Origin of the sequence: Bradyrhizobium sp. HKCCYLRH3061 (assembly GCF_051168015.1) — a bacterium.
GTDB lineage: Bacteria > Pseudomonadota > Alphaproteobacteria > Rhizobiales > Xanthobacteraceae > Bradyrhizobium.
On sequence record NZ_JBNPUE010000002.1, the window covers coordinates 564,508 to 621,738 of the forward strand.

49 protein-coding genes (2 of these 49 cut by a window edge) are annotated in these 57,231 nt (G+C 65.5%); 18 read left to right on the forward strand and 31 right to left on the reverse strand.

From position 1 onward, the window contains the following. The 6 genes from ACQR2C_RS06525 to purC all read right to left on the reverse strand — a co-directional run. On the reverse strand, nucleotides 1-711 hold the 5' portion of the coding sequence (locus ACQR2C_RS06525; protein ID WP_434880772.1) for a tetratricopeptide repeat protein. 27 nt of this gene lie to the left of the window's left edge; only the first 711 of its 738 coding nucleotides appear in the window; it begins with the start codon at nucleotides 709-711; its stop codon lies beyond the left edge, outside the window. Between the two features lie 236 nt (nucleotides 712-947). Further along, nucleotides 948-2,195, reverse strand: coding sequence for a DUF1236 domain-containing protein (locus ACQR2C_RS06530; RefSeq protein ID WP_316216113.1), 1,248 nt, complete (start codon nucleotides 2,193-2,195; stop codon nucleotides 948-950). A gap of 196 nt (nucleotides 2,196-2,391) precedes the next feature. After that, a complete protein-coding gene (gene purQ, locus ACQR2C_RS06535; protein ID WP_315801206.1) occupies nucleotides 2,392-3,093 on the reverse strand; it encodes a phosphoribosylformylglycinamidine synthase subunit PurQ in 702 nt (233 codons plus the stop codon). A gap of 9 nt (nucleotides 3,094-3,102) precedes the next feature. Beyond that, nucleotides 3,103-3,519 carry a hypothetical protein gene (locus ACQR2C_RS06540; protein WP_315801207.1) on the reverse strand — a complete coding sequence of 139 codons (417 nt, stop codon included), beginning with the start codon at nucleotides 3,517-3,519 and terminating at the stop codon, nucleotides 3,103-3,105. A gap of 17 nt (nucleotides 3,520-3,536) precedes the next feature. After that, a complete protein-coding gene (purS, locus tag ACQR2C_RS06545; protein WP_315801208.1) occupies nucleotides 3,537-3,779 on the reverse strand; it encodes a phosphoribosylformylglycinamidine synthase subunit PurS in 243 nt (80 codons plus the stop codon). Between the two features lie 13 nt (nucleotides 3,780-3,792). After that, nucleotides 3,793-4,560 (reverse strand): phosphoribosylaminoimidazolesuccinocarboxamide synthase, encoded by a 768-nt coding sequence (purC, locus tag ACQR2C_RS06550; RefSeq protein ID WP_016843454.1) that lies wholly within the window; start codon nucleotides 4,558-4,560, stop codon nucleotides 3,793-3,795. Between the two features lie 310 nt (nucleotides 4,561-4,870). On the opposite strand from purC, the gene ACQR2C_RS06555 reads away from it, so the two are divergent. Continuing rightward, nucleotides 4,871-5,194: a DUF1476 domain-containing protein gene (locus ACQR2C_RS06555; protein WP_316183078.1), complete on the forward strand. Its 324-nt coding sequence runs from the start codon at nucleotides 4,871-4,873 to the stop codon at nucleotides 5,192-5,194. A 67-nt stretch (nucleotides 5,195-5,261) separates the two neighbouring features. Here the strand turns inward: ACQR2C_RS06555 and cynS are convergent, their stop codons facing one another. From cynS to ACQR2C_RS06590, 7 genes are all read right to left on the reverse strand, one after another. Beyond that, on the reverse strand, nucleotides 5,262-5,750 hold the full coding sequence (gene cynS / locus ACQR2C_RS06560; RefSeq protein WP_315779742.1) for a cyanase: 489 nt from the start codon (nucleotides 5,748-5,750) through the stop codon (nucleotides 5,262-5,264). 51 nt (nucleotides 5,751-5,801) lie between these two features. Continuing rightward, nucleotides 5,802-6,707: an ABC transporter ATP-binding protein gene (locus ACQR2C_RS06565; RefSeq protein ID WP_316183077.1), complete on the reverse strand. Its 906-nt coding sequence runs from the start codon at nucleotides 6,705-6,707 to the stop codon at nucleotides 5,802-5,804. 246 nt (nucleotides 6,708-6,953) lie between these two features. Then, complete coding sequence (gene ntrB / locus ACQR2C_RS06570) at nucleotides 6,954-7,793, reverse strand: nitrate ABC transporter permease (protein ID WP_316183076.1); 840 nt, start codon at nucleotides 7,791-7,793, stop codon at nucleotides 6,954-6,956. Nucleotides 7,794-7,971: 178 nt separating this feature from the next. Then, nucleotides 7,972-9,357 carry a CmpA/NrtA family ABC transporter substrate-binding protein gene (locus ACQR2C_RS06575; RefSeq protein WP_316183075.1) on the reverse strand — a complete coding sequence of 462 codons (1,386 nt, stop codon included), beginning with the start codon at nucleotides 9,355-9,357 and terminating at the stop codon, nucleotides 7,972-7,974. A gap of 96 nt (nucleotides 9,358-9,453) precedes the next feature. Then, nucleotides 9,454-10,329: a sulfurtransferase gene (locus ACQR2C_RS06580; RefSeq protein WP_434880736.1), complete on the reverse strand. Its 876-nt coding sequence runs from the start codon at nucleotides 10,327-10,329 to the stop codon at nucleotides 9,454-9,456. Between the two features lie 47 nt (nucleotides 10,330-10,376). Then, nucleotides 10,377-11,498: an acyl-CoA dehydrogenase family protein gene (locus ACQR2C_RS06585; protein ID WP_434880737.1), complete on the reverse strand. Its 1,122-nt coding sequence runs from the start codon at nucleotides 11,496-11,498 to the stop codon at nucleotides 10,377-10,379. A 33-nt stretch (nucleotides 11,499-11,531) separates the two neighbouring features. Next, complete coding sequence (locus ACQR2C_RS06590; protein ID WP_006614508.1) at nucleotides 11,532-12,074, reverse strand: OsmC family protein; 543 nt, start codon at nucleotides 12,072-12,074, stop codon at nucleotides 11,532-11,534. Between the two features lie 257 nt (nucleotides 12,075-12,331). On the opposite strand from ACQR2C_RS06590, the gene ACQR2C_RS06595 reads away from it, so the two are divergent. Then, nucleotides 12,332-13,012, forward strand: coding sequence for a TetR/AcrR family transcriptional regulator (locus tag ACQR2C_RS06595; RefSeq protein ID WP_434880738.1), 681 nt, complete (start codon nucleotides 12,332-12,334; stop codon nucleotides 13,010-13,012). A gap of 30 nt (nucleotides 13,013-13,042) precedes the next feature. On the opposite strand, the gene ACQR2C_RS06600 is transcribed toward ACQR2C_RS06595, so the two are convergent. The 4 genes from ACQR2C_RS06600 to ACQR2C_RS06615 form a co-directional block, all read right to left on the reverse strand. Beyond that, nucleotides 13,043-13,267, reverse strand: coding sequence for a hypothetical protein (locus ACQR2C_RS06600; protein WP_434873114.1), 225 nt, complete (start codon nucleotides 13,265-13,267; stop codon nucleotides 13,043-13,045). A 30-nt stretch (nucleotides 13,268-13,297) separates the two neighbouring features. After that, nucleotides 13,298-14,416, reverse strand: a complete 1,119-nt coding sequence (locus tag ACQR2C_RS06605; protein WP_434880739.1) for a DUF2336 domain-containing protein — start codon at nucleotides 14,414-14,416, stop codon at nucleotides 13,298-13,300. A gap of 155 nt (nucleotides 14,417-14,571) precedes the next feature. Continuing rightward, complete coding sequence (locus ACQR2C_RS06610) at nucleotides 14,572-15,417, reverse strand: hypothetical protein (protein WP_434880740.1); 846 nt, start codon at nucleotides 15,415-15,417, stop codon at nucleotides 14,572-14,574. Nucleotides 15,418-15,673: 256 nt separating this feature from the next. Continuing rightward, complete coding sequence (locus tag ACQR2C_RS06615) at nucleotides 15,674-16,873, reverse strand: TrmJ/YjtD family RNA methyltransferase (RefSeq protein WP_434880741.1); 1,200 nt, start codon at nucleotides 16,871-16,873, stop codon at nucleotides 15,674-15,676. Between the two features lie 300 nt (nucleotides 16,874-17,173). Here ACQR2C_RS06615 and ACQR2C_RS06620 point away from each other — a divergent pair, with 300 nt between their 5' ends. Beyond that, nucleotides 17,174-18,388, forward strand: a complete 1,215-nt coding sequence (locus ACQR2C_RS06620; RefSeq protein ID WP_434880742.1) for an NADP-dependent isocitrate dehydrogenase — start codon at nucleotides 17,174-17,176, stop codon at nucleotides 18,386-18,388. 96 nt (nucleotides 18,389-18,484) lie between these two features. After that, the gene (locus ACQR2C_RS06625; RefSeq protein ID WP_315801223.1) at nucleotides 18,485-18,985 is read left to right on the forward strand and encodes a DUF3455 domain-containing protein; all 501 of its coding nucleotides are present in this window, start codon (nucleotides 18,485-18,487) and stop codon (nucleotides 18,983-18,985) included. Nucleotides 18,986-18,991: 6 nt separating this feature from the next. Here the strand turns inward: ACQR2C_RS06625 and ACQR2C_RS06630 are convergent, their stop codons facing one another. Together ACQR2C_RS06630 and ACQR2C_RS06635 are read right to left on the reverse strand one after the other, a co-directional pair. Then, entirely contained in the window at nucleotides 18,992-20,650 is a 1,659-nt protein-coding gene (locus ACQR2C_RS06630) for a copper resistance D family protein (protein WP_434880743.1), read from the reverse strand. A 2-nt stretch (nucleotides 20,651-20,652) separates the two neighbouring features. Beyond that, nucleotides 20,653-21,018, reverse strand: a complete 366-nt coding sequence (locus ACQR2C_RS06635) for a copper resistance CopC family protein (protein ID WP_434880744.1) — start codon at nucleotides 21,016-21,018, stop codon at nucleotides 20,653-20,655. Nucleotides 21,019-21,331: 313 nt separating this feature from the next. Here ACQR2C_RS06635 and ilvD point away from each other — a divergent pair, with 313 nt between their 5' ends. Both ilvD and ACQR2C_RS06645 read left to right on the forward strand, forming a co-directional pair. Then, the gene (gene ilvD, locus ACQR2C_RS06640) at nucleotides 21,332-23,173 is read left to right on the forward strand and encodes a dihydroxy-acid dehydratase (RefSeq protein WP_434880745.1); all 1,842 of its coding nucleotides are present in this window, start codon (nucleotides 21,332-21,334) and stop codon (nucleotides 23,171-23,173) included. 286 nt (nucleotides 23,174-23,459) lie between these two features. Further along, nucleotides 23,460-23,963, forward strand: a complete 504-nt coding sequence (locus ACQR2C_RS06645; RefSeq protein WP_315801228.1) for a hypothetical protein — start codon at nucleotides 23,460-23,462, stop codon at nucleotides 23,961-23,963. Nucleotides 23,964-24,068: 105 nt separating this feature from the next. Here the strand turns inward: ACQR2C_RS06645 and ACQR2C_RS06650 are convergent, their stop codons facing one another. The 5 genes from ACQR2C_RS06650 to ACQR2C_RS06670 form a co-directional block, all read right to left on the reverse strand. Beyond that, complete coding sequence (locus ACQR2C_RS06650; protein WP_434880773.1) at nucleotides 24,069-25,097, reverse strand: fatty acid desaturase; 1,029 nt, start codon at nucleotides 25,095-25,097, stop codon at nucleotides 24,069-24,071. Nucleotides 25,098-25,713: 616 nt separating this feature from the next. Further along, a complete protein-coding gene (locus tag ACQR2C_RS06655; protein WP_316238789.1) occupies nucleotides 25,714-26,796 on the reverse strand; it encodes an AI-2E family transporter in 1,083 nt (360 codons plus the stop codon). A gap of 481 nt (nucleotides 26,797-27,277) precedes the next feature. Beyond that, nucleotides 27,278-28,051 (reverse strand): COG4705 family protein, encoded by a 774-nt coding sequence (locus ACQR2C_RS06660; protein ID WP_434848820.1) that lies wholly within the window; start codon nucleotides 28,049-28,051, stop codon nucleotides 27,278-27,280. A gap of 94 nt (nucleotides 28,052-28,145) precedes the next feature. Then, complete coding sequence (locus ACQR2C_RS06665) at nucleotides 28,146-28,544, reverse strand: hypothetical protein (protein WP_434848819.1); 399 nt, start codon at nucleotides 28,542-28,544, stop codon at nucleotides 28,146-28,148. A gap of 49 nt (nucleotides 28,545-28,593) precedes the next feature. Next, entirely contained in the window at nucleotides 28,594-29,349 is a 756-nt protein-coding gene (locus ACQR2C_RS06670; protein ID WP_434848818.1) for a COG4705 family protein, read from the reverse strand. Nucleotides 29,350-29,546: 197 nt separating this feature from the next. Here ACQR2C_RS06670 and ACQR2C_RS06675 point away from each other — a divergent pair, with 197 nt between their 5' ends. The 10 genes from ACQR2C_RS06675 (at nucleotide 29,547) to ACQR2C_RS06720 (ending at nucleotide 40,369) form a co-directional block, all read left to right on the forward strand. Next, complete coding sequence (locus ACQR2C_RS06675; protein WP_434848817.1) at nucleotides 29,547-29,876, forward strand: PepSY domain-containing protein; 330 nt, start codon at nucleotides 29,547-29,549, stop codon at nucleotides 29,874-29,876. Nucleotides 29,877-29,934: 58 nt separating this feature from the next. Next, nucleotides 29,935-30,597: a response regulator transcription factor gene (locus tag ACQR2C_RS06680; RefSeq protein WP_434848816.1), complete on the forward strand. Its 663-nt coding sequence runs from the start codon at nucleotides 29,935-29,937 to the stop codon at nucleotides 30,595-30,597. Continuing rightward, on the forward strand, nucleotides 30,594-31,907 hold the full coding sequence (locus ACQR2C_RS06685; protein WP_434848815.1) for an ATP-binding protein: 1,314 nt from the start codon (nucleotides 30,594-30,596) through the stop codon (nucleotides 31,905-31,907). Before ACQR2C_RS06680 ends, ACQR2C_RS06685 begins: the two co-directional genes overlap by 4 nt. Nucleotides 31,908-32,825: 918 nt before the next feature. After that, nucleotides 32,826-34,001, forward strand: a complete 1,176-nt coding sequence (locus ACQR2C_RS06690) for a transporter substrate-binding domain-containing protein (protein WP_316183057.1) — start codon at nucleotides 32,826-32,828, stop codon at nucleotides 33,999-34,001. Nucleotides 34,002-34,015: 14 nt separating this feature from the next. Next, nucleotides 34,016-34,639, forward strand: coding sequence for an ANTAR domain-containing response regulator (locus ACQR2C_RS06695; RefSeq protein WP_172131072.1), 624 nt, complete (start codon nucleotides 34,016-34,018; stop codon nucleotides 34,637-34,639). A gap of 240 nt (nucleotides 34,640-34,879) precedes the next feature. Further along, nucleotides 34,880-35,755 carry a nitrilase family protein gene (locus ACQR2C_RS06700; RefSeq protein WP_434880746.1) on the forward strand — a complete coding sequence of 292 codons (876 nt, stop codon included), beginning with the start codon at nucleotides 34,880-34,882 and terminating at the stop codon, nucleotides 35,753-35,755. 46 nt (nucleotides 35,756-35,801) lie between these two features. After that, a complete protein-coding gene (locus tag ACQR2C_RS06705; RefSeq protein ID WP_316215918.1) occupies nucleotides 35,802-36,965 on the forward strand; it encodes a substrate-binding protein in 1,164 nt (387 codons plus the stop codon). Nucleotides 36,966-37,027: 62 nt separating this feature from the next. Further along, complete coding sequence (locus ACQR2C_RS06710; protein ID WP_315801235.1) at nucleotides 37,028-37,864, forward strand: branched-chain amino acid ABC transporter permease; 837 nt, start codon at nucleotides 37,028-37,030, stop codon at nucleotides 37,862-37,864. A 43-nt stretch (nucleotides 37,865-37,907) separates the two neighbouring features. Next, nucleotides 37,908-39,671, forward strand: a complete 1,764-nt coding sequence (locus tag ACQR2C_RS06715) for a branched-chain amino acid ABC transporter ATP-binding protein/permease (protein WP_434880747.1) — start codon at nucleotides 37,908-37,910, stop codon at nucleotides 39,669-39,671. Beyond that, nucleotides 39,668-40,369, forward strand: a complete 702-nt coding sequence (locus ACQR2C_RS06720; protein ID WP_434880748.1) for a branched-chain amino acid ABC transporter ATP-binding protein — start codon at nucleotides 39,668-39,670, stop codon at nucleotides 40,367-40,369. The genes ACQR2C_RS06715 and ACQR2C_RS06720 overlap by 4 nt, the downstream gene beginning before the upstream one ends. On the opposite strand, the gene ACQR2C_RS06725 is transcribed toward ACQR2C_RS06720, so the two are convergent. The 6 genes from ACQR2C_RS06725 to ACQR2C_RS06750 form a co-directional block, all read right to left on the reverse strand. After that, nucleotides 40,366-43,488, reverse strand: a complete 3,123-nt coding sequence (locus ACQR2C_RS06725; RefSeq protein ID WP_434880749.1) for an efflux RND transporter permease subunit — start codon at nucleotides 43,486-43,488, stop codon at nucleotides 40,366-40,368. The two genes, ACQR2C_RS06720 and ACQR2C_RS06725, sit on opposite strands and share 4 nt — an antisense overlap. Before the next feature lie 42 nt (nucleotides 43,489-43,530). Continuing rightward, nucleotides 43,531-44,769, reverse strand: a complete 1,239-nt coding sequence (locus tag ACQR2C_RS06730) for an efflux RND transporter periplasmic adaptor subunit (protein WP_434880750.1) — start codon at nucleotides 44,767-44,769, stop codon at nucleotides 43,531-43,533. Between the two features lie 971 nt (nucleotides 44,770-45,740). Next, a complete protein-coding gene (locus ACQR2C_RS06735) occupies nucleotides 45,741-46,469 on the reverse strand; it encodes a hypothetical protein (protein ID WP_434880751.1) in 729 nt (242 codons plus the stop codon). 101 nt (nucleotides 46,470-46,570) lie between these two features. Further along, entirely contained in the window at nucleotides 46,571-50,176 is a 3,606-nt protein-coding gene (locus tag ACQR2C_RS06740) for an error-prone DNA polymerase (protein WP_434880752.1), read from the reverse strand. 403 nt (nucleotides 50,177-50,579) lie between these two features. After that, nucleotides 50,580-52,166: a Y-family DNA polymerase gene (locus ACQR2C_RS06745; protein WP_434880753.1), complete on the reverse strand. Its 1,587-nt coding sequence runs from the start codon at nucleotides 52,164-52,166 to the stop codon at nucleotides 50,580-50,582. Then, nucleotides 52,066-52,854 carry an ImuA family protein gene (locus ACQR2C_RS06750; RefSeq protein ID WP_434880754.1) on the reverse strand — a complete coding sequence of 263 codons (789 nt, stop codon included), beginning with the start codon at nucleotides 52,852-52,854 and terminating at the stop codon, nucleotides 52,066-52,068. Before ACQR2C_RS06750 ends, ACQR2C_RS06745 begins: the two co-directional genes overlap by 101 nt. A 183-nt stretch (nucleotides 52,855-53,037) precedes the next feature. Here ACQR2C_RS06750 and ACQR2C_RS06755 point away from each other — a divergent pair, with 183 nt between their 5' ends. Both ACQR2C_RS06755 and ACQR2C_RS06760 read left to right on the forward strand, forming a co-directional pair. After that, complete coding sequence (locus ACQR2C_RS06755; protein WP_434880755.1) at nucleotides 53,038-54,276, forward strand: putative DNA modification/repair radical SAM protein; 1,239 nt, start codon at nucleotides 53,038-53,040, stop codon at nucleotides 54,274-54,276. Between the two features lie 102 nt (nucleotides 54,277-54,378). Then, nucleotides 54,379-55,863 carry a UdgX family uracil-DNA binding protein gene (locus ACQR2C_RS06760; protein ID WP_434880756.1) on the forward strand — a complete coding sequence of 495 codons (1,485 nt, stop codon included), beginning with the start codon at nucleotides 54,379-54,381 and terminating at the stop codon, nucleotides 55,861-55,863. A 46-nt stretch (nucleotides 55,864-55,909) separates the two neighbouring features. On the opposite strand, the gene ACQR2C_RS06765 is transcribed toward ACQR2C_RS06760, so the two are convergent. After that, nucleotides 55,910-57,231, reverse strand: partial view of a TfuA-like protein gene (locus tag ACQR2C_RS06765; RefSeq protein ID WP_434880757.1) — the 3' portion only. The gene runs 31 nt beyond the window's last position; only the last 1,322 of its 1,353 coding nucleotides appear in the window; its start codon lies beyond the right edge, outside the window; it ends in the stop codon at nucleotides 55,910-55,912.

A 57,231-nucleotide genomic window follows, 5' to 3' on the forward strand; every position in this document is an offset into this window, starting at 1 on the left:
CGATATCCACTCGGCCTGCGCCTTGCGCACATGGCGCGGGGCGCGCTTCATCTGGATCAGCAGCTCGGTGAATACGATCTTGGCCTCGTCGATGCGGCCGGCCAGCTTGAGCAGCAAGCCGTAGCGGACCTTCGCCTCGCTGCCCGGCGCGTAGTCCAGCAAGGCCTGGTACTCCTCCAGGGCCTCGTCGGTGCGGCCGGCTTCCTGCAAGGCGCGAGCATAGAGCAGATGCGCCTCGGCCGAATTGTAGTCCGGCCAGGCCTTCTGCAGCTCGTCGAGCGTCGCCAGTGCATCCGCGGGGCGGCGGCGCGCGAACTGCGCCTTGGCCTTGCCGAGCGCGAACAGCGGCTCGTGGCCCATCGGCAGGCTCAGGATGTGATCATAATGCTGCTCGGCCTCGTCATAGCGACCGACGGCGATGCATTCCTCGGCGAGCGCGGCGCGGTTGGCAATCGTATCCGTCACGGCGACGCGATCCGACAACTCACGATAGTATTTCTCAGGGTCCAGCTTGTTGGCGACGCGCTTGCGCGCCTTCTGGACGTCGTGGCTGCCCAGCCATTCCGGCACCAGCTCGACGACGATGTAGGCGAGCGCGCCGATCAAGGGGACCAACAAGATGATGAACGCCCAAGGCTGCATCCGCCCGGTCCGCGACGCATGATAGATCAGCGAGATCTGAAGAACTATAATGACGAGTGCAACCGGCACGGCGGTCCCCACGGCCAATCCCTACACGCCAACGTTGATAGCGTGGCCGCGCGCGGCCGACAATCCCGTCCGCGCCAGCTCAATTGACGATGCCGGTTTGACGCATGAGGACAACGGCCGGTTCGAGCAGCGGAGCAAGGCTCGTTCGATGGCCGTACGGAAGGCGATCCTGTCGCGAAGAAGGGCGGAAGCGCGTCGCGCCCCCGCCCTCGAGCCGCCGTCGTATCGCCACGCCGCTATTGCTGCTGGTCGATGACCTGCACCACCTTCTGATCGCGCGGGTCGACCAGCACGACCTGCTCGCCGATCGCCAGATACTGGTAGTTGGCGAGCTCCGGATTGCTGCGCGCGAGCTCATCGGGCACCCGGCGCAGGCTCAGGCAGCTCGTTCCGGACGAGGTCGATGACGATGTCGTCGATCCGACGGTGCCGGTCTCGGTCGCGGCGCGGCGCAGGATCTGGCGCTGATCGTCGGACAGCACGATGCGGGTCGAGCTCACGCCGTAGCCGCCGCGCTCATAGCCGCGATCGGCGCGCATGCCGTCCTGGGGGATGACATCGACGATCTCGCGGCTGCGCGGATCGACGATGGCGATCTCGTCATGCACGACGGTGTACTCGTAGCCGCGATATTCCGGAACGATGGTGACGATGTCCGACGGCAGCGGACGCGGCCGCACGCGCTCGGGCAGGCGCTCGCCGACGTTGATGCGGATGTCGATGTCGGTGCGGGCACGGTCGAAGTCGTGATCACGCTTGAGCTGGTCGACCACGCGGGTCTTCTGTTGCTCGTTGACCGAAACCTGCGTGCTGGAGCGGGTGTTGTTGGTCTGGGTCTGGTTGCTGGCCTGCCCGGTCGCGTCCGGCTTGCCCGCAGCGGCACCGGCCGGACCGGTCTGCTGGTTCTGCTGCGCGGTCGTGCTCTTGCTGTCCGTTGCGCCCGGCTGATTGGCCTGCTTGCTGCGGCCGGTCTGCTTGTCGGCCGCCTGGTCCGACGTGCCGGCCTTGCGCTCGTCCTGGCTTTGCCGGCTCTTGTCGCTGCCGCTGCGCTCGGCCTCGCGGTCGGACTTGCGATCCGTGGCGCCCGACTTGGTTTCGGCGGCGCGATCCTCGCCCTTGCGCGGCTCGTCGGCGCGTCCCTGCTGTTGCTTCGACTCAGCCTTGCTCTTGCTGTCAGACTGCTTGTCGGCCTGCTTGCTGTCGGCCTGCGACTTGCTCTCGGCGCTGTCCTTGGCGTCGCGCTCGCGCTGTGCCGAGTCCGGCCCGCGCTCGCCCTTGCTCTGCTCCGCGCTCTGTTTCGCATCGTGCGCCGAGCGCTCCTGAGCCTGCTCGCGCGCGGCCGATGACGGCTCGCTGCGACCCTGCGCGCTCTGCTTCGCCTCCGACGCGCCGTGTTCCACGGCCGCGCCAGCGCTCTTGGCCTCGCTGCCGGGCCGGATCGCTTCGCGTGCGGTCGGGGCAGCGGCGCCACCCTCGCGCTTCATCTCGGACTGCGCCGATGCGGCACCTGATGCCGTGCCGATCGCCAGAATGATCGCGGCCGTTCCCAGCCAATGTTTCGTCGTCATATGAGAACCTCCTTGGTTCCTGTCCCGTGGAATCGGGCGGACAACGCAAACAGCCGCCCGGCGTTGCCGGACGGCGCGAGAAAAAACTACGGAACGATTTCGATGAACGGCGTCAGGCCGCGCGGTCGAGATGGGCGACGAGGCCGGCAAACAGGCCACGGCCGTCGGTGCAGCCCATGATGTCTTCGACGTGATTCTCGGGATGCGGCATCATGCCGAGCACATTCCCGTTCTCGTTGACGATGCCGGCGATCGAATGCGCAGCGCCGTTGATGTTGCTGAGGTCGCCAACCTCGCCATCGGCCGAGCAGTAACGATAGAGCACGCGCCCATCGCCATTGAGCCGCTTCAAGGTCTCCTCGTCGGCCGCATAATTGCCCTCGCCGTGAGCGACGGGCACGCGGATGACCTGTCCCGCATTGTAGCCGCGGGTGAACGGAGAATCCGAGCGCTCGACCCGCAGATGCACGTCCTTGCAGATGAATTTCAGCTTATCGTTGCGCATCAGCACGCCCGGCAGCAGGCCGGACTCGCACAGGATCTGGAAGCCGTTGCAGACGCCGAGCACGAGGCCGCCCTTGGCGGCGTGATCGCGCACCGCGTCCATGACCGGCGCCCGCGCCGCGATCGCGCCACAGCGTAAGTAATCGCCATAGGAGAAGCCGCCGGGGACGACGACGAGATCGGTGCCCTTCGGCAGCGACGTCTCGGCGTGCCAGACCATCGCCGGCTCATGGCCGGAGATCATGCGCAGCGCGCGCGCCATGTCGCGCTCGCGATTGATGCCGGGGAAGACGAGGATGGCGGATTTCATGCTTGCGACCTATTTGCTGGCTTCCTGCAGAGCCTTCTCGAATCGCGCGAGATTGGCTCGGCTGGCGTATTCGTCGTTCGACGAACTGATCAAAACGTATTGTGATGTAGCGCTGTCGACGATACCGGAGAGTCTGTGGCTCGTCGTTCGCACCTCGGGCGGCTCGCCCGAGAGCTCAGCGGCCATCTCATCCCACTTGCGCAGGATGCCCGGAAGCAGCGCCGAATGGGGCGGCTTGCTTTGGCAAACAAGCCGAGACCCAGGCACACAGTCGACACGTGCGCATACGAAGACATGCAGGCCGTTCGGTCCAGCGGTGTAGCGCCATCCGTCCATAGTGACCGGAGCCGCTGCGCTCGCCATCGATACCGATAGAAGGAGACCAACTGCCGCGACGCCCAGTCTGACTTCGTTTCGGCGGATCATGTCTCCCCCTCAGCGCCCTACCCCAGCAGCTCCACCCGGTAGTTCTCGATCACCGTGTTGGCGAGCAGCTTGTCAGCGGCGGCCTTCAGGGCCGCCTCCGCCTGGGCCTTGTCTGCGCCGGCGAGCTCGATGTCGAACACCTTGCCCTGGCGCACGGACGCGACGCCGTTGACGCCGAGCGACTTGAGGGCGCCCTCGATCGCCTTGCCCTGCGGATCGAGGATGCCGGATTTCAGCGTCACCGTGACACGCGCTTTCACGTCTTTATCCCTTTTAGCTCTTGACCAGGACCGGGCCGGAGCCCGCCGGACGCTCGTTCTCGATGAGGATGCCGAGCCGCTTGGCGACCTCGGTATAGGCCTCCAGAAGGCCGCCAAGATCGCGGCGGAAGCGGTCCTTGTCGAGCTTCTCGTTCGACTTGATGTCCCACAGCCGGCAGGAATCGGGGGAAATCTCGTCGGCGACGATGATCCGCATCATCTCGTTCTCGAACAGCCGGCCGCACTCCATCTTGAAGTCGACCAGGCGGATGCCGATGCCGAGGAAGAGCCCGGTCAGGAAGTCGTTGACGCGGATGGCCAGCGCCATGATGTCGTCGATTTCCTGGGGCGTGGCCCAGCCGAACGCGGTGATGTGCTCCTCCGACACCATGGGGTCGTTGAGCTGGTCGTTCTTGTAATAGAATTCGATGATCGAACGCGGCAGCTGGGTGCCTTCCTCGATGCCGAGGCGCTGCGACAGCGAGCCCGCCGCCACGTTGCGCACGACGACCTCGAGCGGGACGATCTCGACCTCGCGAATCAACTGCTCGCGCATGTTGAGCCGGCGGATGAAGTGAGTCGGGACCCCGATGTCGTTGAGGTGCTGAAACAGGTACTCCGAGATCCGGTTGTTGAGGACGCCCTTGCCTTCGATCACCTGATGCTTCTTGGCATTGAAGGCGGTGGCGTCGTCCTTGAAGTGCTGGATCAGGGTGCCCGGCTCGGGGCCTTCGTACAGGACCTTGGCCTTGCCTTCATAAATGCGACGCCGACGGCTCATTGGGATGTACCGTGTTTTGTTGAAATCCATGAAATGGTGGGCTCCGGATGACTTTGGACAGGACCACGACGGAGCTGCCGCGAGGGCCCGGACGGACGGAAACAGAACAAGAACCGGGCCTGTGGGAAACCTATCTCATTGGTGTCCCGAGCACAATCGATCCAGGCCTCGGGGGCGGAGTTTTACCGCCCTTCCCTGCGGCCTCGTACCCGTTGTATTGGCAAGATGTTCCAATTATTTAGGCGTGCGGCCACCGCCCCGCAACCGCCTGCGCGGTTAACCCTCTTCGGCAACACTGGAAGTTCCGACCATGACCACGTTCGACAAGCGCGAGGACGCCTTCGAGAAGCAATTCGCCCATGACGAGGAATTGAAGTTCAAGGCAGAAGCCCGCCGCAACAAGCTGCTCGGCCTGTGGGCCGCCGAAAAGCTCGGCAAGTCCGGCGCTGACGCCGACGCCTACGCCAAGGAGGTCGTCGCGGCCGATTTCGAGGAAGCGGGCGATGCCGACGTGCTGCGCAAGGTGCTGGGAGACCTCAACGCCAAGGGCGCCGCCGTCACCGAGGCGGACGTGCGCGCGAAGATGAGCGAGCTGCTGTCGACCGCCGTGGCGCAGGTCAAGGCGGGACAATAACGGGCGAGTTGCGAATGGCGAGTAGCGAATAGGGCAAGAAGATCCCTATTCGCCACTCCCTATTCGCCTATTCTTCCTTGAAACCGTACTCCGGCACGTTGCCGCTGGCGCCGTAATATTTGTACGGCAGGAACTTGCCCGACATCGTGATCTTGACGCGGTCGCCCTTGGCATTGGGCAGGCGCTCCATCACCATGTCGAAATCGATCGCCGACATGATGCCGTCGCCGAACTCCTCCTGGATCAGCTCCTTCCAGGCCGGGCCGTTGATCATCACCAGCTCGTAGAAGCGATAGATCAGGGGATCGGTCGGCGGCATCTGCACGCCCTCGCCGCGCATCGGCGTCTCGTTCAGCATCGCGATCTCGGACTTCGACAGGCCGAACAGCTCGCCCGCATTGGCGGCCTGCGGCTTGGTCAGCTTCATCTGGCCGAGAATGGCGCCGACGATCAGCACCTCGGAATAGCCACCGATCGTCTCGCAGATGTACTTCCAGCTCCAGCCCTTCTCGCGCTTGATGTCGAGCAGCTTTTCGGTGAGGTCGGATCGCTTCATGCTTGGTCTCCCTTGATGGGTCTTCGTTGATGGGTTTGTTCCGGCTGGCCGTCAGCGGGCGACCGCCAGCGGCGTATCGCTCTCGACCGGTTTGGACGCGACGATCGCCGGCTCGGTGCGCCCGATCTTCACCACCGGCACCTTGCGCGGATCGTGATCCGGCACCTCCGCGGTGAAGGTCCTGCTGCGGCTGACCAGGAAATCGATGATGTGGTTGCGTAGCGCGTAGTACAGCGGATGACGATGCAGGTCGCCGCGCAGCCGGTCCTTCGGCAGCGGGTTCTCGACGATCTCCGCCAGCACCGCGCCGGGACCGTTGGTCATCAGCACGATCTTGTCGGCGAGATAGATCGCTTCGTCCACGTCGTGGGTGATCATGAACACGGTCTGCCCGGTCTCGACGCAGATGCGGCGGACCTCGTCCTGCAGGGTGCCGCGCGTCAGCGCATCGAGCGCGGAGAACGGCTCGTCCATCAGCATGATCTTCGGCGTGATCGACAGCGCCCGGGCGATGCCGACGCGCTGCTTCATGCCGCCGGACAGCTCCGAGGGACGCTTGTGCTCGGAGCCGGCAAGCCCGACCAGCTCGATATATTTCAGCGCATGCGCCTTGACCTTGGCGCGATCCCATTTGCGCCATTTCGACGAGACGGCATAGGTGACATTGCCGAGCACCGTCCGCCATGGCAGCAACGCATGACTCTGGAAGATGACCGCGCGGTCGAGGCTCGGGCCTTCGATGGCCTGGCCGTCGACGATGACGGCGCCTTCGCTCGGTGCGTCGAGGCCGGCAAGAACATTCAGCACCGTGGTCTTGCCGCAGCCGGAATGCCCGATCACGCAGACGAACTCGCCGCGCGCCATCGCGAGCCACAGGTTCTCGAAGATCGTCGTGCTCCGCGCCCCGTCGTAGCGCTTGGCGATGCCCTCGATGGAGATGAACTTGTCTGAGGTCATCGAGCAGACTCCGCGAGGACGGTGCGCTCCCTCTCCCCGTTCTTCACGGGGAGAGGGTTGGGGTGAGGGGCAGCCGCACGAAAGGTGCCTATGGAAAGAGATGATTCGGGGCACACGCGCCGGGAGTGTCCGTGGATGGACCTGTACCCCCTCACCCGGATTGCATCTACGATGCAATCCGACCTCTCCCCGCAAGCGGGGAGAGGTAAGACGGCCGCTCTGCTTGGGATCACGACCGTCATCCCCCTACTCCGGAAACGTCACAAGCCGCGCGACACGGGCCAGGATCTGATCGAGCATCATGCCGACCAAACCGATCATCAGGATCGCAATGATCACGTTGGTGATCGAGAGGTTGTTCCACTCGTTCCAGACGAAGTAGCCGATGCCGGTGCCGCCGACGAGCATCTCGGCGGCGACGATGACGAGCCAGGCGATGCCGATCGAGATCCGCATGCCGGTGAGGATCGTCGGCGCCGCGGCCGGCAGGATGACGGTGAAGGCGCGGCGGAAATTCCCGACCTCGAGCGTGCGGGCGACGTTGATCCATTCCTTGCGCACGCCGGCGACGCCGAAGGCGGTGTTGATGAGCATCGGCCACACCGAGCAGATGAAGATCACGAAGATCGCCGACAGGCTGGAATCCTTGATGGTGTAGAGCGCCAGCGGCATCCAGGCGAGCGGCGAGATCGGCTTCAGGATCTGGATGAACGGATCGAGCGCCTTGCTCATCAAGGGCGACATGCCGATCAGGAAGCCGAGCGGGATCGCGACCGCGACCGCGATCAGGTAGCCGAGCATCACCCGCCCGAGCGAGAAGGCGAGCTGGATGCCGAGCCCCTTGTCGTTCGGCCCATTGTCGTAGAACGGCCGCCGGAGATGCTCCCACAGCTTGGCGCCGACATCGAGCGGCCCGGGCATCGCCGACTTGCCTTGCGTCGCGGTCATGCCCATCAGCTTGGCGTATTCCGGGCTCATGTTGGCAGCCGTGCCGGTGCTGCGCGTGGCGATGTGCCAGGCGCCGAGGAAGACGGCGAGCAGCACGATTGAGACGACGGCGGCGCGCAGACGAAGTGAGGCGGTCATGCCGTCGCTCCACCACCGGCGTCATCCCTGCGAACGCAGGGACCCATAACCACCGAAATCAATGGATGGATAAGATTGTCGCTACTGCTCCTACCACAAGCCAGGTTACGGCGTATGGGTCCCCGCGTTCGCGAGGACGACACCGGTGGTGTGGCCGGCAGCGTGCCCATCGCTCCCATCACGACGCCTTCTTGATCTTGAAGCTGGCAACGTAGTCGTCCGGCTTGGTCGGATCGAACGGCTTGCCCATCACCGAGAACGATTTGTAGGAGTCCTTCGGCGGCGTCAGGCCCATGTCGATCATGACCTTGCGGGTGTCGGTGGCGAGATAGATCTGCTCGGCGACCGCCTTGTAGTCGACGTCGCCCTTGATCTGCCCCCAGCGCTTCATCTGCGTCAGCATCCACACCGCGAAGGACTGCCACGGGAACGGATCGAAATCGACGCGTTTCGGATCGGTCTTCACGCCGCCGAGGCCATCGGCGTAGGTGCCGGTCAAGACCTGCTCCATGACGGTCACCGGCGCATTGATATAATTCGCCGGAGCGATCGCCTCCGCGATCTGCTTGCGGTTCTCGGCCTTCGACGCGTACGCGGTGGCATCGACGATGGCGCGGGTGAGCGCCGCGAAGCTGTTCGGCGCCGTCGTGATGAACTCGCGGCTCGCCGCGAAGCTGCAGCAGGGGTGACCGTCCCAGATCTCCTTCGACAGCACGTGCAGGAAGCCGACGCCGTCGAAGATCGCCCGCTGGCAGATGTTGTCAGGCGCGAGAAAACCGTCGATGTTGTCGGCGCGCAGGTTCGCGACCATCTCCGGCGGCGGCACCGAGCGCAGCTGCACGTCGGTGTCGGGATCGATGCCGTGCTCGGCGAGATAGTAACGCAGCAGATAATTGTGCATCGAATAGTCGAACGGAATGGCGAACTTCATGCCCTTCCAGTCCTTCGGGTCACGCTTGTCCTTGTGCTTCATCGCCAGCACGATGCCCTGCCCGTTGATGTTCTCGATCGCGGGCACGGTGAACGGGATCGGCTGTGCACCGAGGCCGAGCGAGATCGCGATCGGCATCGGCGCCAGCATGTGCGAGGCGTCGTATTCCTTGTTGATGGTCTTGTCGCGGATCACGGCCCAGCCGGCGGTCTTGACGACCTCGACGTTCAGCCCAGCCTTAGCATAGAAGCCGAGCGGCGCTGCCATGATGATCGGCGTGGCGCAGGTGATCGGGATGAAGCCGACCTTGAGATCCTTCTTCTCCGGCGCGCCCGCTTCGGCGAAAGCTTCAGTCGCCGTCTTCAGCGGAAAGAATTGCGAGACGGCAGCGAGCGCGGTGGCGGCGCCGACCGACTTCAGGAACGCGCGGCGGGTGGCAGCTTGCGGAAACACCGCGCGCAGCACGGCGGACGCGACCACGTTCTCGTAGCGCTTCTCGGTGGACTCCGCCACGGGCTCGCAGCGCAGCGCCAGCATGGCGTGCTCATGTTCGGCCGGGCTGCGATGCTGGCCGCAGATACAACCGGCATTCACGCGTGAATCGGCATCGAACGGATCATCGAAAATCGACATGTGCTGCGCCCCTTTGTCACACCTGCGCTATCAGCGCCTTCGAACTGCTCATCCGGCCGCGTTTTTCAGCGGCCGGACGTGCTCAACATGCAGCTTCTATGCCGCCTTGCTGGTCATCGCCGGCATCGGAAGACCTTCCTCGATCGGCAGCGACGGATCGCGCGACCACTCGTTCCACGAGCCGAAGTACATCCGCACATCCTTCACGCCGGCGTTCTTCAGCGCCAGGAAGGTGTTCGAGGCCCGCGCGCCCTTGAAGCAGTAGAGATACACCGGCGTGTCGACGGTGATGCCGACGGTGGCGCATTCGGCGAGGATCTCGTCCTTCGACTTGAAGCGCGGCCCCTCTCCGGTCGGCTTCATCATGCGGTACCATTCGAGCCAGACGGCACCGGGGATGCGGCCCTTGCGCGGACAGAAATCCTTGCCGTAGGGCGAGGAGGAATCACCGATCCATTCGTCGACATCGCGGACGTCGAGGATCGCGATCGCGGGATTGCCGACGGCGGCCAGCATCGCCTTGGCGTCGATCAGGATGCTCCCCGCCTCCGGAACGATGCTGAACGATGCCTTCGCCGGCGACGGCACGTCGGTCGTCACGGGCATGCCGGCGGCGACCCAGGCGTCGTAGCCGCCATGCAGCACCTTGATCTTGGGATAGCCGAGCATTGTGAGCAGGAAATAGCCGCGGCACGACTGGCCGAAGCCGGAGTTCATCGACTGCTCGTAGACCACGGCGGTCTCCGCACCCGACAGGCCGGCGGCGCCGAACGCGTCGGCAAACTTCGTCTTCAGCTCCGTGATGCCTTCCGGCGTGGAGGTCGCGAGATAGGTGAAGATCTCGTGGACGTTGACCGCGCCGGGAAGATGTCCCGCGGCATAGGCATCGGGATTGCGGGTGTCGATCACGACACACGGCTCGGTCTTGATGAACTCGGCGAGTTCACCGGCAGTAATCAGAACGTCCGTCATGGCAGGCCTCTCCTGGTGGGATTTGTTGGTTGCCGTTCTCGCCGGCGTCAGCCGTCGGCGAGCATCTTGCGGAGCTGCTTGGTCGCGGGGGTCACGATCGCGACGAAATAGGCCTCGCGCAGGCGACGTTCGGCGCGATTGCCCTTGAGGTAGCCGCGGGCTCCGCAATGGAGCATCGCGGCATGAGCCGCAGCGACGCTGGCCTCGCCGGCCCGCAGGCGCAGCGCGACGACCTTGCGCCAATAGGTCTCGTCGGCGTTGAACGGATCGCTGGCGAGCTCCGAAGTTTCCTTTGCGAGCTCGTCGGCGAGCGCGCTGAAATCGACCGGCTGCTGCGGCAGATAGCGGTTGACGTGACCGAGCGGCGCCTCGACCTCCTGCATGATCTTGATGCAGTCCTTGATCAGGCCGAGCGCCATGCCGGCCTGCAGCAGGATGAATCCGGCGCGGATCTTCTTGACGAAAGGACCGGCGGGATCGGCCAGGATCAGCTCGTCCGGCACGAACAGGTCGCGAAACTGGATGCCATAGGTGCCGGTGCCGTCCATCGCCAGGAACGGCTGGCATGGCTGCAGGGTCACCGCCGGATCGGAACAGTCGGCGATGAACATCACGATCTCGCCCGGCGCGTCCTCACGCTCGAAGATGGTGCCGAACATGTGGTCCGGTCCGAGGTTCGAGACCCAGGGCAGCACGCCGCGCACGACGTAGCCGCCCTCGACCTTGCGGCCCTTCAGCTTGAGCTTCTCGATGCCGAAGAAGCTCTTCATCGGGTTCGACAAGCCGGTGCCACCGAGCAACCGGCCGCTCGCGGCGTCGTCGAGCAGACGGTCGACGAGCGCCTTGTTGGGCGAGTTGGCGATGTACCAGACCAGCGTGTTCTGGCACCACGCCATGAAGGCAGAGGCGCCGCAGACCTCGCCGATCGCGCCGATGGCGTCGATCGCGCAGTTGAGATCCGCCGCGCCATTGTCCGGCACGTGGCTGCTCCACGCGCCGACCTCGCCGAAGCGGCGGAGCACGTCGGCCGGGTACACCGTCCCGGCGTCGATGCCAGAGGCCAGCGGCGCGAGCTCCTTGCGCGCGATCGCCGTGACCTGCTCCACGGTCGACGGTACGGGCATCACGCCCGCGCTGTCGACCGCCAGATGCTGTCCGAGTGAACCCATGACGTCCTCCGCTACTCGCAGGCCCTCGGCCGATCAGATTCCGACTTCGAGATTGACAGGGCGGGTAAACGTGTTGGCGACCGGCGACCACTTCTTGACGTGGTCGATCAGCGCCTGAACCTCTTCCTTGGAAATGCCCTCGCACTCCATGTCGACCTTGACGCGGACGTCGGTGAAGCCGACCGGCTTCTCGCTGACGTCGCCGGTGCCCCAGACGGCCGTGATGTTGAGGTCGCCCTCGAGCTCCAGCTCGAGCTTGTTGACGATCCAGCCGCGATGCACCGCATTGGCGTGCAGGCCGACGGCCAGGCACGAGCCGAGCGCAGCGAGCGAGGCTTCCGACGGATTGGGCGCGGTGTCGTCACCGAGCAGCCCCGGCGGCTCGTCGACGATGTACGGCGCGAGGTTGCGGATGTAGTTGGCGTGGCGGAACTTGCCCTCGGCGACGGTCTTGCACTTCAGGGTCTTGATGACCTTGGGGTTGGCCTTGCCGTTGACGATGAGCTGCTCGAGCCCACCTCTGTCGATGGGCGCGAGGCAGCCCGTCAGCGCCGTCTTCTGAACCACAGCGGTCATCTCATTTCTCTCCCTGGGATGAGGATACCGAACGGTCTGTATCCTGCACGAAGCGTGCCAGAGAGGCCAAAAATCAAAAGCCGGAATGATCCTCGCGACTTACGCGATCATCGCGGCAAGCGGCGACCCGCTGCGTCCCCTCCGTTGCCCAAGCGCGGTGCAGAATGCCGCCTTCGGAGATCAAATTGCGCGCAACGCCGCCTCGCGCACATCAGCAGTCTTGCTGACTCACGCGCACAGCGATTAAGCTCGCAGGCATGGCAAAGTCAGTTGCGGGCAAACAATCCGGCAAGAAGCAGGCGATCGCGAGGACGATCTCGGCCGGCGATGACGAATCCGCGCGCGGCCGTCTGCTCGGCGCCGCTACGCGGCTGTTCTGCAAGAACGGAATCAATGCCACCGGCATCGATGCGATCATCAGCGAGGCCGGCACCGCGAAGACCACGCTCTACAAGCTGTTCGGATCGAAGACCGCGCTGGTCACCGCCGTGCTCGAAAGCGAAGGCAAGCAGTGGCGCGAATGGTTCATCGCGGAAATGGAGAACGGCGGCGGTGACGCCGAGACCAAGCTGGCACGCATCTTTCCGGCGTTGAAGAGCTGGTTCGGCGAGGAGCGCTTCTACGGCTGCCCCTTCATCAATGCGGTCGGCGAGCACGACAAGGATCAGAAGCAGTTTCGCACCATCGCGATGCGCCACAAGAAGGTGGTGCTGGCGCATATCGAGAGGCTCGCCCGCGAGATGGGCGCCGCCGAGCCGGAGAGCTTCTCGCATCAGCTCGCATTGCTGATCGACGGCGCGATCGTGGCGGCCATGGTGTCACGCAATCCCGAGGTCGCGGACACGGCCGGCCTGGCCGCGAAGGCGCTGATCGAGCCGGCGAAGCTGAAGGCGGCACAGCGCAACAGCAAGGCGAACCCGCAGCTCGCGACGGCGTGAGCCGCCCTGCTCCGCGACCGAGCGTCTGGATTAGCGGAAATACTCCGTCACCAGCTTCAGGTCGGCCTGGTCTGCGCACGCGCCGTTGAGGCTGGCATCGATGACGCGGCGGCAGGCGGCGACCGCAGCCTCATCACCGAGCTCGTTGGCCGCTTCGAGCACGTGCCAGGCCGCATCGGCCGCCGCGCGGTCCGCAGGCGTCTCGCGATGGCCGATCCGCTGCTCTCTGCGAAGAGGGAGTTCCGTGCCGTTCATCCGCGATCACCTCCGTCCGTCGCTGCAGGTTCAATACGCCGCCGCGCGCGGCGTGGACGCCTTGCCGCCTTTGCCCGGATTCTTGCGGGACTGATAGAATTCGAGCACGCTGCGCGACGTCTGCGACTGGAGCTTGGCATAGTCACGCTCCAGCTCCTGCAATTCACCGGCCGTGATGCGATGTTCGCGGGCACCGAGGAAGGCGAGCGCCATCATCGTATCCCAGGTGAAGCCGAGCGCCTTGGCGAGCATCAGCAGCATCTCTCGGTTACGGTCGAACAAGGCGCGCTCGACGACGTCGACCGGCAGTCCCGACAGCAGCGCGAGGCCGATCGTCACCTCCTCGACCTTGTGCGCCGTCGCATAGCTGGCGATGGTGCTCTCGTGCAGATTGCCGAGGCGGTGCTGGATCGTCACGGTGCGCTTGGCGACGAAGTAGTTGCGCGAGCCGGGCCCGAACTTCGACTGCAGGTCGCCGGCGATGTTGGCGACCGAGCTGTTGATTTCACCGAGCAGTTCAGGGCGCTCGCCGGCCAGCCGCTTGCCGACATCGTCCGAGGCCTTGGCGATGAGCTGCTGGAACAGATGGCGCGGGATGTCGAGCCGACGGCCGAGATGCTCGGCGAGGATCGAGTCGTTCTCGGCGCGCTTGACCATGTGCAGGAATCCGGCGCCGGAGAACTGGGCGCCCTGGTTGCGCGCCACCGCCGTGGCGACGGCGCGGTCGCCGCGCGTCGCCAGCACATCGGTCACCGCCGGGCTCAGCGTTCGGCGTTCGGCGATCGCGAGCAGATGGTCCTGGCTCTTGGTGCTGGCGTTCTCGACCAGCGTGGCGTCATCGAGCCGCTCGGATTCGCGCAGCACCGGGCCGGCGACCCAGATCTCGTCGTCGAAGGCGAGCTTGCGGATGACGCTGGCCGGTGAATATTCGATCCTGGCGAGGCGATCGGCGAGTTTGGCGCGCGCTTCGACCTCGATCTCGTCAGCCAGCCGGCCGATGACCTCGCCGAAGGTGGCGATCTCCTCCTCGCAGTACCGTCCCGCGATCAGCAGGTCGGTCGCATGCCACAGCGCGCGCTCCCGGCTGTCGGCGGTCCCCCGCGCGATCGCATCCTCGAGGTCCCGCAACACCGATCTGGTTTCGTTCATGATGAAAGGCCGCACCGCTGCAACAATGGAAGGGCAATGCGCAGATCATACCGTTCGAACCCGAGCGTTCCGTAACCCGCCGCGTGCGGATTTGACCGGGCATTTTCACTCAAATGCGCGCGTGCGCGTTAAGCATGCGCGCACGCGCATGCTGTCTACGGCATGACGTGGAGCGCGCGCGCCTCTGCCTCGGCGACCGACCGTTCGCGCGACGTCCACCGGCACTCGGCGAGAGCCCGGTCGATCAGCTGCATGGCGTCGCCCTCGCGACCCTGGTGGAGCATCAACTCGCCGGCGAAGAAGTTCGCCTCGCAGCGCCGTGCCTGGCGCGTGGCGGGAGCACCGCGGTCCGCCGCCGCAAGCACGGCCTCTGGCGTTTCCTGGCCGAGAAACAGGCGAACGATCGGCGCCGGCCATTTGCCCATGTCGAGCCGCTTGGCGTGGTCGGCGAGCTCGCTCGCGAGCCCGGCACGGCGGCGCGCCAGGTCCAGCCACAAGGCCGCATCGGCATTGTTGGGATCGATCTCGCTGAGCCATCGGAAGTCGTCCTGCGACTGCTCCAGGAGACCCGCCTGGAAGCTTGCGATCCCCAGCGCGCGATAGGCTTGCGCGCGGTAGCCATTGCGACCGAACGCCCGCCCGAAACCCGACCCCGGCTGCGGCTCGCTCTCGCGCAGATCGGGGCCGGCGCGATCGAATGCGGCAAGAAGACCGGCCGAGGACTGCTCGATGACGATCTTGTAGTCGTCGATCGCATGCTCGACATCTCCCTTGCGGAAATAGGCGCCGGCGCGTGCGAAACGGGCTTCGATCACCTGCGGCGTCGCCGGCTTGCCGTGCTCGATCACGACAGTGCAGCCGGCGATGCGCTCGTCGGCGCCGAGATCGGCCGCGGTCGTACACCGCTTCGGTGCCGCCGCCTCGGCGCTCGCCGACAAGCCGAAGATCGAACCGATGATCAACGCACCACTCAAAAACGAGCGCCATCGTCGCGTAGCCATGAATGCCCCCTTAGGTCTTGCTCTTTGTGCTGCGATCTAACCAGAACCGATCGGACGAACCACAATCTGGAATTGCGTTCGCAAATCATCGTTCAGCCGGTGTAAACGGGATGGCAGACTCGAGGCCCGCCGGGGCGCGGATGAATTGCCAGGGCCGTGTGAGCCGCGCGACAACTCAATCGACAATTGCGCGCGATGGACGTATGCGCGAAGCCATTGATAGCCGCCACGCGGCTCGCGACGCGACCGTCGGCGACTACTTGGCTGCGCCGATCAGCGCCTGCAGCCGCACCAGCTCGGCCTCCAGATTCGCCTCGACATCCGCGGCCTTCACCTCGGTGACGCGATAGTCGCGGCTTTCCAGCCATGCCCGCCGTGCGCTGCGATCGGCGACGACGCCCTCGCTCTCGTCGGGGCCGACGAGCTCGATGGCCAGGCGGTGGATGAAGGAGACGAAGTCGGGGATGTGGCGGCCGACCGGGGTCTGGCGCTTGAACTGGCCGGCGAAGCGGCGGTCGCGCGACAGCGCGTGCCACAGCGCCCGCTCGGCGTCGGTGGGATTGCGGCGGAGCAGCCGCGCCAGCCCGCGCAGCGAGCCGCGCGAATCCGGCAGGTTGGCGACGGTACCCTGCTCGGCGATCAGCGCGCGCAGCCGCGTCGCCTGCTCGCTGTCGAGCACGCCGCCCTTGGCCGGTCCCTTGCGTCCCTCGGCGATCGCCATCACCACGCCGTGCAGGGTGTGGATGTCCTGCCGCGACGGCTCCATGCGGAAGAAGATGTTGCGCAGGTTGACCAGCATGGTCTCGCGCTTCTCCGGCGGGCGCAGGAATTCGACCCGGTCGAGCTCGCGCACCAGGTTCTCGAAGAACGCTTCCATCTGCCCCTGGCTGGCGCGCTCCGAGCGTTCGGGCATGGCGAAGGGCAGCGCGCCCGACGTCACCAGCTTGAACCACTCATAGCCCATCAGCAGCACGGCCTGCGCGAGGTTCAGCGAGGCAAAACCCGGATTGACCGGATAGGTGATGATGCGGTTGGCGCGGGCGACCTCCTCGTTGGTCAGCCCCGCCCGCTCGCGGCCGAACAGGATGCCGGCGCGGCCGCCGGCGGCAATCTGGCCCTGCATCTCCCGCGCGGCCGCCTCCGGGCCCATCACCGGCTTGGCCTGGTCGTGGGCGCGGGCGGTGGTGGCAAACACCAGGTCGAGGTCGGCGATCGCCTCCGGCAGGGTGTCGAACAGCCGGACATGATCGATGATGTGGTCGGCCCCGGCGGCGGCCCGCTGGGCGGCGATGTTCGGCCAGCCGTCGCGCGGGTTGACCAGTCGCAGCTCGGACAACGCAAAATTGCCCATGGCGCGCGCGGCCATGCCGATGTTCTCGCCGAGCTGCGGCTCGACCAGGATCACCACCGGGCCCGTGATCTCCAATCCCGCCTTCGTCTTGTCGGTGCCCGACACGCTCGATCCTCGACTTCCAGATCCGGTTGAAGCGCGCCCGCGCGCCCTGCCCGCTCCGTTGGCCCGGCTGGCGAGAATTCTCAAGCAAAATAATCGGCTTAGCCAAGAATTTTACGGTTTGCGCGAAACCGCAGCCGGCCGCCTCGCCGCCGTCGCCCACCGCATGAGCGGGCTGCGAAAATCAGCACCGGACGCATACCGGGTGCGCTTCCGCCCGCGGTGCAGCAGTGCTATGACGCGCTTGATTTCACAAGCGCTTTCCATTCCTGGCGCGCTGTTCCCAAGAAGGCCCCATCGATCATGGCAAAAATCAAGGTGACCAACCCGGTCGTCGAGCTCGACGGCGACGAGATGACGCGGATCATCTGGCAGTACATCAAGGACAAGCTGATCAACCCGTTCCTTGACATCGATCTGCAGTATTTCGACCTGGGGATGGAGAGCCGCGACAAGACCAACGACCAGATCACGATCGATGCCGCCAACGCCATCAAGAAGGTCGGCGTCGGCGTCAAGTGCGCCACCATCACCCCGGATGAGGCCCGGGTGAAGGAGTTCGGCCTCAAGGAGATGTGGAAGTCGCCGAACGGCACCATCCGCAACATCCTCGGCGGCGTCGTGTTCCGCGAGCCGATCATCTGCAAGAACGTGCCGCGCCTGGTCCCCGGCTGGACCAAGCCGATCATCATCGGCCGCCACGCCTATGGCGACCAGTACCGCGCCACCGACTTCAAGTTCCCCGGCAAGGGCGTGCTGACGATGAAGTTCGTCGGCGACGACGGCACCGTGATCGAGAAGGAAGTCTTTAGGGCGCCCGGCGCCGGCGTCGCGATGGAGATGTACAACCTCGACGAGTCGATCTACGACTTCGCCCGCGCCTCGCTCAACATGGGCCTCGCCACGAACTACTCGGTCTACCTGTCGACCAAGAACACCATCCTCAAGGTCTATGACGGCCGCTTCAAGGACATCTTCCAGGAGGTGTACGACAAGGAGTTCAAGGACAAGTTCGAGGCCAAGAAGATCACCTACGAGCACCGCCTGATCGACGACATGGTCGCCGCGGCGCTGAAATGGTCGGGCGGCTATGTCTGGGCCTGCAAGAACTATGACGGCGACGTGCAGTCCGACACGGTGGCCCAGGGCTACGGCTCGCTCGGCCTGATGACCTCGGTGCTGATGACCCCGGACGGCCAGACCGTCGAGGCTGAGGCCGCCCACGGCACGGTGACCCGTCACTTCCGCGAGCACCAGAAGGGCAAGGAGACCTCGACCAACTCGATCGCCTCGATCTTCGCCTGGACCCGCGGCCTGTCGCATCGCGCCAAGCTCGACAACAATGCCGAGCTGGCGAAGTTCGCCGCCACCCTGGAGAAGGTCTGCGTCGACACCGTCGAGTCCGGCTACATGACCAAGGACCTCGCGCTGCTGGTCGGCGCCGACCAGCGCTGGCTGTCAACCACCGGCTTCCTCGACAAGATCGCCGAGAACCTGACCAAGGCGATGGCGGCGTAAGTTTCCCCACTTTCGCCTTCTGGTTTCGTCACCTATCAACGGGCCGCGCCACCAGCGCGGCCCGTTTCATTTTCTGCTGTCACCGAGGACTTGACCATGCGCGTGATCCCGACGCTTTCGCTGCTGCTGCTCGGCGCCGTCCCCGTCCAGGCCGCCGAGCCCACGATCCCGGACGCCCTGGTCGCCGCCGGCGAGAAGCCGGTGCTGACGCTGCACGCCGAGGGCGCGCAGGTCTACGACTGCAAAGCGGACAAGGACGGCAAGCTCGCCTGGACGTTCCGCGAGCCGATCGCGACCCTGCTCGCGGACGGCAAGACGGTCGGCCGGCACTACGCCGGCCCGAGCTGGGAGCATCAGGACGGCTCGATCGTCGGCGGCCGCGTGCAGGGCACCGCGGTCGGCGCCACCGACAACGACATCCCCTGGCTGAAGCTCGAGGTCGTCTCCCATCGCGGCGCAAAGGGCGTGCTCTCGGATGTGACCACCGTGCAGCGGATCAACACGGCCGGCGGCAAGCTTGCGGGCGCCTGCGACACCGCCGGTCAATTCCGCAGCGTCGCCTATTCCGCGGACTATGTGTTCCTGAAGAAGGAGTGAGGCGCCTCACGCCTCGCGATAATCCAGCAGGATCAGCCCGACCAGCACGAACGCCACCGGCCACACCCAGGCGGCCGCGCGGCTGATCCTGCCGTCCATGCGCAGCTCCAGCCAGCGCGCCCAGCCGGCGGTGATGCCGCACAGCGCCAGCGGCGTGTGGCTCATCTCGATCAGCAGCTGGTCCTTGATGTTGGCGATGGCGTGCGAGTGCGTCATCAGCAGCGCGCCGCCGACGGCCACCGTCAGCGGAAACACCAGCGCCGCGCGCCCTGCCTGCTGCCCGCGCAGCCGCACGCGCCATTCGAACAGGCCGAACAGGATGATCAGCACCACGAACAGCCGGTGCTGCGCCACTTCGGGGTCGCGCAAGGAGGCGAAGAAGCCGATCGGTCCGAGCGGCCAGGCCATCTCGTCGGCGCGCAGGAACAGAAACGCGGCCATCACCAGGAACAAGAGCGGCCAATGCCGCGCCCACCGGCCCCAGGAGAAGCGCTCGATCAGCGCCAGCAGGCCGATCAGCACCACGAAGATGCCGGCCCAATGGTGGTTGTATTCCGACCAGGCGATGTCGGCGGCGCTGCGCGGCAGGATCACGCCCTCGCCCGGGACATAGGCCGGCGGTGCCGTCATGCGCTGCGCGTCGGCGGCATCGATCTTCGCCTGCAACTGCGAGATCGTAAGCTGATCGACCGAGGGGCTCGTCAACCGCGGCCATTGCGGCGCGGCGCGATCGACGATCTCGGCCCAGCTCAGGCGGTCCTGGCTGAGATCGATGCCGGGCGGCAGCGAGGTCAGCGAGCCGGCCGTGAGCAGCACCGTCAGCCCGATGCCGAGCTCGACCTCGACGAAGCGCTTCATCCGCAAGAGCGGTGCTGTGGGATCACGGCGGCGCAAACGTTCGACGGCGAAGAAGTTGCCCGCCCCGAGCGCGAGCAGCATCAGCAGCATCGCGACCTTGGCCGACATCATCACGCCATAGGCGGTGCCGTAGATCGCTGCGAACGAGCCGAGATAGGCGATCGCCATCACCGTGCCGCCGAGCACGATCGCCGCCACCGAGACCATCGAGATCAGCGAATAGCGCCGGCCGATCAACCGCTGGTCGCTGTCCGCCTTGCAGCCATTCAGCGCCATCAGGAAATACGGCAGGCCGCCGATCCAGATTCCGGCACCGAGCATGTGCAGGAAGTCGGCCGCGAGCAGCGGCCAACGCGCCTCGAGCCGGCTCGCCGCATGCGTCAGGTTGAGCTGCAGCAGCAGCGCCGCGACGGCCAGCACGGCCAGCGCCACGACGCGCCAGGCGGCCCAGGTGCCGGTCCGGGCGAGCACGGCGATGCCGAGCGCGCAGGCGGCAACGGCCATGCCGGAGCGCGCGAAATCCGCGCCCGCCGCCGCGCCGAACGACAGATCGAGCGTCCCGATCAGCGCTCCCATGTTGACTGCGAGCGAGGCCAGCACGACCGCGAACCAGCCGAATGCGCTGCGGCGCAGGAAGCGCTGGCTGCGCTTCCCGACCACGATCGCGTCAGCGGACAGCCCTTGCCGTAGCGGGCGCAGCAGCAACAGCAGAAATGCCAAGCCGCCGATGGTGAAGGACTGGGCCAGCAGGGTCAGGCCGCGCAGCACCACCGAGAGATAGCCGAAGATGTCGAGCAACAGCGACACGGCTAGCGCACGGTGAAGGGAATGTCGCCACGGGTGATGTGGCCATCGACGCTGAGCACCTGCCATTGCAGATGCCAGGCGCCGGGGCTCAGCGCCCTGGCCTCGGCGTCGATCTCGTCGGCCGGCGCGTCGCCGGCCGGCGTGAGCGCCTGCTCGGCGCCGTCGGGCGCGCGCAGCTTCAGCCGCGAGCGGGCGTGATCGATGCGGCTGTTGAAGCGCAGCCGGATCAGTGTCGGCTGCTTCTCGATGGTCCCGCCCGCCGCGGGCTGCGACGAGACGATGATAGCATGGGCCGAGGCGGCGCCGGGGGCGGCCAGAAGCAGCGCGGCAAGGGTCGGCAGGTGACGGAATCGGATGACGGACGACATGGGACGCGCGGGCGGAGGCTGCGGCGGGAACGTTCGGGCTGGACCGGGTCGAACAAAACTCTACCGTTCAAATCTAAGCGCCCTTCCTGTTCCCCGCGTAGCCACAAAGTCGTGACTGCGCCGAACGGGGACCTGCGGCTGTGGACAGCCGCGCGCCGGCCCTGCCCGCGGAGCATCCCGGAACGGCGAAATTTAGGGTCGAATCATCAAGCACTTCGCTGTATGCCTCGCCGCATCATTGCCGTCTGTCCGGCCCGGCCTGCCGGCCCGCAGACCAACATTGCCCTTCGAGGAACGCCTGAGGAAACCCGTCATGCCCGCCTATCGCTCCCGCACCTCCACCCATGGCCGCAACATGGCCGGCGCCCGCGGCCTGTGGCGCGCCACCGGCATGACCAACGAGGATTTCGGCAAGCCGATCATCGCCGTCGTCAACTCCTTCACCCAGTTCGTGCCGGGCCATGTCCACCTCAAGGACCTCGGCCAGCTGGTCGCCCGCGAGATCGAGAAGGCCGGCGGCGTCGCCAAGGAGTTCAACACGATCGCGGTCGATGACGGCATCGCGATGGGCCATGACGGCATGCTCTACAGCCTGCCCTCGCGCGAGCTGATCGCCGACAGCACCGAATACATGGTCAACGCGCATTGCGCCGACGCCATGGTCTGCATCTCCAACTGCGACAAGATCACGCCCGGCATGCTGATGGCCGCGATGCGCCTCAACATCCCCGCGGTGTTCGTCTCGGGCGGCCCGATGGAGGCCGGCAAGGTCAACATCGAGGGCAAGCTGCGCAAGGTCGATCTGATCGATGCGATGATCGTGGCCGCCGACGACAAGGTCTCGGACGCCGACGTCGAAGTGATGGAGCGCTCGGCCTGCCCGACCTGCGGCTCCTGCTCCGGCATGTTCACGGCCAACTCCATGAACTGCCTGACCGAGGCGCTCGGCCTGTCGCTGCCCGGCAACGGCTCGGTGCTGGCGACGCATGCCGACCGCCGCGGCCTGTTCGTCGAGGCCGGTCACCTGATCGTCGATCTCGCCCGCCGCTATTACGAGCAGGACGATGCGTCCGTGCTCCCGCGCTCGATCGCCAACTTCAAGGCGTTCGAGAACGCGATGAGCATGGACATCGCGATGGGCGGCTCGACCAACACCGTGCTGCATCTGCTCGCCGCCGCGCATGAGGGCGAGATCCCGTTCACGATGACCGACATCGATCGCCTGTCGCGCAAGGTCCCCTGCCTGTGCAAGGTCGCTCCCGCCGTGGCCGACGTGCACATGGAGGACGTGCACCGCGCCGGCGGCGTGATGGGCATCCTCGGCGAGCTCGCCCGCGCCGGCCTGCTGCACACCGAATTGCCGAGCGTCCATTCGGCCTCGCTGGCATCAGCGCTGGAGCGCTGGGACATCCGCAGCACGGCGAGCGGGAGCGTCAAGAACTTCTACATGGCCGCCCCCGGCGGCGTGCCGACGCAGGTCGCGTTCAGCCAGGACCGCCGCTACCAGGAGCTCGATCTCGACCGCGAGAAGGGCTGCATCCGCGACATGGAGCACGCCTATTCCAATGATGGCGGCCTGGCCGTGCTGACCGGCAACATCGCGCGCGACGGCTGCATCGTGAAGACCGCGGGCGTCGATGCCTCGATCCTGAAGTTCTCGGGTCCTGCGCGCGTGATGGAGAGCCAGGACGCCGCGGTCGAAGCGATCCTCACCAACAAGATCAAGGCCGGCGACATCGTCGTCATCATCTATGAGGGCCCGCGGGGCGGCCCAGGCATGCAGGAGATGCTGTATCCGACCAGCTATCTGAAGTCGAAGGGCCTCGGCAAGGCGTGCGCGTTGATCACCGACGGCCGCTTCTCCGGCGGCACCTCGGGGCTGTCGATCGGCCATGTCTCTCCGGAAGCCGCCGAGGGCGGCCTGATCGGCCTGGTGCAGGACGGCGACCGCATCGAGATCGACATCCCCAACCGCACCATCCATCTCGCAGTGTCGGATGAGGAGCTCGCCCGGCGCCGCGCCGCGATGGAGGCCCGGGGGGACCAGGCCTGGAAGCCGGCCAAGCGCGCCCGCAAGGTCTCGACCGCGCTGAAGGCCTACGCCGCGTTCGCCTCAAGCGCCGCGAAGGGCGCCGTGCGCGTGGTGAAGGATTGAGCCTTTAGCCCGCAGGACCGAGAAAGCATCTGCCTTCGCTCGACAGAGTGAAGGCAGATGCGTGCCTGCCGTCCTACTATGAGGCCGATTACTACGACCGACGGGCGGTGGGCACGGCGCGTCCGCTGACACTCCGCACCAGCCTTTTACTCAATCTGAAATTGCATTCAACTCGTGATGGTTGATTCAGGTCAACGCCCGATCTAGCGCCGTGCCGATACTGTGTCAGCATAGGGCCGCACGCGTCCCGGCGGTCACGTCCGGCCCGCATGGATGGGAGACGATCATGTCACAACAGCCGCTCCTCGACGAGCCGCGCCTCGCCTACCAGATCATCGTCACTGCGCCGGGCACGAAATCGCAGAACTGGCACGGCGTGCTGTACGATCAGAAGGGCGAGCCCGTGACGATCGCCGCCGGCGCGACGGTCAAGACCGGCGTCGGCGTGTTCGTCGGCGTCCCCGAGAACCGTCCTTTTCATCCCTTTGGTGCGATCCACGCCGACACCATTGCCTGGATGAAGACGGCGCAGGGCAACGTCATCATGGACACCGAGCCCTGGGCCTACCGGCTTCATGTCGGCGCGGAAGGCTCCAAGAACGAAGGCTGGCAGGGCGAGTTGCTGCATGGTCGGGGTGTGGTCGGGCCCCAGCCCGGCAAGTTTGAAACGCCGATGGGACCGTTCATCTGGTTGGAACGGACTCACCCCTGGGGCCTCGGCGGCTGGTTCCACGCATCCTGGTCGGCGGCCCAACGACAGGCACCGGCCAAACAAAGCGGCGCGGCCTGAGACGCGCGCGGTCGGCGCGCCTAGGTTTCCATCTGACGGCTCAACCCGCCGGGTCAGAACTTGTATGTGGGCAGGTCGCTCGCGCGCCCCTGCCTAATCTACGTACTATGGCTGTGACCCAGTGAGCTTCGGTGTCGTTGTCCGAAGCTCCAATGCTCCGGCTCCCGCTCCGGCGTCGCGGAACGACACCAGCCGGCGCTGCTTTTCGTCCCACAGCACCAGTCGGACGCAGCGCAGGCTCTCGGGCAGCGTGATGCGGCCGATCTCGCGCAGCTCGGGATGATCGCGCAGCACGACCGGCAGCCGGTAATAGGGAATTCGGCTCGAGAGATGGTGGACGTGGTGGATGCCGATGTTGGCGGTGAGCCAGTGCAGCCATGCCGGCAGGTCGTAATGTGAGCTGCCGTAGAGCGCAGCCTGCTGCTGCGTCCAGCGCTCGCCCCGCTCCCAGACGGTGTGCTCGAACTGATGCTGGACGTAGAACAGCCACACCCCGGCCATGGCGGCGAGCAGCATGATCGGGAGATGCACGACCAGGAACGCCTGGATGCCGATCAGCCACATCAGCCCGGCGACCACCAGGGCGATGCCGAGATTGGTGGCCATCGTGCTGACCCAGGGCGACCAGCCAGCCCGCATGAGACCGAACGGAAGACGGTGCTGCAGGAAGAACAGGTAAGCGGGACCGGCCACGAACATGACCAGGGGATGGCGGTAAAGCCGGTAGCGCAGCCGGGCCCAGCTCGACCGCGCCTGATATTCCCGCACGGTCAACGTATCGATATCGCCGATGCCGCGCCTGTCGAGGTTGCCGCTGCTGGCGTGGTGGATCGCATGCGTGCGCCGCCACCAGTCGTAAGGCGTCAGGGTCAGCACGCCCAGGATGCGGCCGACCCAGTCGTTCGCCTGACGCCCGGCGAAGAAGGTGCCGTGGCCGCAATCGTGCTGGATCATGAACAGACGCACCAGAAAGGCGCCGGCAGGAATCGCGATGAGCAACGACGCCCAGGCATGGCCGAGCGAGAACGCGAACCAGGCGGCCGTCCACAGCGCCACCAGCGGCACGGCCGTGATCACCAGCTCGGTCACGCTGCGCAGGCGGTTTGGCGTGCGATAGCTGCTGAGAATCTGCATCCAGTACCTTGCGTCGGCCGCCGCGCGGCCCTCGTCGTCGCCGGCGCGCAGCGTGGCGCGGTCCTTGGGCGGCACAGTCGCCATCGCGACTGGCTGATCGAACTGCAATGTCGTCTCCACCTTGTGTTCTTGGCGATCGCGCAGGGCGCGACCGCGGCCAAATAAACCCCTGCGGACCGCCGCAGGCGTTCGAAACCAGAGCTTTCGCGGATTCAACCGGGGTCGAAGCCAAATGATTCATCATGCGCCCGACGATGAGCCGGTCTGAAAGCGCAGTCTGAGACATGCCCGCAGGAGAGAGGTCAAGGGCGCGCAGAACAGAACGTAACCCGCCGGACTCCGCATTGCTAGGAGATGGCGGATTACGATCCGTTAATTCCCTCTTGTTTGCCGCGCCGATATGGCGCTGCGCCGTTTTCTTCCGGGTTATTGCGGGGTGAGCCCGGGCTCCGCAGCCGCCACTGCACGAGACGACGAGCGCAGCGATGATCCCGCCAATGACGGCCTTTTGGTGGTCATGAATCCGGGCCGGCCCCTGGCGCTTCTGCCCGGGAATGACGGGAGCAGAATTCGAGTCACCCTCACGGTGGCGGTCATCGGCCCATCGTGACGTGCCTCATCGTCCAGTACCCTGCGTGGTGTCGTGCACGAACGCCCCATCGCCGCGCGCGTCGGAGAACATGTTCCAGATCGCGATGAACATTGCGGCGATGACCGGCCCGATGATGAAGCCGTTCAGACCGAACGCCTCGATCCCGCCGAGGGTCGAGATCAGCACGACATAGTCGGGCATCTTGGTGTCCTGGCCGACCAGGAGGGGACGCAGCAGATTGTCGACAAGCCCGATCACCAAGGCGCCATAGGCGATCAGTATCACGCCGTGCCAGACCGATCCGGTGGCCAGCAGATAGAGCGCGACCGGAAACCACACCAGCCCTGCTCCGACAGCCGGAAGCAGCGACAGAAACGCCATCACGACGGCCCATAGCAGCGGCGCGGTGATGCCGAGGAACCAGAAGATCAGACCGCCCAGAGCGCCCTGCGCCAGCGCCACGACCAGATTGCCCTTCACCGTCGCGCGAATGACGACCGTGAACTTGCCCAGCAGCGCGTGCCGCTGCTCCGCGCGCAGCGGAATGGCGTTGGCGATACGCGCCGACAACGCCTCCTGATCGCGAAGCAGGAAGAACAGCAGATACAGCATGAGGAACAGATTGACGAAGAACTCGAAGGTCCCTTGGCCGATGTTCAGCGCCTGGCCCGCAATCATCTGGCTGCCTTTCAGCAGGCCGGCCGACAGCCTGTCCTTCAGTCCGGCCAGGCTGCCAAGTCCAAAACGGTTGAGGAGATCGACCACCCATGTCGGAAGCGCCTCCAGCATCTTCTGGAAATACTGCCCGAGGTCCAACTGGCCCGACTGCGCCTGGCCGTAGACACCGGAGGCCTGCTGCGCCAGCGCCGCCCCGATCAGCGACAGCGGCAGAATGACGATCAGGACGACCAGCAGTACGGCGACGGCTGCGGCAAGCCCATCTCTGCCGTGCATCGACCGCGACAATCGGCGGTGGAGGGGAGAAAACACGATGGCCCCCACGACTCCCCACAGCACGGCAGGGTAGAATGGCAGCAGGATCCAGCCGAGCATCAGCGTGATCACCACGAGCAGGAACAACAGAACTCGGTCTTCGAAGCTGCGCATGTCAACTTTCCAGTCTGGCCGCGACATCTGGACGCGTGCCGTGGTCTTTCGAGCATCGCGAGTCGGCTATCGCCGAATCCAACAGGGGTCAACGCGCGAACGCGCCATTCGGGCTCCAAGCTGGTCGCGAGATCGATGCGGCACGTTGCATGACATCCATCATCGCGTCGCGCTCATATCACGCGCGGTGTCAGGGACGCCCCCGCCTCCCCGCCGTCATTCCGGGGCAGCGGCGAGAGCGTGCGCCAAAACGCGGATTTCGCCTGAACCCTCAACAACAACGCCAATTTCAAGAGTTTCCGCGAAAAATCAATCGCTTCTGAACACCAGCAGATCAGTTCACAGGGCGGGGGTTGGCGCAGCGTAACCCGCCGAAAGCTTGGCGCGAGGAGATGGTGGATTGTGCTACGGCAATCCGCCCTGCGCGCTGCTATGAGGTCGTAGGGCGGGTCGCGCCGAAGGACTTCCGAGATGGCGTGCGTTAGACCCGGCTGCTCAAGCGCTCGCCTGGGCAGATACCGGCTCGCTGCGGGAGGAGCGCGATGCATCCGATGATCACTGCCGCCAGAATTGCCGACGCGTAGTACCGGCTGAACGCCAGCCCGCCGTTCGCGATCGGCTTGTCCAGAAAATCGCCGAGCGTCGCACCAAGCGGTCTGGTGAGAATGAACGCGGCCCAGAACAGCGTCGTGCGCGACAGCGAGGTGAAATAGTAGGCAGCGGCGATCGCCGCTAGGCCGGCGCCGAAGACGAGAGCACCGCGTTCGTAGCCGAGACCGTTGGTGTCGGCCATCCAGTCCCCAAGCGCGGTACCCAGCGTCTGAGAGAACAGAATCGATATCCAATAGAAAGCCTCGACACGCGGAGTCGAAACGGTGTTGACCGAGATTGATCCTTCCGATCGGTACCAGACGAGGAGGGAGAGCATCAACAGCGCGAAAAGGAGCGACGTGCCGCCAGCATATCCGATTCCCAACGAGCGGTCGGCAAGGTCGGCCACGGTCGTGCCGGCCGTGGTCGTGGCGATGACGACCAACCAATAGAGGAAGGGGCGAAATTTTCCTGCCGCGATCTGGGCGGCGACAACAACGAGGAAGAGGCCGATGAATATCGCGCTGCTGACCCCGTATCCAAGTCTCATCGACATCGAAGCGGCGTCGCCACCTGTCTCGCCAAGCGTCGTCGCCAAAATCTTGATGACCCAGAATATCAGGGTCACTTCCGGAACCTTGCTCGTCTCGATGCCGTCGTTCATGCGGGGATCTTTCATTTGATTGTAGATTGCTCCGGTGCGCCGGAACGTGGCGGCCCATCGCGAAATGGGCCGCCACCGGCTCTGGAGACGCGGGCTAGGCCTTCATGGAGTCCATCACCGACAGCAGGTCGGCGAGGGCCGTCTTGCACTTCGCTGCGTCGGGCTTGGTCTCGCGGACGGCTTCGAGCGCCCGGTCGATCGCCTTGTCGACGGTGTGCCAGTCGGCTGCGGAGCGCGGTTTCAGGCCCGCCTCCGACTCGTCCCACTTGGTCTCCAGATCCTTGATGCGGGTCTTGGCGCCCGAAAGGTCTCCCTTGTCGACGAGAGCCGCGACTTCGGCGGCGATGCTTCTGAAGGCGGTCAGGTCGCCGAGCTTCGACTGCGCCGCTTCCGCGCGCGACACCAGGAAAGCGCCTCCGCGGGCGACCGGGGCCAACTGGGCGATGGACAGGGCGAGGATGACTGCGGTGCTCGTGAACAGGGTCTTCTTCATTGTTACACTCCGATGGTGGTCTGGGTGGATCGGTTTGCGAGTAACGAGGTCATTCGCTCAGATAGGCCTCGGTCTTCCGGGGGCGGTCGTCTTCGAAGGACAACCATGCGACCAGCCCGATGATGACGGCGAGGAAGGCCAGGCTGGTATGGATGGTGCCTAGTCCGAGTCCGCCATATTCGCGCGACTGCGAAAGGAGGTCTCCGAGCGAGGCTCCGAGCGGACGGGTCAGGATGTAGGCGAGCCAAAAGGTCAGCACGGCGTTCGCGCCCAGCAAAGAGGCAACGGCGACGGCGGCGATCAGACCCGCAAAGGCAAAGACGCCGACGTTGAAGCCAAGCCCCAAAGCCTCGGTCGCGAGGTCGCCTGCGGCGGTACCGAGCGCGAACGTGAAGAGAATCGCGGACCAGTAGAAGGCCTCGCGCCTCGTCGTGAAGATGGTATGGATCGAGAGCGTCCGTTCGAACGCGTACCAGACCGCGAAGATCGCAGCCAGGACGATGGCAAACGCCACCGTGCTGACATACAGGCTGATCTCGAGCTTGTCGGTCAGCGCATCGGTGATCTGGGTGCCAACCACGCTGACCAGGACCACGGTCAGCCAGTAGATCCAGGGCACATACCTGTTCATGCTTAGCTGGACCGCGAGCGCCGCTGCAAGAAGGCCCGCCATGACGAGACCGGTCACCGTCGTTCCCAACCCGACGTGCACGGCAAGATAGTCAGCGCCGGTTTCGCCGACGGTGGTCGACATGATCTTGATCACCCAGAAGACGAGGCTGACCTCGGGGACCTTGTTGAGCATCCTGTGGCCTGTCCATTCGTTCCCGGGCATTTCGCGCAACTCCTGTTCGATCTGGTCTGGCGACGTTTCGTCGTTCCCATGCAAGGTGCCTGCTCAGACTTAGCTCCGCCTTAGAGGGAACCTCTGAACGCGGCTAAGTCGCTCCTAAGTCGCGATCGTCATGGTGTGCCGAGGGGGACATGAAAGGGAGAAACGGAATGCGACGCTCACCAATCGCCGCCTGCTCGATCCTTCTGTTGACGGTCGTCGCGGCTTCGGCGGAAACTCCGAGCACAGCCTCGAATGAGGCCGGTCCGATCGCAACGGCCAGAGTCTCGCTGCCGTCCGCGATCGACATCGCCGAGAGGCACGCCAAGGGCAAGGCCGTCCGGGCGGAATACGAAAAGCAGAAAGATGGAAGCTGGGTCTACGACGTCGAAGTGAAGGCCGACAACGGAGTGACCGACGTCAAGGTCGATCCGGAGAAGGGAACGATCGTGGCGTCTGCGGCGGACAGGGACGACGAGGACAACGACAAGGCCGATTGATCGAAGGTGCTCGGCGGCCGGCAGGCTTATCTTCCGGTCGCCGTTCGGGGACGGACAGATGCGTGTATTGCTCGTGGAAGACGACGCGATGATCGGTGCCGCGGTTTCGCAGGCGTTGAAGGACGCCGCCTACGCAGTGGATTGGGTGCGGGACGGCCAACTCGCGATCGACGCGGTGAGAAGCGAGACCTACGATATCGCGCTGCTCGATCTCGGCCTGCCCGAGATCGACGGCCTGGAGATACTGCGGAAAGTCCGCAGCGGCGGCGCGCGCCTGCCGGTGATCATACTGACTGCCCGTGACGCGCTGGACGACCGCATCAGAGGTCTCGATCTCGGAGCCGACGACTACCTCATCAAGCCGTTCGAGATCGGGGAGCTGCTGGCGCGCATGCGGGCGGTAACGAGGCGGGAGGGCAGCGGTGCGGCGCCAATTCTGACGAACGGAAAGCTTCAACTCGACCCGGCGACGCGCGAAGCCTCCTATTTCGAGGAAAAGGCGGTTCTCAGCGCGCGCGAATTCGCGCTGCTTCGGGCGCTGCTCGCACGGCCTGGAACGATCCTGTCCCGAGGCGAGCTGGAGGGACATATCTACGGATGGAGCGAAGAAGTAGAAAGCAACGCCGTCGAGTTCCTGATCCACGCCGTGCGGAAGAAGCTCGGCAATACGTCGATCAGAAACGTTCGAGGCGTCGGCTGGATGGTGGATCGCTCTACATGATCGGATCGCTCCGCGGCCGCCTCTTCGCCGGACTCACTGCCGTCATCGTCGTTGCAGGAGCGGTCGGAGGAGCATTTGCATATGTCTGGGCTTACGACGAGGCCATCGAGATGCAGGACTCCGTCCTCAACCAGATCGGGGTCTTCGCGCTGAGCTCCCCGATCAGGCAGAGCCAGCCGCTCAATGGGGTCGACGCCGAGTCGGAGATCGCCATCGTCGAATTGGGCGAGATTCCGCGTGGTCCGGCCGACAATCGTCGGTTCTGGGGTCTTCAGGATGGATTGCACAACGATACGTATCAGGGGCAACCGGTGCGCGCTCTGCTCCGGACGCGTCCCGACGGGACCCGGCTCGCAATCACGCAACGAACGGAAATCCGGACCGAGCTCGCGAGCGATATGGCGCTGCGCACGCTGCTTCCCATCCTCGCGCTGATCCCGTGCCTGATGCTGGTCATCGCGATCGTGATCGCCCGCTCCCTGCGGCCCCTGGTCGTTCTGGCCGGCGAGCTGGATGCGAGGAAGCCTGACGATATCGAACAATTGAAGGCCACGACCGCCCCCAGCGAGCTGCAACCTTTCCTCGACTCCATAAACGGTCTGCTTCGGCGCATGCGCGCCATGATGGAGCAGCAACGGCGCTTCATCGACGATGCGGCGCACGAGCTCCGGACGCCGATTACGGCTCTCAGCCTGCAGGCGGAAAATCTCGACCTCATGGAGATGCCGGCGGCGTCTCGGGAACGCCTCGCCGCTTTGAAAAGCGGCATGCGGCGAACGAAGCATCTGCTCGAGCAGCTTCTGGCCCTCGCCCGTCACGACGCCGAAATGCCCGCAACCCACGAGCCGTTACATCTGGACAGGATCACGAAGGGCGTGGTGGCCGATCTTCTGCCTGAAGCCGCCAGCCGCGACATCGACGTCGGTTTCACGATGGCCGAGACGGTCGTGGTGGAAGGCACGGCGTTCTTCGTCATATCGGCCGTTCGGAACCTGATCGAAAACGCGATCAAATTCACCCCAGACGGCGGCAGAGTCGATATCGGTATCTATCGGGAGGGCGAAACAGCGATCGTGCAGATCGAAGATACCGGACCAGGCATCCCGCTATCGGATCTCGAACGCATCTTCGAGCCTTTTTTCCGGTCGAGACAGGCCGGCGGCGAAGGATCGGGGCTCGGTCTCTCGATCGTCAAACGCATCGTCGAGAGGTATCGCGGATCGATTTACGTCGAAAATATCGTGGAGGCGGATCGCTCCGGCCTTCGCGTCATTCTACGCTTGCCCGCCTCGGACAAGGTGCCCGCATAGTGACCTGCTTCCCTGGTATTGTTCGGTTCGGACTATGACGGCGCGGCGCGCCGCCTACCACGTGAATCTCATCCGGCAGCGGTTGCAGGCAGCCCCGCTGCACGAAAATCCGCACCGCATGCGGCCTTTGAACCAGGCACCTCGTCACCCCAGGCTCGACGGGTCCGTACGAAAGATGACCACGGACGGCCAGGCGCGGCTGGCTAGGGATTCCCGGCTTAGCCGCCGGCACGGCAGCTTCGTAAACAGCGTCCCAATGTGCGGCGAAGCGGTGCGCTGAAACGCGGATTTGGCCTGAACGCTCAACAACAACGCCCATTTCAAGAGCCTGCGCGAAAAATAAATCGCTTCCGAAAATCAGCAAATCAGGCGTATGCTGCCCGCGTTCCGGTCCGGATGAGGGACGTACGCGTCGTCACGATACGTTGGGCCGGCAATGCGGTGGACGCGAGGGCATCGGCGCGCATCATGTGCGGACGAACGATGCACTTGCGGACGTGAAGTCGCGTGGTCCTGACACCCCGAAGCTGGTGTCCCCGCGGCGGCGTGCGAGAAGCGCGTCGTCGCGTACGGTGGCCAACAAGCCCGGTGCACCGAGGAGAGCGCGTATAAGCGTTAAAACCTCCGCGCAGGGAATGCCGGGATGTCTCGGCTGACCTGTGGTGACTGCCGCCTGCTTTTTTTCTGCAGGCGGGCCATGGGTGCGGCCAGCGCCCGGCATTCCCTGCGCCCTCATCATGTCACGAGGGCCCGCCTATCGCATGACCCGGACGCACTGGGCGTCGCGGCGATGCTGCGGCTCGTCCTGATCCGGATCCTCGTCTGCGGCCTCCGCCCCGGTTGCCAACCGCGCGATGAGTCGCAATAAACAGCGCTTCCGAGCCGGCGCGACCGGCCCGTCGACCTGGAGGCATGATGATGACGACGAGACCGACCGCAAAATCATCCGACAAGGATGTCTGGCGCGTCGGCGTGCTGTTCTCACGCAGCGGCCTGATGGAGGTCACGGAGTCCGAGCATTTCTTCGGCACCGCGCTGGCGATCCAGGAGATCAACCGGGACGGCGGCGTGCTCGGCCGCGAGATCGAGGTCATCGCCTATGATCCGGGCTCGCAGCCTGAGACGTTCCGCAAGCTCGCCGATCGGCTGCTGACCGAGGACGGCGCCTCCGTCATCTTCGGCTGCTCGACCTCGGCCGAGCGCAAGGCGGTGCTGCCGGCGATCGAGCGTCGTAACGGCCTGCTGTGGTATCCCTCGCTCTACGAGGGTTTTGAATATTCGCCGAACGTGATCTACACCGGGCCGGCGCCGAACCAGAACGCGTTCCAGCTTGCCGAATACATCGTGCGCAAGCATGGCCCGCGCGTCTACCTGATCGGCTCGGACTACATCTATCCGCGCGAATCCAACCGCATCATGCGCGACCTCGTCGAGTCCTATGCGGGCCGCGTCGTCGGCGAGCAATATGTGGCGATGGAGGCGACCGATGCCGAGCTCTCGCGCGGCCTCAATGCCATCAGGGATGCCGCGCCCGACGTCGTGTTCTCGACCATCGTCGGCCGCACCGCGCAGCGCTTCTATCGCATGTATGCGCAGGCCGGCTTCGATCCGAAGCGGCTGCCCATCGCCAGTCTCACGATGGCCGAGGGCGAGGTCCGCGCCATCGGTCCCGAATATTGCGCCGGCCACCTCACTGCGGCGAGCTATTTCGGCACGCTCGCGCGCGACAGCAACGACCGCTTCAAGGCGGCGTTCGCGGCCGCCTTCGGCGCCGACAAGCCGGTCAGCATGTGGAGCGCCTCGGCCTATGCGCAGATCAAGCTGTTCGCGCTGGCGTTGGCGCAGGCGGGCAGCCTCGATACCCAGAAGCTGGTCGAAGCCGCGCTCGGCCTCAGCCTGGAGGCGCCGGAGGGACCGATGCGGATCGATCCCGACAACAACCACGTCTGGACCACGCCGCGCATCGGGCGCGTGCGCGCCGACGGGCAGTTCGACATCGTCTGGGAGAGCAAAAGCCCGATCAAGCCGGACCCGTATCTTTCAGTCTCGCCGATCGGTGGCCGCTGGCTGAGCGAAGAGGCGCTCTCAGCATGAGGCCGGATGACCGCATGAAGCCGGGGGTGCGCCGGCTGATCGAGGAGCTGCGCGGCGCGCGCGTGCTGGTGATCCATCCGCGCGATGCCGAGGGCGATGCGCTGATCGACCAGCTCAAGCGCATCGGCTGCAACGTGCGCGGCGTGTGGCCGCCGCCGGCCGCGATCCCGCACGACATCGACACCGTGTTCCAGCTGATCGAGACCTCGGAGGAGATGATCTTTCCGGAAGGCACCAGCGAGCATCCCCTCACCTTCATCGCCATCGTCGACTACGAGAATCCGACCATCCTGAAGCGGCTGCTCGACAGCAACGCGCATGGCGTCGTCAACAAGCCGATCCGCTCGTTCGGCATCTTGTCGTCGCTGGTGCTCGCGCGCTCGCTGCGCGGCTACACGCGCAGGCTCGAGGGCAAGGTGCAGAAGCTGGAGGAGACCTTGAAGGCGCGGCGCGACGTCGACAAGGCGGTGAAGATCCTGATGGGGCTGAAGCAGGTCGGCGAGGTCGAGGCCTATGAGCTGATCCGCGCGCAGGCGACGCAGAAGCGCGTCGCGATGGCGGATATCGCGATCTCGATCATCAATGCGCAGGAGACGCTCGGCGGATTGGGTGTGCTGGATGCGCCGGCCTCGCGCTGAGCGGGTGTTTCCGCGCTCATGCGTTGGGCAGCCGCGGCCCGAAATTTTTGCAGCCGATGGCGTTGACTTCGTATCAAGCATGGGAATTACTTGAGGACGTCGCGGACATCGGATGTCCGCCAATGGCCGGTCGGCCATTTCACATCAGGCTATGCAGCCCTCGCATTGCGCCGCAAGGCGCAGTCGGGGGCTTTTTGTTTGGCGCGCGCGACCCTCGCGAACGCAACGGAGACTCGTGCCTTGACGACGGATGACGACAGCAAAGTGCGGATCGCCTGCATCCAGATGCAGCCGATGGTCGGCGAATTGGCAACCAACCTCGCCCACAGCCTCGATCTGATCAAACAGGCGGTGGCGCAAGGCGCCAGGCTCGTGGTGCTTCCCGAGCTCGCCTCCTCCGGCTACGTATTCAAATCGCGCGAGGAGGCCTTCGCCGCCTCCGAGACCATTCCAGGCGGTCCCGCAGTGACCGCCTGGAGCGAGATCGCCGCCGAGCACGGCCTGCATCTCGTGGCAGGGATCTGCGAGCGCGACGGCGCCAAGCTCTACAACAGCGCCGTGCTGATCGGACCGAACGGCTATATCGGCACGTTCCGCAAGGTGCACCTGTGGAACGAGGAGAACCTGTATTTCGAGCCCGGCAATCTCGGCTTCCCCGTCTACCACACCGAGATCGGCCGCATCGGCATGGCGATCTGCTACGACGGCTGGTTCCCGGAGAGCTATCGTCTCAATGCGCTGCAGGGCGCCGACATCGTCTGCGTGCCGACCAACTGGGTGCCGATCCCCGGCCAGGCGCCGGGCCGCGAGGCGATGGCCAACATTCTCGCCATGGCCGCCGCACATTCCAACTCGATCTTCATCGCCTGCGCCGACCGTGTCGGCATCGAGCGCGGCCAGCCGTTCGAGGGTCAGAGCCTGATCGTCAGCTACACCGGCTGGCCTGTCGCCGGTCCCGCGAGCCGGGACAAGGAGGAGATCGTGGTCGCCGACGTCTCGCTCGGCGAGGCCCGCCGCGCCCGCAACTGGAACGCCTTCAACCAGGTCCTGCGCGACCGCCGCTCCGATGTCTATGACGAGATGCTCGGCAGCGAGGTCAAACGGGGGTGGTACTGACTGCTCCACGGCAATTTTCATCTCGACCATTCACGGAGGACAATCGATGACGTCGCGTTTGATCACCACCTCGCTGGCGCTCGCCCTTGCGGCGGGAACGGCACTCTCGCCTGCTCTGGCCGCCGATCCGATCAAGATCGGCGTTCCCGTCGGCCTGTCGGGCGCCAACTCCGTCGTTGCACCGTCGGTGGTGCAATCCGCCGAGCTCGCGGTGGAGGAGATCAACGCCAAGGGCGGCGTGCTCGGCCGCAAGCTCGCGCTCGAGGTCGCCGATGACGCCTCGGGCGCGGCCGGCGCCCAGAAGGCATTCGACGCGCTGATCTTTCAGAAGAAGGTCAACGTGCTGATCTCGATGGAGACCAGCGCGGCCCGCAACGCCGGCCTGCCGATCGTCGCCCGCGGCAAGACGCCCTACATCTACACCTCGTTCTACGAGGGCAAGTCCTGCAGCCCCTATCTGTATGTCAACGCCTGGGTGCCGGACCAGCAGGTGCCGCCGATCGTCGACTACTTCAACAAGGAGAAGAAGGCGAAGAACTATTTCCTGATCGGCTCCGACTACGCCTTCGGCCGCGGCATGCTCGGCTTCACCAAGAGCTACATCGAGAAGACCGGCGGCAAAGTGGTCGGCGAGGAATATCTGCCGATGGACGGCTCGGACTGGACCTCGATCATCTCCAAGCTCAAGACTTCCGGGGCTGACGCGCTGATCACCTCGACGGCGGGCGGCGCGCCGAACGTGACCCTGACCAAGCAACTGCGCGCCGCCGGCGTGAATCTGCCTTACGGCAACCTCGCCGTCGACGAGGGCACCGCCAAGGGCATGGGTGCTGATGCCGCCGGCATCTATCTGTCGGCCTCGTACGTCACGGGCATCGACACCCCTGCCAACAAGACCTTTTTGGCGGCGATGGCCAAGAAGTTTGGTGCCGAGCTGAAGACGCCGAACGATCTGTCGGTTCCGGAGTATGAGGCGGTGTACGCCTACAAGGCGGCGGTCGAGAAGGCCGGCAGCACCGACCAGGACAAGGTGCTGAAGGCGCTGGCCGAGGTCTCGGTCGACGGCCCGCGCGGCACGATCAAGATGGACAAGCAGCGCCATGCGCCGCTGACGATGTATCTCGGCCAGGTCCAGGCCGACGGCAGCGTCAAGGTGATCCAGAGCTTTGCGAACGTCGATCCCGGAGCGCAGTGCCCGGGCAAGTCCTGATCGCGTATGCTCCCGCGGAGCGGACGCGCGTCCGCCCCGCAACCTCTCGACCGGGAATGACCATGCTGACCGTCGCCCTCGATGCCGTCACGACGGCCGCCATGCTCTTCATCATCGCCGCCGGCCTTCTGATCGTGTTCGGCGTGATGAAGATCATCAACTTCGCCCATGCCGCCTTCCTGACCGTGGGCGCTTATGCAGCCCTGGTCGGCGCGCAACTGGGCCTGCCGTGGTTTCTGATCCTGCCGCTCGCCTTCGTCGCCGGCGCGGTCTGCGGCGGCGTGACGGAGATCGTGATCGTCCGCCGGCTCTACAAGCGTCCGCTCGATGCGATCCTCGCCACCTGGGGCCTCGGCATCGTGCTCGGGCAGCTCATCACGCTGATGTTCGGCCGCGAGGTGCAGTTTGTGCAAGCGCCGATCTCGGGAACGGTGCATCTGTTCGGCGCCGATTATTCGGCCTACCGGCTGGTGATGATCGCCGCGGCCATCATCGTCGGCCTGCTGTTCACCGCTCTTCTCAACGGCACGCGGCTTGGTCTGTCGACCAAGGCCGTGATCATGAACGAGATGCTGGCGCAGGGCCTCGGCGTCGACTCCTCACGGGTCAGGCTGATCACCTTCGCACTCGGCAGCGGACTCGCCGCGCTGTCGGGCGCACTGATCACGCCGCTGTCGAGCGTCGACCCGAACATGGGCGTGCCCTGGCTGATCGGTGCGTTCATGCTGGTCATGGTGTCCGGCGGCTCGCTGCTGGCGCTGGCCGGCTCCTGCGCGGTCCTCGGCACTCTCCAGGTCCTGGTTTCGACCTTCGTCAATCCGATCCTCGGCGGTCTCACCATCGCGATCTGCGCCGCCGTCGTGCTGCGGATCCGCCCGGAGGGTTTTGCCCGTGCCTGATGCGCGCCCCCTCGCCTCTCCTGCGTCCCCAACGAAGCGCGCGATGCCGCTCCTGATCGTCCCCGCGTTGCTGGTCGCGCTCGCCGCCGGTGTGATCATCGTGGCGCCGCTGCTGCTCGATACCTACCTCGTGAACATCCTGGTGCGCGCCTGCTTCGTCGCCATCGCGGCGATCACCGTCGACATCATGTGGGGCTATTGCGGCACGCTGACGTTCGGCCAGTCCGCCTTCTTCGGCATCGGGGCCTATGCGCTCGCGATCATGTTCACCGAATATGGCTTCGGCCCCTGGCAGATCTGCGCCGCGATCGGCGCAGCCGTGGTGGTGGCGGCCGCTGTCGCCGCCTTCACTGGCTGGCTGTCGTTCTACCCTGGCTCGACGCCGCTCTACGCCTCCGTGATCTCGCTGGTGGTGCCGATCGTGCTGGTGCAGATCCTCTATTCCGGCGGCACATTCACCGGCTCGTCGAGCGGACTTGTCGGCTTCGAAAGCTTCGATCTGGAGATCGAGACCTGGCTGCGACTCGCTGGTTTCGGATTGCTGGCGACGGCGACGCTCGCGCTCGTCGTGATGCGCAGTGACACCGGACGTCTGCTGGCGGCGCTGCGCGACAACGACGCACGCTGCACGTATCTCGGCATCGACACGTCGCGGCTGCGTATCACGGTGCTGGTATTGTCCGCGATCGTCTCCGCGCTGGCCGGATTCTTTTATGCCGGATTCGGCGGTATCGCCGCGCCCGAAAACGCGAGCTTCAGCTTCGGAACCAACCTCGTGATCATGGTCGCGCTCGGCGGCCGCGGCACCGTGATCGGTCCGGTGATCGGCGCGCTGTGCATCGAGGTGGCGAGCGCCTACCTTGCCAATAGCCTCCCCTATGTGTGGGAGCTGATCGTCGGGCTTGCGCTGATCATCGTGATCCTTGTCTTCCCGGACGGCCTGCTTGGCGCTGTGATGCGCCTGGTCAAGCGCGGCGGTTCGGGACGGCGCACTGCGACGACGCTGCGGCCGGCCGCTGCCGCCACGGCGGTCAGCAATCCGGACGCCGTTGCCATCGAAGTTCGCGCGCTCGGCAAGCATTATGGCAGTCTCGCAGTGCTGGACGGCGTGCAGTTCACGGCATATCGCGGCGAATTGCTGAGCCTCGTCGGTCCCAACGGGGCTGGCAAGACCACCTTGATCCGCTGCCTGTCCGACGGCCGCGAGCGCTCGACCGGCGACGTCGCGATCGCCGGCCATGACATCGTACGGCTGCCGCCGGATAGTGTCGTTCGGTTTGGCCTGGGACGCAAGTTCCAGACGGCATCGGTGTTCGAGACCCTGACCGTCGCAGAGTGCCTGCGCGTCGCGCGGACACATGCTGATCCTCCCGCACTGACGTCGCGCGCGGTGACGCTGGCGCTGCCGCCTGCAGCCATGTCGGTCGTCGAACGCTCCGGGCTCAGCGAACGGCTCGATGAGGAAGCGCGCAATCTGAGCCACGGGCTCAAGCAGGCACTCGAGCTCGCGATGGTGCTGTCGCTCGAACCCGACGTGCTGCTGCTGGATGAGCCAACCGCCGGACTGACGCGCGCGGAACGGCAGAGCTTCGCCGACATCCTCACCGCCCTCGCCCGCCGCGACCGGCTCTGCATTCTCCTGGTCGAGCACGATCTCGATTTCGTGCGCGAGATCTCCTCGCGCATCATCGTGCTGCACCAGGGGCGCCTCGCGCTCGACGGCTCGGTCGACGAGGTCGTGAACAGCGAGCTGGTGCGCGAAATATACACCGGACAGCATGTTCCGCATGCGGAGGCCCTCGCATGAGCAGCGTTCTGGATGTTCACGAGCTGGCAAGCGGCTACGGCTCGTCGGAGGTGATCAGCAATGTCGGTTTTGCGCTCGGCAAAGCCGAAACCCTCGCGATCGTGGGCAAGAACGGCATGGGCAAGACCTCGCTGCTCAAGGCCATCGTCGGCTTCCTGCCGGCCTGGCGCGGCCGAGTGAGACTTGCAGGCAAGGACGTGACGCGGATAGCGCCGCATCTGAAGCGGAAGATGGGGCTGGTCTATGTGCCGCAGGAGCATGCGCTGTTCCAGGATCTGTCGGTGCGCGACAATCTCAGGCTCGGCGTGCTCACGGACGACGACATGACCGCGCGTTTCGAGCAGGTCGGCGGCTGGTTCCCCGTGCTCACCAAGCGGCTGAGCCAGCGGGCCGGCACGCTGTCCGGCGGCGAGCAGAAGATGCTGATCGTGGCGCGCGCGCTGATGGCGAAGCCCGACGTGCTGCTGCTCGACGAGGTCACGGAAGGTCTGCAGCCGTCCGTCGTCGACCGGCTGTCCGAGGTGCTGGTGCGGGCTCGCCGCGAGATCGGCACCTCGATGGTCGTGGTCGAGCAGCACCTGCCGTTCGCGCTCTCGATCAGCGACAGATACCTCGTGTTCAAGCGCGGCGAGATCGTCGATGCCGCCGCGGTCGATCGTGACTCCGCCGCGCGCATCGACGAACACATGCGCATCTAGCGGACCCGTCGCCGCGAGAACAGCGAGATCAGCACCGGCAGCGTGATCAGGATGACCACTGGCGCCAGCATCATGCCGGTGACCACGACGATCGCGAGCGGCTTCTGAACCTGCGAGCCGATGCCGGTCGACACCGCGGCCGGCATCAGGCCGATGCCGGCGACGACGCAGGTCATCAGCACCGGACGAAGCTGCAATTCGCCGGTACGGATGACGGCCTCGATGCGGTCGACACCCTCGTCGATCAGCTGGTTGAACTGCGACAGGATGATGATGCCGTCCATCACCGCGATGCCGAACAGCGCGATGAAGCCGATCGCGGCCGACACGCTGAAGGGAATGCCGGTCAGCACGAGGCCGACGACGCCGCCGAAGATCGCCATCGGGATCACGCTCATGGCGAGCAAGGTGTCGGCCATCGAGCCGAAATTGAACCACAGGAGCACGCCGATCAATGCGAGGCTGATCGGCACCACGATCGACAGCCGCTTGATCGCGTCCTGCAGATTGCCGAACTCGCCGACCCACTCGACATGCGAGCCGGGCGGCAACTGCACCTGCTCGGCGACCTTCTGCTGCGCCTCCTGGATCGCGCTGCCGAGGTCGCGCTCGCGCACCGAGAACTTGATCGGCAGATAGCGCTCCTGCTGCTCGCGATAGATGTAGGCCGCGCCCGACACCAGCTTGATGGTGGCGACCTCGCTCAGCGGAATTTGCGTAATGCCGTTCGGCCCCTGGGCACCGATGCGCAGATTCTCGATCGCCTCGGCGCTCTTGCGATATTCCGGCGCGAGGCGAACGATGATCGGGAAATGCCGGTCGGAGCCGGGCTCGTAGAGATCGCCCGCGGTGTCGCCGCCGATCGCGACCTTGATGGTGGCGTTGATGTCGCCGGGCGCCAGCCCGTAGCGCGCCGCCTTGGCGCGGTCGATGTCGATCTGCACGGTCGGCTGTCCGAGCGAGGTGAACACCGCGAGATCGGTGATGCCCTGCACCGTCGACAGCACCTGCTTGATCTTGTTGGCGGTATCCGTCAGCGCCTGCAGATCGTTGCCATAGAGCTTGATCGAGTTCTCACCCTTCACGCCGGAGACGGCTTCGGAGACGTTGTCCTGCAGATATTGCGAGAAGTTGAACTCGACGCCGGGGAAGCGGTCGTCGAGCTGCTTCAGCAGCTCCGCGGTGAGCTGATCCTTGTCCTTGGTGCCGGGCCAATCCTTCACCGGCTTCAGCGGCGCGAAGAACTCGGCATTGAAGAAGCCCGCGGCGTCGGTGCCGTCGTCGGGACGGCCGTGCTGCGAGACCACCGCATCGACCTCGGGCCGCGCGCGGATGATCTTGCGCATCTCGTTGACGTAGGCGTTGCCCTCCTGCAGCGAAATCGTCGGCGGCAGGGTCGCACGGATCCAGAGATTACCCTCCTCCAGCTTGGGCAGGAATTCGAGCCCGAGCAGCCGGCCGACCACCACGGTCAACAGCACGAGACCGATCGCGCCGGTCATCACCAGATTGCGGTTGCCCACCGCCCAGCGCAGCACCGGCGAATAGATCGCGTGCAGCAGACGCATCAGCCGGGTCTCGGTCTCCTCGACATGTGCGGGCAGGATGATCGCGCTCAGCGCCGGCGTCACGGTGAAGGTCGCAAGAAGACCACCGGCGAGCGCATAGGCATAGGTGCGCGCCATCGGCCCGAAGATGTTGCCCTCGACGCCGCTCAGGGTGAACAGCGGCAGGAAGGCGGCGATGATGATCGCCGCGGCAAAGAAGATCGAGCGCGACACGTCGGCAGCCGCCGACAGGATCGCGTGGCTCTTCATGCCCATCATCGTCTCGGGCGAGATGTGGCTCTCCTCGGCCTCGGACAATGGCGTGGTTTGCGTCAGCCGGCGGAAGATCGCCTCGACCATGATGACGGTGGCATCGACGATGAGGCCGAAATCGATGGCACCGACCGACAGCAGGTTGGCGGACTCGCCGCGCAGCACCAGGATGATGACGGCGAAGAACAGCGCAAACGGAATCGTGGCGCCGACGATCAGCGCGCTGCGCAGATTGCCGAGGAACACCCATTGCAAGAGCACGATGAGGCCGATGCCGACCACCATGTTGTGGAGCACGGTGTGCGTCGTGGTATCGATCAGGTCCTTGCGGTCGTAGATGCGCTCGATCCGCACGCCCGGCGGCAGGATGGTGGAGTTGTTGATCTGGTCGACCAGTTGCTCGACACGGGCGATGGTCGGCGAGCTCTGCTCGCCGCGCCGCATCAGCACGATGCCCTGGACGATGTCGTCATTGTTGTTGAGGCCGGCGATGCCGAGTCGCGGCTTCTCCGCCACCGTGACGTTGGCGACGTCTTTCACCAGCACCGGATTGCCGCCGCTCTGCGACACCATGGTGTTGGCAAGGTCGTCCATCGAGCGGATCAGGCCGACGCCGCGGACGACCGCCGACTGCGTACCGATCTCGACCGTGTTGCCGCCGACATTGATGTTGGAGTTGCCGACCGCCTGCAAGAGCTGCGGCAGGGTCAGGCCGTTGGCGACGAGCTTGTTGAAGTCGACCTGGATCTCATAGGTCTTGGTCTTGCCGCCCCAGCCGGTGACGTCGATGACGCCAGGCACCGCGCGGAAGCGGCGCTGCAGCACCCAATCCTGCAGGGTCTTGAGGTCGAGCACGCTGTAGCCCGGCGGGCCGCGCAGGCGATAGCGATAGATCTCGCCGACCGCGCTCAGAGGCGATATCTGCGGCGTGACGTTGCCCGGCAGCGGCGACAGTTGTGACAGGCGATTCAGCACCTGCTGCAAAGCTTCGTCGTAGGTGTAGTCGAACGAGAACTGCAGCTTGACGTCGGACAGGCCGTACAACGAAATCGTTCTGATCGTGCGCAGGTTCTTGATGCCGGCGACCTGCGTTTCGATCGGGATCGTGATGTAGCGCTCGATCTCCTCGGCCGAGAGGCCGGGGCTCTGCGTGACGATGTCGACCATCGGCGGGGTCGGATCGGGATAGGCTTCGATGTTGAGCTGCCGGAACGCGATCAGGCCGCCGATCAGGACGGCGACGAACATTCCGACCATCAGGAAGCGCCGCTGAACGGCGATGGCGACGAGACGGTCCATTCAGATCGGCACTTTCAGGACGGCAGGCAGGAGAAGCGCATGTCAGCTGCCCGAGGCTGCGCGATCGATGAAAAGGCTGCCCTTGGTGACGATCTGCTCGCCCGCGCTCAGATTGCTTTCGACCGCGACCTGGTCGCCATTGATCAAACCGGTCTTGATCTTGCGCAGCTCGATCGACTTGTCGGGACGGGCGACCCAGACGCGAACCTGGTTGCCTTCGTAGATCAGCGCCTGCCGGGGCACCGCGACGGCCGGCTGTTCACCTGGCGAATAGATCGTGACATTGGCAAACATCTCGGGCTTCAGCAGCCCGTCCTTGTTGTCGATCGTGGCGCGGACGAGCAGCCTGCGGCTCGCCGGGTCGATCGAAGCGGCGACGTAGTTGATGCTGGCCTTGAGCGGCCGGCCGGGCAGCGCCAGCACGTTGACGAGAATCTCTTCGCCCACGTTCACCAGCGCCGCGTCGCTCTCGCGGACGAAGGCGGTGAGCCAGACCGTGGAGAGATCACCGATCACGAACACCGGGTCGCTCGCGCCGGAATTGACATATTGTCCGGGGCCGACCTTGCGCTGCACGACCGTGCCGGCGATCGGCGAGTAGATGGTGATCTCGCGGTCGATCACGCCCTTGCTCTGGAAGTCGGCGATCGCGGCATCCGTGAAGCCGAGAATGCGCAGCTTGTTGCGCGCGGCCTCCAGCGCCGTTTGTGACGACCGCATGTCGTTCTGAGCCTGAACGGAGGTCGCCTCCGCCTGCTGAAAATCCTTCAGCGGGATCGCCCGGCCTTCGAACAGGTCCTTGGCCCGCTTGTACTGGATATCGGCGAGGTCGAGCGCGGACTTTGCCTTGTTCATCGCGCTGATGGCGGCGATGAAATCGTTCTGGGCCTGCACCGTGTCGGCGGCCTCGATCACGAACAGCGGCTGGCCCTGGCGCACGGTTTCGCCGGGACGGGCGAGCAGCTTGGTGACGCGGCCGGCATAGGGCGAGAAAACCGGTGTCGAGCGATCCTCGTCGACGGCAACCTTGCCCTCGGTCATGTGCTCGGCACGAAATATCTTCTCACACACCGGCTCGATCGTCAGCGTCGACCATTCCGCCGCCGACGGCGTGAAGGTGGTGCCGTTGCGTTTGGACTGGCTGGAGAGCTCGATATTGTCCTTCGCCGCCGATCGCGACTGGACCTGCATGTAGCCATAGCCGCCCGCGCCGGCCATCGCCAGGACGGCAAGGCCGATCAGCAGCCGCTTGGTGCTGAGCATCTGCGGAGATGGGTTCATGTCAGACGCCATGGCTGGTCAAATCGGCTGGTCAGGTCGGCTCGCGTGATCGGTCGACGATTCCGGCTGTGGCGGTCTCATCGCGAGGCTAATAGTGCGGAACTGGAGCTTTAAACAACCTAAAAATCGCCCCACTCGCCCCTGTTTTGCTTTAAAAATTTGAAAGTTGAACGACAGCCGTTCAGCTTGCATTCAGCTCGTTCCGGGCAATCGCGAGTTCACTGCAACGCACCATGAGCGCCTCGACGACGCGGCGGATCGCCGTGACGGTGTTGCAGGCCTGCCAGCCAACCTCTGCGGGTACGCGCCTACTCCAACGTGGCGTCCATGGTTGGGGTTTGGGCTCCAATTCGAACGGGCCCGCCATCGCGGGCGCTTCCGCCAAAAATCGACTCATGGTTTCCATGGCCCTGTGATTGGTAACGGTCCCTGGCGCGATCATCGATTACACCTCGATCAGGTGGCTGTGACACGCACATGAAGCCGCCCTCTCGCGGCGCGGATGCGTCCGAGTCTTGCCGATCGTTTCACCCTCGCGTGAAGAGGGCGCAGGGAAGGCCAGGCGCCGGCTGGCGCCTGCGGCCCGCCTGCTAACAAGAATGCAGGCGGCAGGTACCACAGGTGCAGCCGAGTTCGCCCGGCCTTCCCTGCGCAACGGTTTTCACGCTTATGGCGCGCTCTCCCCGGTGTCCGGCTTGTTAGCCACCGTCGTCCTGCGGGATCATCACCCGCGGACTTGGCGCCAGCATCGGGGCGCCAGGACCACACGCTTTCGCGTCCGCGTCATGCCGTTCGTCCACGCAGCCAGGCTACGCTGCGGCATGAACACAGCCATCGCTCCCCGCCCCGCGTGTCGTGACGATCGCGCGCTACGCCCCTTCTCGATGGAGCGGGATGCGCAGGAATAGATCACAAATTCTGAAAAAAAGAAAGTCTTTTTTTTGCGAGAGCGCGGTCGGGCCGACGGCACGTCATGCTGCCGGCGTCAGCGACCTCACCGAAAGCTCACTGCGCGCCGTCGGCTCGCTGACGTATCGCCCGATGGCTTGCGCAAGGAGCGTGGGATCCATCAGGTACTGCTGGGCCGGAATGGCGATGTGAGCTCCGAGGAGAGCTTCCGATCTGGCGATCTGCTTGAGAGCATCGACATGCTTTTCGGGCGGCGTCACCACGACGATGTCGGGTTGATGCAGCCGGATGCACAGGAAGGGATTGCGGTTCATCTCGGCCACGGCCAGCCCCGCAATGTTGTCGAACGCCACGACATAAGAAAAGCCGCGATGACCGAACGTGATCCCGGACGCGTCGAACTGGATGTAGGTGCTCGGCAGCCAGCCGACGAGCACGGCGGACAGCAGGTAGCACCCGAAGATCAGGGACGCGATCGACAGACCTCGAAACACGAGACCGTAGGACCAGCCGAACACCGTCAATATCACGCCGAGAGCTGCAAGCCAGGCTCCGAGACCGCCGATCAGCATGCGCGAGGGGCGAATGGGAACGCCGCCGGAAATCATGACCCGCTCGGCCTTCGGCGCGGAGCGCCATTTGCGCAGGATGACGCTGCCCGCGAAGACGGCGCCCGATCCGAAGAACGCGATGGTGACGATTCCGACATCGGGCTTGGAGGGCAGCATGAGCACGCCAATGACGACGAACGCCATGTTCAGCAGGAAGAGAGACCAGTCGGAGAGCTGCATGGTGAAAGCTTGGTCGCGGAGGAAAGGAACGACGAAGTGATAGCCCGACGATGAAGGCCGCAAGATGTCGTCGGCCCCGTTACGGACTGCCTCGGGAAACGTCAGTGAAAATCCCTTGAACGCGGCAGGATGCGGACGTTGCGGGGGTGGCTGACGCGCTGGGAGGGGTTTTCGGGGTGGTCTCTTCGGTCGTCGTTCAAGGGCTCGGCGGGCATCGCGCCGTGCGGGATGGCGCCGAGGCGGTCGTCGGACAGCAGCGCGAGATCGGCGGTGCGGTCGACCAGGCGCTCGGCGACGAGATGCACGACCTTCTCGGGGCTGCTCTGGATGCGGCCCTCGACCAGCACCAGGCGCGCACCCATCACCTCCTTGCGGAAGGTCTCCATCACCTTCGGCCAGACTACGATGTTGGCGATGCCGGTCTCGTCCTCCAGGGTCATGAACACGACGCCCTTGGCGCTGCCCGGTCGCTGCCGCACCAGCACCACGCCGGCGCAGCGGACTCTGCGACGGTCATTGGCATCGTTGATCTCGCGGCAGGCCAGCACGCCTTCGGCAGCGAAACGCTCACGCAGGAACTCCATCGGGTGGCCCTTCAGGGACAGGCGGATGGTCTGATAGTCCGCGACGACGTGCTCCGGCAGCGGCATCTCGGGCAGCGGCCTGGCGCCCTCGTCCGGCTGCTCGCGGGCGATGGCGGCCTCGAACAGCGGCAGCGGCACGTCGTCGGGCAGCCGGCGCACCGCCCAGAGCGCGGCGCGACGGTCGAGCCCGAGCGATCGGAACGCATCGGCATCGGCCAGCAGCAGCAGCGCGCGCTTGGGCAGAGCGGTATCGCGGGCGAAGTCTTCCAACGAGGTGAAGGGACGGCGTTGGCGCGCCTTGATGATGCGGTCGGCCCAGTCGTCCTCGCGGTCGAAGATGTCGGCTTGTGTCTCGTTATCGTTGCGGGGCGATGCGTTTGCATGCTCTCCAAATGCACCAAGCGTTTGCGAGTTGGAAACAACTCCACCCACGCCGTCATTCCGGGGCGCCCGGAGGGCGAGCCCGGAATCCATAACCACGATCGGGAGTATGGATTCCGGGCTCGCGCTGCGCGCGCCCCGGAATGACGATGGGAGAGCCTCCCCAGCACCTATTGAAGATGTTGGAGCAGGCTGCGCCTTCCTCCGCAGCGCCTCCGACAATTTCCTGATCCGTTCCTCGTCGCGGTCGATCCAGCGGAAGCCGTCGATCTGGCGGAAGCCGAGGCGAACGGCGCAGTATTCATCATTCGTGTTCTCCAGCGTGTTGTCGGCGAAGCTGTGGGACACGTCGATGTTGCGGATCTCGACGCCGTTCTTGTGGGCGTCGCCGACGATCTGGGCCGGGGCATAAAAACCCATCGGCTGCGAATTCAAGAGCGCGCAACAGAATGCATCCGGGTGGAAGCACTTCAGCCAGGACGAGACATAGACGAGCTGGGCGAAGCTCGCGGCATGGCTCTCCGGAAAGCCGTAGGAGCCAAAGCCCTTGATCTGGTCGAAGCAGCTCTTGGCGAAGGCTGGATCGTAGCCACGCGCGATCATGCTCGTGACCATCTTCTCCTCATAGGAGCCGATGGTGCCGACATTGCGGAACGTCGCCATCGCGCGGCGCAGGCCATTGGCCTCCTCCGGCGAGAACTTCGCCGCCTCGATCGCGATCCGCATCGCCTGCTCCTGGAACAGCGGCACGCCGAGCGTCTTGTGCAGCACCTTGTAGAGCTCGTCCGCCGGGCCGTGATCCGGCGACGGCGACGGATAGGTCACCTTCTCCAGCTTGTTCCGTCGGCGCAGATAGGGATGCACCATGTCGCCCTGGATCGGCCCGGGCCGGACGATCGCGACCTCGATGACGAGATCGTAGAACTCGCGGGGCTTGAGCCGCGGCAGCATGTTCATCTGCGCCCGGCTTTCGACCTGGAACACGCCGAGCGACTCGCCCTTGCACAGCATGTCGTAGACCTTGGGCACCTCACGCGGCACTGTAGCCAGCTCGTAATGAATGCCTTTATGCTGCTCGATCAGCGCAAAGCTCTTGCGGATGCAGGTCAGCATGCCCAGCGCGAGCACGTCGACCTTCATCATGCTGAGCGCGTCGACATCGTCCTTGTCCCATTCAATAAAGGTGCGGTCGTCCATCGCGGCGTTGCCGATCGGGACGTAGCTGTCGAGCCGGTCCTGCGTCAGCACGTAGCCGCCGACATGCTGCGACAGATGGCGAGGAAAGGTGATCAGCTCCCCCGCCAGTTCTACCGCGCGGCGGATCATGGGGTTGGCGGGATCGAGCCCGGCCTGGCGCACCTGCATGTCCGACAGGCCGTCGCCCCAGCTGCCCCACACGGTGTCGGCGAGCACGGAGGTCACGTCCTCGGTCAGGCCCAGCGCCTTGCCGACGTCGCGGATGGCGCTGCGCGGGCGATAATGGATGACGGTGGCGATGATCGCGGCGCGATGGCGACCATAGCGGCGATAGACATATTGCATCACCTCCTCGCGCCGCGAATGTTCGAAATCGACATCGATATCCGGCGGCTCCAGCCGCTCCTTGGAGATGAAGCGCTCGAACAACAGGTCGATCTTGGTCGGATCGACCGAGGTGATGCCGAGCACGTAGCAGACGGCGGAATTCGCCGCGGAGCCGCGGCCCTGGCACAGGATTCCCTGGCTGCGCGCGTAGCGCACGATGTCGTGGACGGTGAGGAAGTAATGCGCGTAGTTGAGCTCGGCGATCAGCGCCAGCTCCTTGTTGAGGATCGCGCGCAGCCTTTCATCGAGATGCTCGCCGAAATAGCTCTTGGCGCCGGCCCAGGTCAGGTCCTCCAGATGGCCCTGCGCCGTCTTGCCCGAAGGCACCGGCTCGTCGGGATATTGGTATTTGAGCTGGTCGAGCGAGAAGCTAATGCGATCGGTGAAGCGGATAGTCTCGGTGATCGCGTCGGGATGATCGCGGAACAGCCGCGCCATCTCGTGTCCCGGCTTGAGATGGCGCTCGGCGTTGGCCTGCAGACGGCGGCCGATGCTCTCGATCGAGGCCTTCTCGCGGATGCAGGTCAGCACGTCCTGTAGCATGCGCTGCTGCGGATGGTGATACAGCACGTCATTGGTGGCGATCAGCGGCACTTTGCTGGAAGCCGCAAGGCGCGCGAGCCGCGCCAGCCGGCGGCGGTCGTCGCCACGATACAGCAGGCTGCCGGCCAGCCACACGCCTTCGGCGGGGCTGTCCTTGAGACGGGCCAGGATTTTGCCGAGGGCGTCCTCCTCGAAGCGATGCGGCGGCATCAGCACCACGAGCTGCCCCTCGATGGACTCGAGGAGATCTTCGAAGCTCAGGCGGCAGTCGCCCTTGGCGACCTTGTCGAGATCGCTGCCACGCTTGCCGCGGGTGAGCAGCTGGCACAGCCGACCATAGGCGGCACGGTCGCGCGGATAGACCAGGATGTCCGGCGTGCCGCAGGTGAACACCAGCCGCGCGCCGTAGAGCAGTTTCGGCTTGTAGCTCAGCCGGTCGTTGTTCAGCTCGCTATAGGCGCGGACGATGCCGGCGAGCGTGTTGTGGTCGGCGATGCCGATGGCGGTGAGGCCGTATTCGGCGGCCTGATGCACGTAGGCCTGGGGATGCGAGCCGCCGTGCAGGAAGGAGAAATTGGTGGTGACGCCGATCTCGGCATAGGGGGCGAGAGTCATGGCGTGATCGCCGAGGCTGGGGCGGCGCGATGCCCATCCCTGACATTGTTAGTTTGAGTACATCTCTCGCGGCTTGCGCGGTCCTTACCTCTCCCCGCCTGCGGGGAGAGGTCGGATTGCATCGTCAGATGCAATCCGGGTGAGGGGGACTCTCCGCACGGTCGGTGGGTGTGGCCGCCCCTCACCCCAACCCTCTCCCCGTGAAGAACGGGGAGAGGGAGCGCACCGGTCGCGCTGTAAGTGCTCGGATCCAACGTCCAAGCTAGCTTCGTTCCGAAGACAACGGGCACTGCGCACGAGGATAGTCCGTCACCCCACCCCGGCTCGCATGCGCGCATGCGAGCCGACCCTCCCCCTCCAGGGGAGGGTGAGCAGCGTGGTTGCCGTGCGATCGCCCCGCCCCTCATGCGAACAGGCCGTGCATGTACCAGGCGGGCTGCACCGGCGGGCCGTTCTCCGGCTGCTCGAATTCGCGGTCATACAGGCCGTCGCGGTACAGCCAGAAGCGGAGGCCGTGCTCGTCCTCGACGCGGAAATAGTCGCGCGTCAGGCCCTGGCCGTCGGGGCGCCACCATTCCATCGCGATGCGCTCCGGGCCTTCGGCGCGCACGACCGCGTGTGCGGCGCGGCGCCAGACGAAGCGCGCGGGCGGGCCGTCGGGGACGCCGGCGATGACCTGGATGGCCTCGGGACGCGCGAACAGCCGCAACGGGCGCAGCGGCGGCTCGCCGTCGTGGCGTTCGGGCCAGGCGGCGGTGCTGGTGGTCGCAAGGTGATGCTGGGCCGGCAGCGGCAGCGCCGCGCGCTCGGGGACATGGGTGTCGACCGGCAGATGCACGACGACGCGCTTGCCGCCGATACGCGCGGCGATGCGGTCGATCAAAGCCGACAGTTCGTCATTGTCGTGGACATGGGCATCGAGATCGCGCTGCTGCTGCACCACGATCTCGCTACGGCCAGCGGCGAGCCGGATCATGTCGAAGCCGAAGCCGGGATCGAGCGGATCGTTCAAGGCCTCCAGCCGCTCGCGGAACAGCCGGTCGATGACGGCGGCGTCCGTCACCGGCTGGCCGGTGTCCACCGCGATGACGCGCACCAGGCCGTCGGTGCGGAAGAAGCAGGCCTCCAGCCGCCGCGCGCCCTTGCCCTGCTGCGCCATCGCCGCCACCAGCATCGCCGCGAGGCTGGAGAGGCTTGCCGCGATCACGGTGTCGGTCGCCACCGGCTCGGCAAAGCGCTTGTCGACGATGTAGTCCGGCGGGACTTTTCGCGGGTTGATCGGCGCATCGGCCTCGCCCAGCGCCTGCGCCAGCACACGGGTGAAGGCGGCGCCGAACCGCGCGGTGATCTCGTTGCGGCCGCGCGCGGCGACGTCGCCGATCGTCTTCAAGCCGGCGCGGCGCAGACCGAGCGTGATGGCCTCGCTGCCGCCGAGCGCGGCCACCGGCAGCGGCGCCACCGCAGCCGCCTCCTCGCCATCGGGCACGATGCGGCCATGCACCTGCCGGTTCAGCGTCCGCGCGCAGACGGCGTTTGAGGCGATCGCTGCCGACACAATGAGACCGTGCGCAGTCAGCGCATCGCAGACCGACCGCATCAGTCTGGCTTCGCCGCCGAACAGATGCACGCAGCCGGTGATGTCGAGCGACAGGCCATGCGGCGGGTCGAGCGCCACCAGCGGCGTGAAGCGGTCGCACCAGTCGGCGATGCTCTCCAGCATCTTTGCATCAGCCGCCAAATCGGCTTCGTGCGCGACGAGGTCGGGACAGACCGCGCGGGCATTCGCCAAGGGTTGGCCGAGCGACACACCGTGGCGCGCCGCCGCTTCGTCCAGCGAATGGATCAGCAGCACATTGGCATCCTTGAGGACGACCGCCTGCGGAAGGCCGTCATGCGGACCGGCGGCTCGGCTGCGCTTGATGCGATCGATGGGCAGGCGCGGCAGCCACAGGCTGAGGATCCGCCGCCGGTTCGTTGAAACGGCATGCATCGGGAGTCCACTCCATGATCCATCGTCCGGTCTGGCCGTGACGGTTGCGAATGAGCTCGGCGTCGAGCCGCGGCGCGCCCCACGCCATCCAGGGTGCTGCGAGCGGCGACGGCGCGCTGCGCACGATCCAGCGCGTCTCCGCGGTCGAGGGCTCGGGTTCGGCGGCGACGCGCAGCAGCAGCGCGGTCACGCCGGACTCCTGCGCCGTCAGGGTCAGCTTGCGGCTGGCGACGAGATCGAGCTTTTGCGTCTCGCCCCACACCTCCAGCATCACCCCGCCCAGCGCGTCGCAGGCGAGCGCGTCGGCGGCGGTGCGCAGGGCATGATCGAGATCGGGCGCGCGCACGACCACGAGACGGCACGGATCGAGGCCGAGCTCGGCGAGCCCGCTCATCGACAGCGCGCCCATCTCGCGCTCGGCGAAATCCTGCCGGATCCAGATCAGCGGCCGGCGCGCGGCGACACGCGCGGCAAGCCCGCACAGGAAGCCGGTCGCGGCCGCCGCCTGGCGGCCGGTCTCGGCGAACACCTCGTGCAGCGCGCCCGTGGCGAGGCCGCCCTGCAGCACCGCATCGGCCGTGTCATGACCGAGCGCGACCCGGCGCAAATCATGCGCGCCATCGGCCGCCTCGAGCCGGGCAATGTAGCCGCGCAGACGCGCGAGCGTATCCATGCGTGCGCCGGTCATCCGTCGCCGCTCCTTTCATCCATCGTGCGGGTGCTGCCGTTCTCTTTGTGAACGCAGGCAATGAACCCGCGACGACCCTCTTTGTTCATGATACGTTCTAATATAAAGCTAACGCGTCAAAGAGAGTCAATCGGGATTGCCCCGGATCTGATTCAGCGAGTGGAATCAAAGGGATTCAAAAGCATGGAGCTGCTGCGCAAACTGGAGATCCTGGCCGATGCCGCCAAGTACGACGCGTCCTGCGCCTCCAGCGGTACGGAGATGCGGGATTCCCGTGACGGCAAGGGGCTCGGCTCGACCTCGCCCGGGATGGGCATCTGCCATTCCTATGCGCCGGACGGGCGCTGCATCTCGCTGCTCAAGATTTTGCTGACCAACGCCTGCAACTTCGACTGCCTGTATTGCGTCAACCGCGCCTCCTCCAACGTGCTCCGCGCCCGCTTCACGGTCGACGAAGTGGTGCAGCTGACGATCGACTTCTATCGCCGCAACTACATCGAGGGGCTGTTCCTATCGTCCGGCATCATCCGCAGCCCCGACTACACGATGGAGCAGGTCGTCTCGGTCGCGCGCAAATTGCGCGAGGAGCATCGCTTCCGCGGCTACATCCATCTGAAGACAATTCCGGAGGCCGACGAGGCGCTGATCGCGGAGGCCGGAAAATATGCCGACCGGCTCAGCATCAATATCGAGACACCGCTGGAGGACAGCCTGACCAAGCTCGCGCCGGAGAAGGACCAGCGCGCGATCCGCCGCACCATGGGGCGTCTCAGGCTGAAGCTCGACGAGACGGCGGAAGCCAAGAAGACGGTGCGCCGGGCGAAGCCGCCGCGCTTTGCGCCGGCCGGCCAGAGCACGCAGATGATCGTCGGCGCCGACACGGCCAACGACCGCACGATCCTGTCGACCTCGGCCAATCTCTACGGCGCCTACAAGCTCAAGCGGGTGTATTACTCGGCCTTCAGCCCGATCCCCGATGCCAGCCGGGCGCTGCCGCTGCAGGCGCCGCCTCTGGTGCGCGAGCACCGGCTGTACCAGGCGGACTGGCTGATGCGGTTCTACGGCTTCGACGCCGACGAGATCGTCGAGGAAGGCGAAGGCATGCTGCCGCTCGACATCGATCCCAAGCTCGCCTGGGCGCTGCGCCACCGCGACCGCTTCCCGCTCGACATCAACACAGCGAGCCGCGAGGAGCTGTTGCGCGTGCCCGGCTTCGGCACCCGCACCGTGCAGCGCATCCTCGCGACCCGCCGCACCACCACGATCCGCTTTGCGGATCTCGCCCGGCTCAACGTCGTCAGGAACAAGGCGCTGCCGTTCATCGTTCTCTCAGACCACCGGCCACAGCCGTCCCTGCTCGACGGTGCCAGCCTCAGAGCCCGGCTGCGGCCGAAACCGCAGCAGCTGGGATTTGGATTTTGACGGAAGCCGTCATCGCGAGCGCAGCGACGCGCGATCCAGGGGCGACACGACGACTCTGGATTGCTTCGTCGCTTCGCTCCTCGCAATGACGTGAGGAGACAAATGCACGTCGTAACCCTCGACAGCGACACCGATTTCGACGGCTGGCGCCGGGCGGCGCGGGCGCTGGCGATGAACGACGTCAGGCCGGCGGACGTCACTTGGCGCGTCAAGGGCGCGGCGCCCGATCTGTTCGACGACCATGCTGACACCCAGCTGCCCGAGGTGCCCAAGGGCGCGTTTTCGGTGCCGACGAGCTTCATGGAGCTTGCTGAAAGCGCGATCCTGCACAGCGACCCCAGCCGCTTCACCCTGCTCTACCGGCTGCTGTGGCGTCTGCGGACCAACCACGATCTCATGGACATCGCCACCGATCCCGACGTCGCGCAGGCCAATGCGCTGGCGCGCGCGGTGCGCCGCGACGTCCACAAGATGCACGCCTTCGTCCGTTTCCGCGAGGTCGGCCGCGAGCGCGAGTCACGCTACGTCGCCTGGTTCGAGCCGGAGCATCACATCGTCGAGCGCGCCGCGCCGTTCTTCGCCCGGCGCTTCGCCGACATGCCCTGGTCGATCCTCACCCCGGAAATCTGCGCGCATTGGGACGGCAGCCACGTCTCGTTCACGCCGGGTGTGAGCAAGGCCGAAGCGCCGTCGGAAGACCGCCTCGAAGAGGTGTGGCTGCGCTATTATGCCAGCATTTTCAATCCGGCACGGCTCAAAGTGAAGGCAATGGAAAAGGAGATGCCGAAGAAATATTGGCAGAACCTGCCCGAGGCCAAGCTGATCCAGCCGCTGATCGCGGCTGCCGCCCGGCGCACCACCGAGATGATCGCCGAACCTGGCACCGAACCGCACAAGCCACAGAAGCGCGTCGAGGAGACCGCGATGACCCGTAAGCCGAAAGCCCACGCGCATGCTGCTGCTGAGACCTCACGTGATGTTGTCGCCGCCGACCTTGAGACCTTGCGTGAGGAAGCCGCGTCCTGCCGCGCCTGTCCGCTGTGGAAGGATGCGACCCAGACCGTGTTCGGCGAAGGCCCGGAGCATGCGCCGCTGATGCTGGTCGGCGAGCAGCCCGGCGACAAGGAGGACCTCGCCGGCCATCCCTTCGTCGGCCCGGCCGGCCAGATGCTCGACCGCGCGCTCGCCGAGGCCGGCATCGATCGCAGCAAGGTCTACGTCACCAATGCGGTGAAGCACTTCAAGTTCGTGCCGCGCGGCAAGATCCGGCTGCACCAGAAGCCGAACACGCCGGAGATCAAGGCCTGCCGCCAATGGTACGAGCGCGAGCTCGCCGCCGTCCGGCCCGCTTTGGTCGTGGCGCTGGGCGCCACCGCCGCGCAGTCGGTGTTCGGCAAGATCACCCAGGTCACCAAGAACCGCGGCCATGTCGTCGACCTGCCCGATGGTGTCAGGGCGATGATCACGGTGCACCCGTCCTATCTCTTGCGCCTGCCCGACGCCGACGCCAAGGCGCGTGAATACGAACTCTTCGTGCAAGACCTGAAGATCGCCGCCGCCGCGCTCAAGCGCGCCCACGCGGCATGACCGCCTCCCTGCCATCGGGCATGGCGCGCGACGCGACAACCGTCCGTCAGGATTTGCGCGAGGTGTAAACGTGCTCGCGCAGCAGGGCCTGGATCAGCGCGGCGCGATCCGGAAACCCGAGCGATCCCGCCAACTCCGCCTCGTCCTGGCCTCCGTCGTCGGGCGCTGCCGGCAGATATCTCGCCATCAGCTCGTCCTCGCTGATCCCGAAATCGGCCGGACAGCCGCGGCCATCGATCTCCGTCTGCTTCAGCACCTCGCATTTGTCGCGTGCGCGCGCCAGCAGATCCTCGAAATGGCCGTCGATCCGCGCCCAGTCGGCCAGCGCATTCAGGGCCGAGCCGTTGAGCCCCTTCCTGAACGAGCGTATGCGCGCCTCGTCCAGCATCAGTTCCAGAAACTCCGACCGGGTCAGGCCGTTGCGCGCGATCCATGCCTCCAGTTCGGCCGGGTCCATCAGAGCCCTGCTCTGGCGAAATCGGATGATCTCCGCGCTCAGCGCCTGGGCGTCGACCCTGACGCCGCGCCGCTTGGCCTCCGATGCGGCGAGAAATCGCGCGATCGCCTTGTCGGACAGGTCGCCGCCGCGCGCGGCCAGCAGCCGCAGCTCGTCCATCAATTGCGGCGTCCCGTCCGGGATGCCGGACTCGCGTTCTGCGGCCGCCGAGCGTTGTGCGTCCTGGATCAGGCCGTCCCACAACTGCGTGTGCTCGAAGGCGTACTCGACCGCCTTGGGCACCACGTCTCCGGCGAACCGGCGCCGCATCGTCCGCAGCATCTCCAGCGCGTCCTCGCGCTTCTGGTCGATGCGGTGATCCGGCAGCCAGGCCTCGAGCGCGGCGATCTCCTGCGACGTCAGGCGGCCATCGGACCGCGCGGCCTGCAGCAGCGCCGGGTAGCTGCGCTCGGGATAGAAGCTCGCCTTGCCGAGCGCCTCCAGGATCTGACGGGACGCCTCCGAGATCACGCCAGCGGCGACCGCCTTCTGCAGGGTGAAGCGGATGTTGACCAGCGGCTCGGACAGCGCGGGAAAGCCGAGCTCCGCCGGCCCGTGAATCAGGGCGACCTCGTCGTCGGCCTCGAACACGCCGTCGCGATACGCCGCGAATACCTTGCCGACGCCCTCCATGCCGAACGCGTGCAGCTCGGCCGCGCGCAGCGCGCCCATGCTGGCGCTGCCGAACACGTGGATGCCGTTGGCCATCGCCCACAGGATCTCCTTGTGCCACACCGACGGCACCTGCTCGAAATAGCCGTCGATGATCCCGATCGCCGCAGGCTTCGCCAGCGCGGCGCGATAGACGTCGCCCTGCTGCACCGGCGGGAGATACTCCGCCTCCAATTCGAGCGCGGCGTCGCGCGGATGCA

Coding starts and splice junctions, on each gene's coding strand:
- ACQR2C_RS06755 (WP_434880755.1), top strand. CDS start 53,038: ATGGAGCTGCTGCGCAAACTGGAGATCCTGGCCGATGCCGCCAAGTAC.
- purC (WP_016843454.1), bottom strand. CDS start 4,560: ATGAGCCGTCGGCGTCGCATTTATGAAGGCAAGGCCAAGGTCCTGTAC.
- ACQR2C_RS06695 (WP_172131072.1), top strand. CDS start 34,016: ATGAAGCCGGGGGTGCGCCGGCTGATCGAGGAGCTGCGCGGCGCGCGC.
- ACQR2C_RS06565 (WP_316183077.1), bottom strand. CDS start 6,707: ATGACCTCAGACAAGTTCATCTCCATCGAGGGCATCGCCAAGCGCTAC.
- ACQR2C_RS06590 (WP_006614508.1), bottom strand. CDS start 12,074: ATGACCGCTGTGGTTCAGAAGACGGCGCTGACGGGCTGCCTCGCGCCC.
- ACQR2C_RS06530 (WP_316216113.1), bottom strand. CDS start 2,195: ATGAAGCGCGAGGGTGGCGCCGCTGCCCCGACCGCACGCGAAGCGATC.
- ACQR2C_RS06725 (WP_434880749.1), bottom strand. CDS start 43,488: ATGGACCGTCTCGTCGCCATCGCCGTTCAGCGGCGCTTCCTGATGGTC.
- ACQR2C_RS06740 (WP_434880752.1), bottom strand. CDS start 50,176: ATGACTCTCGCCCCCTATGCCGAGATCGGCGTCACCACCAATTTCTCC.
- ACQR2C_RS06735 (WP_434880751.1), bottom strand. CDS start 46,469: ATGCAGCTCTCCGACTGGTCTCTCTTCCTGCTGAACATGGCGTTCGTC.
- ilvD (WP_434880745.1), top strand. CDS start 21,332: ATGCCCGCCTATCGCTCCCGCACCTCCACCCATGGCCGCAACATGGCC.
- ACQR2C_RS06645 (WP_315801228.1), top strand. CDS start 23,460: ATGTCACAACAGCCGCTCCTCGACGAGCCGCGCCTCGCCTACCAGATC.
- ACQR2C_RS06760 (WP_434880756.1), top strand. CDS start 54,379: ATGCACGTCGTAACCCTCGACAGCGACACCGATTTCGACGGCTGGCGC.
- ACQR2C_RS06720 (WP_434880748.1), top strand. CDS start 39,668: ATGAGCAGCGTTCTGGATGTTCACGAGCTGGCAAGCGGCTACGGCTCG.
- ACQR2C_RS06705 (WP_316215918.1), top strand. CDS start 35,802: ATGACGTCGCGTTTGATCACCACCTCGCTGGCGCTCGCCCTTGCGGCG.
- ACQR2C_RS06575 (WP_316183075.1), bottom strand. CDS start 9,357: ATGTCGATTTTCGATGATCCGTTCGATGCCGATTCACGCGTGAATGCC.
- cynS (WP_315779742.1), bottom strand. CDS start 5,750: ATGAAGCGATCCGACCTCACCGAAAAGCTGCTCGACATCAAGCGCGAG.
- ACQR2C_RS06670 (WP_434848818.1), bottom strand. CDS start 29,349: ATGCTCAACAAGGTCCCCGAGGTCAGCCTCGTCTTCTGGGTGATCAAG.
- ACQR2C_RS06710 (WP_315801235.1), top strand. CDS start 37,028: ATGCTGACCGTCGCCCTCGATGCCGTCACGACGGCCGCCATGCTCTTC.
- ACQR2C_RS06540 (WP_315801207.1), bottom strand. CDS start 3,519: ATGATCCGCCGAAACGAAGTCAGACTGGGCGTCGCGGCAGTTGGTCTC.
- ACQR2C_RS06730 (WP_434880750.1), bottom strand. CDS start 44,769: ATGAACCCATCTCCGCAGATGCTCAGCACCAAGCGGCTGCTGATCGGC.
- ACQR2C_RS06675 (WP_434848817.1), top strand. CDS start 29,547: ATGCGACGCTCACCAATCGCCGCCTGCTCGATCCTTCTGTTGACGGTC.
- ACQR2C_RS06555 (WP_316183078.1), top strand. CDS start 4,871: ATGACCACGTTCGACAAGCGCGAGGACGCCTTCGAGAAGCAATTCGCC.
- ACQR2C_RS06690 (WP_316183057.1), top strand. CDS start 32,826: ATGACGACGAGACCGACCGCAAAATCATCCGACAAGGATGTCTGGCGC.
- purQ (WP_315801206.1), bottom strand. CDS start 3,093: ATGAAATCCGCCATCCTCGTCTTCCCCGGCATCAATCGCGAGCGCGAC.
- ACQR2C_RS06585 (WP_434880737.1), bottom strand. CDS start 11,498: ATGGGTTCACTCGGACAGCATCTGGCGGTCGACAGCGCGGGCGTGATG.
- ACQR2C_RS06635 (WP_434880744.1), bottom strand. CDS start 21,018: ATGTCGTCCGTCATCCGATTCCGTCACCTGCCGACCCTTGCCGCGCTG.
- ACQR2C_RS06610 (WP_434880740.1), bottom strand. CDS start 15,417: ATGGCTACGCGACGATGGCGCTCGTTTTTGAGTGGTGCGTTGATCATC.
- ACQR2C_RS06625 (WP_315801223.1), top strand. CDS start 18,485: ATGCGCGTGATCCCGACGCTTTCGCTGCTGCTGCTCGGCGCCGTCCCC.
- ACQR2C_RS06655 (WP_316238789.1), bottom strand. CDS start 26,796: ATGCGCAGCTTCGAAGACCGAGTTCTGTTGTTCCTGCTCGTGGTGATC.
- ACQR2C_RS06595 (WP_434880738.1), top strand. CDS start 12,332: ATGGCAAAGTCAGTTGCGGGCAAACAATCCGGCAAGAAGCAGGCGATC.
- ACQR2C_RS06685 (WP_434848815.1), top strand. CDS start 30,594: ATGATCGGATCGCTCCGCGGCCGCCTCTTCGCCGGACTCACTGCCGTC.
- ACQR2C_RS06680 (WP_434848816.1), top strand. CDS start 29,935: ATGCGTGTATTGCTCGTGGAAGACGACGCGATGATCGGTGCCGCGGTT.
- ACQR2C_RS06605 (WP_434880739.1), bottom strand. CDS start 14,416: ATGAACGAAACCAGATCGGTGTTGCGGGACCTCGAGGATGCGATCGCG.
- ACQR2C_RS06660 (WP_434848820.1), bottom strand. CDS start 28,051: ATGAACGACGGCATCGAGACGAGCAAGGTTCCGGAAGTGACCCTGATA.
- ACQR2C_RS06650 (WP_434880773.1), bottom strand. CDS start 25,097: ATGCAGATTCTCAGCAGCTATCGCACGCCAAACCGCCTGCGCAGCGTG.
- ACQR2C_RS06580 (WP_434880736.1), bottom strand. CDS start 10,329: ATGACGGACGTTCTGATTACTGCCGGTGAACTCGCCGAGTTCATCAAG.
- ACQR2C_RS06745 (WP_434880753.1), bottom strand. CDS start 52,166: ATGCATGCCGTTTCAACGAACCGGCGGCGGATCCTCAGCCTGTGGCTG.
- ACQR2C_RS06665 (WP_434848819.1), bottom strand. CDS start 28,544: ATGAAGAAGACCCTGTTCACGAGCACCGCAGTCATCCTCGCCCTGTCC.
- ACQR2C_RS06750 (WP_434880754.1), bottom strand. CDS start 52,854: ATGACCGGCGCACGCATGGATACGCTCGCGCGTCTGCGCGGCTACATT.
- ACQR2C_RS06600 (WP_434873114.1), bottom strand. CDS start 13,267: ATGAACGGCACGGAACTCCCTCTTCGCAGAGAGCAGCGGATCGGCCAT.
- ntrB (WP_316183076.1), bottom strand. CDS start 7,793: ATGACCGCCTCACTTCGTCTGCGCGCCGCCGTCGTCTCAATCGTGCTG.
- ACQR2C_RS06715 (WP_434880747.1), top strand. CDS start 37,908: ATGCCGCTCCTGATCGTCCCCGCGTTGCTGGTCGCGCTCGCCGCCGGT.
- ACQR2C_RS06620 (WP_434880742.1), top strand. CDS start 17,174: ATGGCAAAAATCAAGGTGACCAACCCGGTCGTCGAGCTCGACGGCGAC.